38 protein-coding genes (1 of these 38 cut by a window edge) are annotated in these 50,395 nt (G+C 54.8%); 14 read left to right on the forward strand and 24 right to left on the reverse strand.

Annotated elements, in window-relative coordinates; genetic code table 11:
- The 3 genes from BUA38_RS35955 to BUA38_RS35965 all read right to left on the reverse strand — a co-directional run.
- Positions 1-244, reverse strand: partial view of a methyltransferase family protein gene (locus BUA38_RS35955; protein WP_072825595.1) — the beginning only. The gene continues 473 nt to the left of window position 1, outside the view; the window shows 244 of its 717 coding nt (coding positions 1-244); it begins with the start codon at positions 242-244; the stop codon falls past the left edge of the window.
- Between the two features lie 274 nt (positions 245-518).
- On the reverse strand, positions 519-1,319 hold the full coding sequence (locus tag BUA38_RS35960) for a hypothetical protein (RefSeq protein ID WP_156898893.1): 801 nt from the start codon (positions 1,317-1,319) through the stop codon (positions 519-521).
- Between the two features lie 931 nt (positions 1,320-2,250).
- Positions 2,251-3,021: a hypothetical protein gene (locus BUA38_RS35965; protein ID WP_072825599.1), complete on the reverse strand. Its 771-nt coding sequence runs from the start codon at positions 3,019-3,021 to the stop codon at positions 2,251-2,253.
- Positions 3,022-3,463: 442 nt separating this feature from the next.
- On the opposite strand from BUA38_RS35965, the gene BUA38_RS35970 reads away from it, so the two are divergent.
- Complete coding sequence (locus BUA38_RS35970) at positions 3,464-4,762, forward strand: polysaccharide biosynthesis/export family protein (protein WP_197685897.1); 1,299 nt, start codon at positions 3,464-3,466, stop codon at positions 4,760-4,762.
- A 1,417-nt stretch (positions 4,763-6,179) separates the two neighbouring features.
- On the opposite strand, the gene BUA38_RS35980 is transcribed toward BUA38_RS35970, so the two are convergent.
- Positions 6,180-7,595: a WD40/YVTN/BNR-like repeat-containing protein gene (locus tag BUA38_RS35980; RefSeq protein WP_072825605.1), complete on the reverse strand. Its 1,416-nt coding sequence runs from the start codon at positions 7,593-7,595 to the stop codon at positions 6,180-6,182.
- 478 nt (positions 7,596-8,073) lie between these two features.
- Between BUA38_RS35980 and BUA38_RS35985 the strand changes: the two genes are divergently transcribed.
- Positions 8,074-9,243: a bifunctional glycosyltransferase family 2/GtrA family protein gene (locus BUA38_RS35985; protein ID WP_072825607.1), complete on the forward strand. Its 1,170-nt coding sequence runs from the start codon at positions 8,074-8,076 to the stop codon at positions 9,241-9,243.
- Positions 9,244-9,439: 196 nt separating this feature from the next.
- Positions 9,440-11,362 (forward strand): hypothetical protein, encoded by a 1,923-nt coding sequence (locus BUA38_RS35990; RefSeq protein WP_172806145.1) that lies wholly within the window; start codon positions 9,440-9,442, stop codon positions 11,360-11,362.
- Between the two features lie 355 nt (positions 11,363-11,717).
- Here BUA38_RS35990 and BUA38_RS37420 read toward each other — a convergent pair whose 3' ends face one another.
- The 14 genes from BUA38_RS37420 to BUA38_RS36070 form a co-directional block, all read right to left on the reverse strand.
- Positions 11,718-16,988: a hypothetical protein gene (locus BUA38_RS37420; RefSeq protein ID WP_156898894.1), complete on the reverse strand. Its 5,271-nt coding sequence runs from the start codon at positions 16,986-16,988 to the stop codon at positions 11,718-11,720.
- A gap of 51 nt (positions 16,989-17,039) precedes the next feature.
- Positions 17,040-17,480, reverse strand: a complete 441-nt coding sequence (gspG, locus tag BUA38_RS36015) for a type II secretion system major pseudopilin GspG (RefSeq protein WP_072826705.1) — start codon at positions 17,478-17,480, stop codon at positions 17,040-17,042.
- Between the two features lie 198 nt (positions 17,481-17,678).
- Positions 17,679-19,403: a GspE/PulE family protein gene (locus BUA38_RS36020; protein ID WP_072826706.1), complete on the reverse strand. Its 1,725-nt coding sequence runs from the start codon at positions 19,401-19,403 to the stop codon at positions 17,679-17,681.
- Between the two features lie 606 nt (positions 19,404-20,009).
- Positions 20,010-20,603, reverse strand: a complete 594-nt coding sequence (locus BUA38_RS36025) for a prepilin peptidase (RefSeq protein ID WP_083587901.1) — start codon at positions 20,601-20,603, stop codon at positions 20,010-20,012.
- Positions 20,604-20,608: 5 nt separating this feature from the next.
- Positions 20,609-22,702, reverse strand: a complete 2,094-nt coding sequence (gene gspD, locus BUA38_RS36030) for a type II secretion system secretin GspD (protein WP_072825619.1) — start codon at positions 22,700-22,702, stop codon at positions 20,609-20,611.
- A 579-nt stretch (positions 22,703-23,281) separates the two neighbouring features.
- Entirely contained in the window at positions 23,282-23,815 is a 534-nt protein-coding gene (locus BUA38_RS37425; protein ID WP_156898895.1) for a hypothetical protein, read from the reverse strand.
- On the reverse strand, positions 23,812-24,351 hold the full coding sequence (gene gspM / locus BUA38_RS38925) for a type II secretion system protein GspM (RefSeq protein WP_072825620.1): 540 nt from the start codon (positions 24,349-24,351) through the stop codon (positions 23,812-23,814). The genes BUA38_RS37425 and gspM overlap by 4 nt, the downstream gene beginning before the upstream one ends.
- 3 nt (positions 24,352-24,354) lie before the next feature.
- Positions 24,355-25,422 carry a PilN domain-containing protein gene (locus BUA38_RS36040; RefSeq protein WP_072826707.1) on the reverse strand — a complete coding sequence of 356 codons (1,068 nt, stop codon included), beginning with the start codon at positions 25,420-25,422 and terminating at the stop codon, positions 24,355-24,357.
- Positions 25,423-25,426: 4 nt separating this feature from the next.
- The gene (locus BUA38_RS36045) at positions 25,427-26,299 is read right to left on the reverse strand and encodes a general secretion pathway protein GspK (RefSeq protein WP_172806146.1); all 873 of its coding nucleotides are present in this window, start codon (positions 26,297-26,299) and stop codon (positions 25,427-25,429) included.
- Between the two features lie 32 nt (positions 26,300-26,331).
- The gene (locus BUA38_RS36050; RefSeq protein ID WP_072825624.1) at positions 26,332-27,069 is read right to left on the reverse strand and encodes a PulJ/GspJ family protein; all 738 of its coding nucleotides are present in this window, start codon (positions 27,067-27,069) and stop codon (positions 26,332-26,334) included.
- Position 27,070: 1 nt separating this feature from the next.
- Positions 27,071-27,496 carry a type II secretion system protein gene (locus tag BUA38_RS38930; RefSeq protein ID WP_083587904.1) on the reverse strand — a complete coding sequence of 142 codons (426 nt, stop codon included), beginning with the start codon at positions 27,494-27,496 and terminating at the stop codon, positions 27,071-27,073.
- A complete protein-coding gene (locus BUA38_RS36060) occupies positions 27,447-27,917 on the reverse strand; it encodes a prepilin-type N-terminal cleavage/methylation domain-containing protein (protein WP_244553153.1) in 471 nt (156 codons plus the stop codon). Before BUA38_RS36060 ends, BUA38_RS38930 begins: the two co-directional genes overlap by 50 nt.
- Before the next feature lie 14 nt (positions 27,918-27,931).
- Positions 27,932-29,140, reverse strand: a complete 1,209-nt coding sequence (locus tag BUA38_RS36065; protein ID WP_072825626.1) for a type II secretion system F family protein — start codon at positions 29,138-29,140, stop codon at positions 27,932-27,934.
- Positions 29,141-30,699: 1,559 nt separating this feature from the next.
- Positions 30,700-30,906, reverse strand: coding sequence for a hypothetical protein (locus tag BUA38_RS36070; RefSeq protein ID WP_072825628.1), 207 nt, complete (start codon positions 30,904-30,906; stop codon positions 30,700-30,702).
- Between the two features lie 595 nt (positions 30,907-31,501).
- Between BUA38_RS36070 and BUA38_RS36075 the strand changes: the two genes are divergently transcribed.
- The 4 genes from BUA38_RS36075 to BUA38_RS36090 all read left to right on the forward strand — a co-directional run bounded on the left by BUA38_RS36075 (position 31,502) and on the right by BUA38_RS36090 (position 34,992).
- The gene (locus BUA38_RS36075) at positions 31,502-31,762 is read left to right on the forward strand and encodes a hypothetical protein (RefSeq protein ID WP_156898897.1); all 261 of its coding nucleotides are present in this window, start codon (positions 31,502-31,504) and stop codon (positions 31,760-31,762) included.
- A gap of 326 nt (positions 31,763-32,088) precedes the next feature.
- Positions 32,089-33,546: an undecaprenyl-phosphate glucose phosphotransferase gene (locus tag BUA38_RS36080; protein ID WP_083587905.1), complete on the forward strand. Its 1,458-nt coding sequence runs from the start codon at positions 32,089-32,091 to the stop codon at positions 33,544-33,546.
- Positions 33,547-33,875: 329 nt separating this feature from the next.
- Positions 33,876-34,184, forward strand: a complete 309-nt coding sequence (locus tag BUA38_RS36085) for a hypothetical protein (RefSeq protein WP_072825632.1) — start codon at positions 33,876-33,878, stop codon at positions 34,182-34,184.
- Positions 34,185-34,614: 430 nt separating this feature from the next.
- Positions 34,615-34,992, forward strand: coding sequence for an H-NS family nucleoid-associated regulatory protein (locus tag BUA38_RS36090; protein ID WP_072825638.1), 378 nt, complete (start codon positions 34,615-34,617; stop codon positions 34,990-34,992).
- Between the two features lie 13 nt (positions 34,993-35,005).
- On the opposite strand, the gene BUA38_RS36095 is transcribed toward BUA38_RS36090, so the two are convergent.
- On the reverse strand, positions 35,006-35,242 hold the full coding sequence (locus tag BUA38_RS36095; protein ID WP_072825643.1) for a hypothetical protein: 237 nt from the start codon (positions 35,240-35,242) through the stop codon (positions 35,006-35,008).
- A gap of 348 nt (positions 35,243-35,590) precedes the next feature.
- On the opposite strand from BUA38_RS36095, the gene BUA38_RS37780 reads away from it, so the two are divergent.
- Complete coding sequence (locus BUA38_RS37780; RefSeq protein WP_172806148.1) at positions 35,591-35,746, forward strand: hypothetical protein; 156 nt, start codon at positions 35,591-35,593, stop codon at positions 35,744-35,746.
- A gap of 657 nt (positions 35,747-36,403) precedes the next feature.
- A complete protein-coding gene (locus BUA38_RS36100) occupies positions 36,404-37,582 on the forward strand; it encodes a polysaccharide biosynthesis/export family protein (RefSeq protein WP_083588162.1) in 1,179 nt (392 codons plus the stop codon).
- Between the two features lie 119 nt (positions 37,583-37,701).
- Here BUA38_RS36100 and BUA38_RS36105 read toward each other — a convergent pair whose 3' ends face one another.
- Positions 37,702-38,685, reverse strand: coding sequence for a UDP-glucuronic acid decarboxylase family protein (locus BUA38_RS36105; RefSeq protein WP_072826716.1), 984 nt, complete (start codon positions 38,683-38,685; stop codon positions 37,702-37,704).
- A 317-nt stretch (positions 38,686-39,002) separates the two neighbouring features.
- On the opposite strand from BUA38_RS36105, the gene BUA38_RS36110 reads away from it, so the two are divergent.
- Both BUA38_RS36110 and BUA38_RS36115 read left to right on the forward strand, forming a co-directional pair.
- Positions 39,003-40,481 carry a GMC oxidoreductase gene (locus BUA38_RS36110; RefSeq protein WP_072825645.1) on the forward strand — a complete coding sequence of 493 codons (1,479 nt, stop codon included), beginning with the start codon at positions 39,003-39,005 and terminating at the stop codon, positions 40,479-40,481.
- Between the two features lie 12 nt (positions 40,482-40,493).
- On the forward strand, positions 40,494-41,525 hold the full coding sequence (locus BUA38_RS36115) for an aldo/keto reductase (RefSeq protein WP_072825650.1): 1,032 nt from the start codon (positions 40,494-40,496) through the stop codon (positions 41,523-41,525).
- A 54-nt stretch (positions 41,526-41,579) separates the two neighbouring features.
- Here the strand turns inward: BUA38_RS36115 and BUA38_RS36120 are convergent, their stop codons facing one another.
- From BUA38_RS36120 to BUA38_RS36130, 3 genes are all read right to left on the reverse strand, one after another.
- Positions 41,580-42,752: an NAD(P)-binding domain-containing protein gene (locus BUA38_RS36120; RefSeq protein WP_072826717.1), complete on the reverse strand. Its 1,173-nt coding sequence runs from the start codon at positions 42,750-42,752 to the stop codon at positions 41,580-41,582.
- An 81-nt stretch (positions 42,753-42,833) separates the two neighbouring features.
- On the reverse strand, positions 42,834-43,931 hold the full coding sequence (locus tag BUA38_RS36125) for a hypothetical protein (RefSeq protein ID WP_156898898.1): 1,098 nt from the start codon (positions 43,929-43,931) through the stop codon (positions 42,834-42,836).
- A gap of 1,208 nt (positions 43,932-45,139) precedes the next feature.
- Positions 45,140-46,132, reverse strand: coding sequence for a glycosyltransferase (locus tag BUA38_RS36130; RefSeq protein WP_083587907.1), 993 nt, complete (start codon positions 46,130-46,132; stop codon positions 45,140-45,142).
- 796 nt (positions 46,133-46,928) lie between these two features.
- On the opposite strand from BUA38_RS36130, the gene BUA38_RS37430 reads away from it, so the two are divergent.
- On the forward strand, positions 46,929-47,300 hold the full coding sequence (locus BUA38_RS37430) for a hypothetical protein (protein ID WP_156898899.1): 372 nt from the start codon (positions 46,929-46,931) through the stop codon (positions 47,298-47,300).
- 114 nt (positions 47,301-47,414) lie between these two features.
- Here the strand turns inward: BUA38_RS37430 and BUA38_RS36135 are convergent, their stop codons facing one another.
- Positions 47,415-48,281 carry a glycosyltransferase family 8 protein gene (locus BUA38_RS36135; protein WP_172806149.1) on the reverse strand — a complete coding sequence of 289 codons (867 nt, stop codon included), beginning with the start codon at positions 48,279-48,281 and terminating at the stop codon, positions 47,415-47,417.
- A gap of 228 nt (positions 48,282-48,509) precedes the next feature.
- Here BUA38_RS36135 and BUA38_RS36140 point away from each other — a divergent pair, with 228 nt between their 5' ends.
- Positions 48,510-49,004, forward strand: a complete 495-nt coding sequence (locus tag BUA38_RS36140; protein WP_156898900.1) for a hypothetical protein — start codon at positions 48,510-48,512, stop codon at positions 49,002-49,004.
- Positions 49,005-49,084: 80 nt separating this feature from the next.
- Entirely contained in the window at positions 49,085-50,092 is a 1,008-nt protein-coding gene (locus BUA38_RS36145; protein ID WP_072825659.1) for a glycosyltransferase family 2 protein, read from the forward strand.
- Positions 50,093-50,395: the final 303 nt, after the last annotated feature.

Below are 50,395 nucleotides of genomic sequence, written 5' to 3' on the forward strand. Positions count from 1 at the left end.
CCAATACCACGAAGAAAACCAGCGTGCTGATGTGCGAGATGGTGCTAAGGACGAGAGTTGCCGGGAGCACGGACGAATCCGTCCGGATAAAAAGCTTAATTAGTGCGAGCTGATCACCGAGTGACGGCAGCATATTCGCTGCGCAAAACAGATACCAAGCGATGAGAGGGCCGGCAGCGACTAGATCGTAGAACTTGGTCCGCCGAAGCGCCTTGACACGCATTGTCATTGTCGCGATTGCCATTTGGACCAATCTGCTGTCGCAAAGCGGCGCGGTTCGACAAAGACCAGACTTGCTGTCTTCTGCGAAAAGTCGCCTATGCGGTGCCCCGGATGGCAGATGCGAGAGGTTGGAGGGTCGATTAGAAAGTGGTTGCGTCGGCGGAGTTTGTCTGGTGCCGGCCAACATCCGAATTCAACCGCCAAGGCGTTTCTCTTAGGCTCTTGCGAGCCGCAGCGTAAGGCAGAAAGGAGCTCCTGAGTACCGAATTTCGCCGCGGCACTGATGACAACTACCGTCATTCCGGCCGCCCACGCTGCGGGGCCGGCGGCTGCGATCTAGTCTGGGAGGAGAGCTTCGGCAGAGGCTTAGCTGTTGACGTGGCAATCGACCGGGCTGCAGGGGCCGATGGCTTGGGTCGGACTTGCGGATCGGAATCCTTGGCAAGGAGTCGGGCCATTTGTTCTTGGCTGTTTTTGAGCTGCTCGGCGACTGCGGCATTGCTACGGGCCATTTGATCCTGGCTCGACTTGAGCTGCTCGATGCTGTCCTTGAGCTCCTCGATGTCGTGCTCCACGACGGCAAGGAAGCCGCGCAACAACGGAACCAGCTGTTCCTGCCCCGAAGACGGGCCAGCGGCGGTTGGCCCGATGTCTGTCGGGCGCGTCTGGTCCAGAGAAGCTGGAAGTGCCGTTTGCGGAGATGTCGCGTCTGCGGCGGGTGCTTGAGCGGTAGACGGGCTCGATTGCGCGGAGACTGGGCTGGTCGCAGCCGGTGCCGAAAGCTGAGGCTCCCACCGCGCGATGAGTTGCTTGGCCCCCTCGCCGTGTGACTGCAAAATCATGCCGATGGCGCCGATGCACGCTGCCGTCAGCAAGCCGATGAGGCCCTGTAACGTTAACCTGCCAAGCCGTGACCGTAGGACGGGCCTTTGCAGGTTTGGGGGATTATGACCGGAGTCGAATTCAAACTTAGACACCTCTTCATCCACGCGCCGGAAACGGCTGTCCGCGCGCCTAATCTGTTGACCGACTGGCTCAACCGCCGCGACCGCGGCATCGTCAGAACCAATTTGCTCCGAGTTCGGCATAGAATTCACTGGCGCACCTCGTCCGCCCATATCTCCACGAGAGGGCGGCCATCTCATAGAATAACACCCTACCGGTCAAAACGCTCGGGCCAAACGACCGGTCCAAGAACTATAAAAGCCGCCTCAAGCTGACGCGAGGCCGGCTGGTTGTCGCAATGGCCACTCAGCGCTCTGGCCACAGCCGAATTACCAGTGATCTATTGCCATCCGTTCGAGGCATGCGTGGCAACCGCCGAGTGTCACCCCGTTCCAAGCCCTTTTTAAAGAGCGAGGGCACTAAACGGACGGAAGTTTCGCCACTTTAGCTAAACAACACCAAAAACCGCGGCTGTGTACATAATCCCGAAACGCGGAGCTATTTGCTAGTTCGCCGGAGCGGTATAATATCTGCGCTACTGCTTTCCCGGATAGGAACAAGTGATGAAACACCTCCTTGCGTGCTTTTTTTGCACTGCAGCGATCCTTGGCCAACCAAGTAAAGTGTCAGCTGAATATTATGGACCACCCGGGGGCTACTATTATTACGGCTCTGGAGCCGGAATCTGCTGCGCCGTATTACCGGTCGATCTAGGCTGGGCCTACACCCGCAATCGACCCGTTGGCGATGGCGCCGCCTATCCTGCTTTGCAAATGCCTGACGGAACGCTTGGCTGCGAGCATAGCAATTACCGGCCCATTCGCGGCTGGTGTCGGCGCATCTGGTAGCTTTCGAACAACGCCCCGTGATCGCCGCCGTTTTCTCAGCCTTAACCACCACCGCTTAGCGCCAACGCGCTCTTATCATGCGTGGCCGGCTTTACAACCATAAGCAACCGAAGGTAGCATACAAAGCCGTCGGCGCCTGGCGGCCAGTTATCATTTCCCGAGTGCCGCAGCTAGGTTGAGCGCGCAACATACAGCGGATCTGGCGCGAGAGGGACATACACAACGTCGACCATGACTAAACGCGCCATCGCGCGGCTCCTCCGCTCAAGGCACCAGCTGTTCTCTGGCGAGGTGTGGACGAAGTCTCTCGGGCGAGACCGGGAAACTGCTGCGCCACACGCTTCGTTCGGAGCCGTCGTTGTATATCACTAAGGGCGAGCCTTGCGATCTCGGCCTCGAGAATTGCAACGGACAGATTATATCCTTGACCGGCTGAGGTGCTGGTCTCGTTGTAAGACGACTTTAGCAAGCGTTCGAGACGGCCCCGAACAATAAGAATGGCAATTGCAAGGGCCATAGCTAGAACCAACAAATAAGCACTGACAAAGTCATACAAAGAGAAATACGGAGCTACAATTCGAGAAGCGCCTAACAAAGATGCGCAAAGCCAGCTGGCCACACTGATTGCGCCCAGCATTGCTGCAATGGTCGCCGCTCTGGCGGCATTCTTAGGTTTTTGAGCAAGCATCGGGAATGCAACAAGATGCAATAAAATGCCGTTCAGTGTCAGTATTGCCACCACGATCAACTTGGCAATTAATTTAGGCTTGCTAAGCAGGAGCGAAACATCAGTTCCGACGTCCATTAAAACCATCGGAATGCCGGTCGCCCAGAGAGCCAGAAGAAGCAACTTCACCAACTTTGCAGACTCAAGCAGAGAAGCAGAATCGATGCGCTTTGCGCGCAAGAAACGCGCATCCTCTTTGAGTATCGTCGCAAGTGCCAGGGCAAATGCAATGATATGCCCATATACTAACGCTTGGCGCGCTAAGACGCTGATTTCCATTTGGCCCACCCTGCTGCTTACTCATCGGGGAAATCGAGCGGAAGTTCGTCGAACAAACGGCGACTCTGAGAAAGCAAGGTAATTTTAAATGTCTAAGAATTTTTGAAGCGCCGAGGTTCGTTCAATCGGGCTAGCCCACAATCATTGCCGGTACCAGAGAACCGCAATTCAAGCCGGAGGCGCGCTATTCGCGTTGGGTCGATCGTCGCCGAATTTTGGTCTTGACGGAAGGCCATCGGACACCCCGCGTCGCGAATTGCAGGCATTTAATTAAACAACCGTTGCCAAAGCCAATTCGAACTTCAATCAGACAGGCTGCGATTTGAGGCCCCGTCCGAAGGCGGTTTGATTAATCAGCCCTTAGCGAAAACACATTAGAATTAGATTGGGCAGTCGGGGCGCGTGAGCTAGCTCATTGGGCCAGCCGAAGAAGGCGCGTAAAATGATCAACGACCCGAAGAGCCCGTCAACTATCCACAAACGGGGCCGATTTGGTGCTTATCGCGTCCTGTTGGGCGTGCCAGCATTTTTTTTGATAGCCGCATTGGGCGGCTGCGGGTGGATGTCGGTGACCGGTCCGTCCGCCACCGATATATTATCAGGCCAGCACGACCCGGTGAGCGTCAACTACGCAGTCGTCAAGGTCACCCCGAAAGTCATCGAGGTTCAATCCAGAAACCTACCGCGGTTGACTGCGTTTAGGGAGAATCAGCGGCCGCGCGATATTACTTTCGGGATCGGCGATATATTGGGCGTCACGATCTTCGAAGCCGCTTCAGGAGGTCTCTTCATTCCTGCCGAGGGCGGAGTGCGACCGGGAAATTTTGTTACCATTCCCAATCAAGCCGTCGATATCCACGGCAACATTTCGATCCCCTACGCGGGCTCCGTCCGTGCGAACGGACGCACCCAGGTCGAAGTGCAGGACGCCATCGTGACTGCCCTCAAGAACCGCGCGATCGAGCCACAAGTCGTTGTGTCCTTGGTCGAACAGAAAACGTCCATGATCAGCATCCTGGGCGAAGGACGCTCGGCGCGGATTCCAGCGACCGCCACCCCTGAGCGTATGCTTGACGTCATCAGCCGAGCCGGGTTGGTGGCGACCGCCGGGACTGCGACCGGGGCCGCCGGGGCGGAAACCTGGGTGATTCTGGAGCGAAACGGTCGGCGCGCGATTGCCCCCTTTGGGGCACTCGTTTACGAGTCAGCCAACAATATTTACGTGCATCCCAACGATACAATCTACTTGTATCGGGAGCCGCAGACCTTCCTGAGCTTCGGTGCCGTCGGTACGCAGCAGCAGGTTCCATTTGGGACCTGGCGGCTTTCGCTCGCGGAAGCGATCAGCAAGGCCGGCGGTCTTCTCGATGTCCAGGCTGACCCTGCCTCCGTGTTCCTCTATCGCGGTGAAGCGCGCGACGTCGCCGAAGCGATGGGGATCGACTGCAGGCCCTACGAAGGCCCCGTCATTCCCGTGATCTATACGATCAACCTGCGCGATCCTGCCGGCTATTTCCTGGCGAGCTCGTTTGAAATGCGCAACAAAGATATCCTCTACGTCTCGAATGCGTTCTCGGTCGAATCCACCAAGTTCATGACCTGGCTCACCACGGTCAACACCACCATCCAGGGTCCAATAACCACCGCGACCAGCGCCTATGGCTTGCGCAACATCATCCAAGGCGCAGGAGCGGTACCCAGCGTCATAACCGCCGGCGCGACTACAGTGGCCACGCCATAGATTAAACGCCTGCCACCCTTAGAATTCGTTTACACAATAATGCTCTGGCAGTACCGGGATAGCTCTTACCCACCAAAAATGTTGGGGCGCGTGGCTTTGTCGGCGAAAATCCCGCTTTCGATGGAGCGACCGTCCTTTGAGATAGTAGTTACCTGCGAAACGGAAAAAGCGCGTTCGCATTTCCGCAAAGTTCGAAACGACGAGCATTCGCAGGTCGAAAATGCATTGGCGCCGCCCGCTGGTACTTGTCCTAAGTCAACGAGTCCGTCTCCCGAAGCTCTGCATTGCCGTCTTGATCATCGCATCGCGCAACCTCTGATAGAGGTTCGAATCTTCTATGATCCAAGCGGTACAACACCGTCTCATTGCATCCCCACTCCAGCCGTGAACGACCGGGAGTGTTGTGCGCCGCGCGGTGATGTTGGTTGTCGGACTTGCCGGCGACAGGCTTGACACCTTCGTTTGCGAACCAACCCTGTGTTGTGGGCTCCGAGTAGTCTTGAGGAAGGCCCTTGGATGAGGATACCATGTGCCTTCGATTTTGGGGATAAGTTGGGCGAAGGGGATGTTTGGAGGATATTATGAGGTTTGTCGTTGCAAGTTTTCTGGTGCTGTCCAATTTTTGCGCCGTTAGCGCGGAGCCATTGGTGCCGATGCCGGCACAAAAGTACCACCTAGCGTGTAATGCTGGCCAAGGCAGAGTCGTGCAGTCCTGCCGCGCTAACTGCGATGAAACAGTGTTTGAATGTCGTAAACGCTGCGTCAGTCAATCGTGTATGCAGCAGTGTGGGCCGACCCATGGCACTTGCCTACAAAACTGCGTCAAGAACGCTGGCTGCTGACGAATTCCAACGCTCCTGAGATTAGGCTACTCGGCGCGTGCTTCGTAGTGCGTCCACCGCGGTATGCGGCCGCCTCAGCTTGCGCTTGACCTGCACCTCGCGGTCAAACCGGCGTCAGATAGCGTAGGGGCATCTTCATCCCGCAGCCGTGGAAAGTCTTGCCTTCTGTTTTCCGATGAAAACAACCTGAGACTCACCTTCAAATGAGGTTGACGCTTGGCAAATTGTGTCGACATTGCGGTTATATTTGCTGTTTTTTCAGGTGGTCGAAGACCTTGTGGACAGCATAAACGACCGCGGCCCGCGCGACTGATTGTCATTCCAGAGTGATGCGACTGTACCCGACCAACTTGCGTGCTTTCATTCGTCTGGTGAAGATCGCGTATCCCGAGACAAAGACGAGATACCTGCCCAAGCGGGCCACCGCAAAATTATAAGATAGAACGCATGTCTCAAAAACCTTGAGCAGCCACACTGACCGTGCCGCTATCGGTACTACACTGCGCAGACTCCGCGTACTCTTCTTCACGATCGCCCAGATCTGCATCGCCCGCTAATGGCTTTGTTTCAAGGACCTATTGAATAACTAGCCTCCAGAGGCCCGCGTCCATATTCGTCGAATACAAAATATGATGAATTTTATCGAGATGCAGTTCTGCCCCTCCGTTCCGCATCATCGGAGATCGCATCGGCGCCCACCTGTACGGAAGACCTTCCGGTGAAGAGTAATACGGAAGATAAGGGTCCGCACCCGGGGCGTTGTACGGAAATGCTCGACTGAAATAAATGGTCTTAGCGTCCCCGACGAGGCCCATGACTAGATTTTGGGTTTCGGGAAGCAAGGCCCAACTTTGACCATCAACACTGTGTAAAATCCCATTGGCCGTTCCTAGATAGAACGAACCATCGACGGCTCTGTATAGCTGCCCGCGTCCATGCGATATCGAAACGCCTGAGATTTTCAGCCAGGAGACACCCTTGTCCCTGGAAACCCACAATCCGTTGCTCTGCGAGGTGAAAATCCAAGACTTGGAGTCGAGAAAGTCAATTAGTGCGCCCTCTCCACCAGCCCAAGACGGATTCCCATCGCGTAGCACCCAGCTGGCGCCGCCGTCCATCGTCTCGGCAAAGCAAAATTTCGCCCGGGGTGGAGGACATTCGGCGTGCCATCCTACCACCAAGTGAAGAGGATCATTTGGATCCATCGAGATTGCGTAAACAAATCCCCCATAGGGTAATAAGGTGGTTATATTGTGCGGCAGAATTTGATCCCAGTCGACTCCACCATTTGTCGTTTTGAATACGCCGCCTGCTCCATAGCCCTGGTTAGTATAAATAGTTTGCGGATCGCTGGGATTGATAGCCATTGTCCAGCTTCTGCCGCTTGACATCGCATGCGAGTTGCGACCGGTGCTGATCCTTTTCCAATGTGCGCCGCAATCCGTAGATTTATAAATCCCGTCCATCGACCGGCCTGCATAAATCGTTGACGGATTGACTGGATCAATCACCATCGCCTGCATCCCAAAGAAATCACCCTTCGTCAAATCGACCTGAGGCGGTGTAATGTTTTGCCATACGCCGACTTGATCACTGCGAGCAGTGCAGCCGACGACAAACGGCTGCACCTCAAGCGCCATAGTGACGGGATTTTGCTTATCTCCATTTGCCGTAACGATCACGTGGTATGTGCCGGGAATATTTGACGCAGTGTAGACCCAAAGAGGCCCACCGTGATCAGCATCGCGATGGTCAGGTGATAAGATAATAGATCCTGCTGCCTCTCCTTCTTTCAAGGACCACTCTACCCCCTTGTCGGAGGTGCCAGTGATTTTAGCAGCCAACAAGACTTTCTGACCGGGAAGCACAACGCTTGAGGACGCTTGAAGTTTCACGATAACCGAAGTTACAGCTTCGTTCGCTTGAGTTTGCTTGCAAAGGCCAGCCGTACCTGCAAACAACAGCACGAAAATAAGAACGCGCTTCTTCACCGGTCACACCTCTCTTGATTGACGGCTAGAATTCCTCTGAATTAGGGCCGAGACGAATTCCCAACATATCAACCTCAGGTGCACGGTCGATCAAATATTCTCGGGCGACGTTTCAAATATAACAAGAGTTTGACATCAGTTGGTCTAAGACCTGAACGGCGTGTTGTTCTGCGGCATTGGCTATCCGTGGTCGTCTCGGGTTGCGCGACAGCCCCAGGCTAGTCCGGAGCGCCGAGCCCATCCCCGCCTCCTACTCCCGCTCTAGCTGCGTATTGCTGCTCGGCCTCGGCGGGGAGATAATTATGCGCCAACGCCGGGTTTCAGCCTGTGCACGGAAGTTGAGCACTAATGGCGCCTCACTCGCTTGAATTGTCTTTAACCTTCATGATATGCAATATTTATTTATATAATACCATACCCGCAACAAGGGCGACGACTCAGATTACGGATGCCCTGCAATCCAAGGTTTAGGTAACTAATGGCTGCGGATAATGACTCCGGGATTTCTCTTTCCAATCCGATAAAGCTTAGCGTCATTATCCCGTGTTACAACGAGGAAGCTACGCTTGAGGAATGCGTTCATCGCGTCCTTGCAATTCAAGACGAATTGCTAAAGTTAGAGCTCATCGTTGTCGACGATTGTTCAAAAGATAAGAGCCTGGAAATCGCAAGGGGATTGGCTCAACGCATCCCCGAGTTGTCGTTGTTGCAACATGAGGTGAATAAAGGCAAGGGAGCGGCGCTGCGCACCGGCATTGCCCATGCGACTGGCGATTTTGTTGCGATCCAAGATGCTGATCTCGAATACGATCCCATCGATCTGAAGAGATTACTGATCCCGTTACGCAATGGCGACGCGGACGTCGTCTTCGGATCACGTTTTTTATCGACGGAATTTCGTCGCGTGCTCTACTTCTGGCATTCGCTGGCGAACAGCTTTCTCACCACGCTTTCAAACATGCTTACCGATCTGAATCTCACTGATATGGAAACCTGCTACAAGGTGTTCCGGCGACAGGTAATTCAGAGCATCACAATCGAGGAGAACCGGTTTGGTTTTGAGCCTGAGGTGGTTGCCAAAATTGCGCAGATGCGAGTGCGGATATATGAGACTGGAATTTCGTATCGCGGCCGGACTTATGCCGAGGGAAAGAAGATCGGCCTGAAAGATGCGTGGAGAGCCTTATATTGCATCTTAAAATATAATCTTCCTAAAGTACCGTTGCCTGTGCAGTTTGTATTCTACGCCTGCATCGGCGGAGTGGCGGCGGTCGTCAATCTTCTGTGCTTTGTGTTGCTGCTCCGCATGGATCTTGGATTGACAGCATCAGTCCTAGCGGCGTTCTTCATAGCCGCAGGCGTCAACTACTATCTCTCAATCACATTGCTTTTCCGTCACAAGGCGAAATGGAACACAATCGCGGAGCTTTTAGTATACTTTATTCTTGTTGTGACGATCAGCTTAATCGATTTGGGCTGCACCCGGGGTTTCGTTGCCCTTGGTATCGATCCACCACTCGCCAAGGTCTTTTCGACGGTGATTGGTCTAGTCTTAAACTTTGCCGGGCGACGATTTATCGTATTTCCACAGAAGCCCAATCCGGATTGGAAGCCGCAAGAATCTATTCGCCAGCGAAAAACACCGTGATACTCCTTCGAGAACGTCTCAGACGTAAATGCATACCTAGGACTGCTCGTGCCAGCTGTGTGGCGCTGGAGAGATTCGATGAGTGCCCTTGATGACGGCACCTTGAAAGGGACGTCGTTGTCGCGACGTGATCCTAGGCACGATGGACCTCGGGCTGTTGCGCCGAACACGTCTCAGTCCACCAGTGAAGCTGGCAATGTTTGAGCCGAGCTTCGGTAGCGCTTTCGGTTTTCCACCCGTGGTCCATGCAATTTTTTTTGCGTGCCTCTTTTGGCTGTTCGCACTTTCACTCGGTCGACGACTGGTAATTATTTTTCGCCTTCGCTCTGACGATTTCACGGAATTAGAATCAAACCTGATCGCGATGGTTATCGGTACCGGATTTCTACAACTGGTGCCGTATTTGCTGGGATCTATTCATGCTCTGACTGCAAATACAGTACGCCTTGCATGTTTACTGCTCATGTTACTGCTCTTGCCTGAAACAGTGCGAGTGTTCATTAGGGCGGGTCAGTGGCTTAGAACAGCGCTGAAGACCGCCGTGCCGACCGCGTTGAAAATCTGGAGCATAATATTTTCTGCTGTCCTTGCGATCTTCTTGGTTCATGCCCTCTCATTCGGTTCGTTCGGGGACGACGATGGCTACCACCTCAGTGCGCCAACCCGCTGGCTGCACGAAAACACACTGAGTTACCTCCCGACCTATACGAACACGAACGCGTCCATGGGCTTCGAAATGCTCTACGCGATCGCGCTCTCGTTTAACGAACCAGTGGCTGCCAAACTCCTGCACTACAGCTCGGGCCTTTGGACGCTGCTCTCGATTGGACTTTGCGCCCGCCGTCTTGGAGACCCGACGGCGGGAATTATTGCGATTTCAGCCCTCCTCATTTCAAACCCTGTCGTGAACCTTTCGTTTATCTTTCCACTGGCATACGTCGATTTCCCGTCGTGCTGGGCAGCGATGCTGAGTGTGCTCGGGTGGCTCGTTTGGCGCCGGCATCCGAGCCAACAGCTGCTGTCGATCGTCGCCCTGTGCGCCGGCATAGCGGTCTCATTCAAGTTAACGGCGGCCCCGCTCATTATTGCTTGGATTTGCACGATAGCACTGGAGCTTCGTAGCCGCCGGGTTCCCTGGTTGGAGACCCTGAGGCAGCTTAGTGGTTTCAGCGCTATTGCAGCGGCGCCGGTATGCCTGTGGCTTTTGCGGAACTTCGTAGTGACGGGCAATCCGCTTTATCCGATGCTCGCGGATTTTATCAAGACGCGCGATTGGTCGGCCGGACAAGCTGAAATCTTTTCACGATACATGCACTACTACGCTTGGGGCGTTGCAAGCGGCGCCCAGCTCGGCGAATTGGCGCGCAAAACCTCGGTCATTTTAACAACACTGCTTGTCGCTGGTATAGCAGGTTTGCTTGCGTCGCGAACGCGAGACACCACCTCGCGAATCCTTATCTTATTCGCGACGATTTTCACAGTCGTAAGCGCGTTTTTGACGGGACTGTATTTCCGCTACTGGCTGTTTGGAATAATTTGCTTCACCCTTGTAGGCGCGATCATGCTTTGCCGACTGGTTCAGGAGGCAGGTCATCGGCTGGCCACCGCAATTGCACTGATCTCGATCGCCTTGGTAGTGCAAGTCGATCGCGAACGACGCGAGCCGCAAAGACTCGTAACTGACCTGAATATAGCGACGGGCGTGCTCACTTCTGAGCGAGCGCATGCGGGTGATCCCGTTTGGCGGTTCTGGGTGAGAGTGCGTGAACTCACGCCTCCAAACGCGAAGATTTTGGTTTCGGCATTTTACACAACTTTCGGTGCTTCGAGCTTCGGATGCTTTCCGATCGATCGTCAATGCTACACGACGGACAGCCATCTTCAACGGTTTATCCGGCTCGATACGTGGCCTGCTTTCTTGGAAAGCGTGCGAGGCGCCGGCATCCAATATGTCATTATCTCAAATCAGCAGTTCACAGCCAATCGCCAGGGATTCACCTTTACGGAAGGCATCAATGAGTATCCTTTCTGCGCTCGACTAGTTGAGGAATATGCAGAAGTGATTGCGGCCGACGAACACCTATTACTTTATCGACTTCGAACACTCGACCCTTCGTAAACGCATAAGCGTCCCTGCTGGTTAGCAGATTAACTGCCGATTTCTTATGAAAACTCGCTACGGCTCGTCGCCAGCGCCTACGGCTTACGGAAAATCATCCACGGCACTGGAGCGATACCGGGTGGTCATCCAGGACGACTACCATCATCCCGTCGACCTCCACCCCTAAAGTCGGTTGCACTCGACACCGCCGCAGAAGCTGCCGGCCAGAAGAATTGCCAGGTCTGGTCTGTCCTGCTTGGATGGCAATCTCAATCGTTCCAATGTTCCAGATGTCGGTCGGGTTGGAAACAAGACCGCATTACCTGGAGTTTTGGACGTACCCGTCCGTACGTTCGAGCCTTATTGACGATGGTCATTGGGAAGGCGCACCGCCTGACGGATATGCATTATTCGATCCGGGCAAAACAGGCACACCACCAGGAACATCGGCAAGGACGATGTTCACGTTCGACGTGATCATCGTTTGATCCGACCCGATTTGTACAACATTGGTACCGGGTACCAGATCGGTTACCGGGATGGTGACGGCAAATGTTTTCCAGGTAAATCCGAGCTGATCCGGATAAGGCCAAGGCACTGAATGCGCATGACCATTCACCGTCACGTTGAGCGTAGTGAACGCATAATATTCGTAGAAATTGAAAAGAACGCGAACGGCTGCTGGCGTTGGATTAGCCGGTAAGTTTAACACGTTCCAGCTTGCGGTTTGGTTAGGACCAGATATCTGGCCTAGATCAGTTGTGCTCGTAGCCGGATCCGGCCGATTGATGTCCAATGCATCGTAGCTAAAGTCACGATAGGTAAATGGTCCGTCAAAGGCGACATTATCCCATACAAACGTATGTTGCTTTTGCGAGGGGGGAGCTCCCTTATCGGCGTTGTAATGCACATCTTCGAGCCAGATTAATCCGCGTGTAAGTGTCAGATTTGCGTTGGTGATAACGGCGATGTGCCTAAGCGTGGACGGCGATGGTGCGACACCGGCGTCGGTGGCATAGACGTCAATCTGACTTTGAGAGATCTTGAGTTCGACATGATTCATGATTCCTGAATTGTCAGGAGATGAAATCACACAGTCGAGTTGTTGGACCGCCATATTGGTTCGGACGCCACCAATTCCAACGGTATCGTCCATGACGTAATTACGAACGACCACGGCTGAATCGACCGTCCAACGTGGCTGACTTAAATTATTTCCATTGGGGCAAGATCCGTATTGCCCGGCAACAACAGCTGCACCAAACCGAATTCCAAAACCGTTTTGTGGGAGTGCTTGCCATGTACCAAAGTGATTGAACGGCGCAGGTACTGGAAGATCAGACATCCAAAACTCAGGCCATACTGCATGGATTCCGTGAGAATCATTGCTGACGTCAAAGGAGACGGTCCCGGTCCTTCCAGCAAAATCAAACGGCTGTTTCGGATACATCGCTAACGTTGTTACCGTTCCTGCCTCAAACACGCCGGTCGGATTATCATTGCTGGCTTCGCGAAGCTGGCCATTGCAAATTACTACATCGTTAGGAGGCGTAACCGCAGTCGTCCCACCACAGGTTTGGAGTTGGGTTGACAAAGCCCATCCATTAAGAGTGCCCTGACCAAAATTGGCCTGACCAGCCCGAGATACGCCCCACACATTTGGATCAAGATCGCCAGTGCGGCTCTGGATTCCGGGATTCTTCTGGTCAAAGGTCTCACAGAAGGCAACTGCACCACCCAACTGCATGCTGCAATTTCCGCTAACAGGAGTTGGAGATCCGGTCCCAGTCGATCCGGAGCCTGACCCAGACCCAGACCCAGACGCCACCAATACCGACGCCGAGCAACTCGCGGTGCTGCCGCCATTAGAACCGCCGCAGCTCCATGTCCACGGGCCAGAGCCTGCCACGGACGACGACGTGCCGGCTGAGCAAAGATTGGTTGAAGGTGCAGACGACGCCTGCGTGGCGTTTGCTGATCCACACACGCCGCTGATCGCCACCGGGGCGGCATTCACTGCCACCGTCGCACTCGCCATTGGCGACGTGCCTCCGGTCCCGGTGCAGGCCAGCGTGTAAGTCGTCGTGGTCGGCGGCGAAACTGCAAGAGTACCACTGGTTGCTTTCGGTCCTGTCCAACCGCCTCCGGCGTTGCATGAGCTTGCGTTGGTCGAATTCCAGGTTGCCATTGAGATCTGGCCAGAGGTTATGCCGGTTGGACTCGCCGAAAATGCTACCGTAGGAAGTGGAACGTTGCCGCTACCGCCGCTCGGATATGCATTATTTGATCCGGGCAGAACGGGCACTCCCCCCGGGACATTCAAGAGTACGATGCTTACGTTGGACGTCACCATAGCTTGATCCGACCCAAGCGTTACAACATTGGTGCCTGGCACAAGATCTGTAGTCGGAATGGTTACGGCAAAGGTCTTCCAGGTGAATCCCTTCGTGTCGGGGTAAGGCCAAGGCACTGAATGTGCATGACCGTTCACCGCCACGTTGAGCGTTTTGAAGGGGTAGTATTCGTAGAAATTGAAAACCACACGAACAGACTCCGCCGTCGGATTGGCCGGAATACTGAGCACATTCCAGCTTGCGGTCTGATTAGGGCCAGAAATCTTGCCCAAGTCCAACGTGTGAGTAGCTGCATCTGCTTGCTCAACATCCAAGGCATCGTAGCTGAAGTCACGATAGGTGAATGGTCCGTCAAACGCCACATTGTCCCAGACAAACGTGTGTTGTCTCTGCGACGGTACATTCGGACTAGATTCGGCCGCGTCCGCGTTGAAGTGGACATCTTCAAGCGAGATTAACCCGCGCGTAAGCGCCAGATTAGCGTTGGTGATGACAGCGATGTGCCTAAGCGTGGACGGCGATGCTGCGACACCGGCATCGGTGGCGTAGACGTCGATCTGGTTTTGAGAGATCTTGAGCTCGATATGATTCATTATTCCTGAATTGTCGGGCGGTGAAATGACACAATCCAGTTGTTTGACCGCCATATTAGTTCGGACGCCGCCAATTCCGTTCGTATCATCCATAACGTAATTGCGAACGACCACAGCTGAATCGACTGTCCAGCGCCGCTTATCCAGATTGTTCCCGTTCCCGCACGATCCCCATCCACCAGGTGCAACCGCAGCACCGAAGCGGATTCCAAAACCGTTTTGTGGAAGAGCTTGCCACGAATCATAGTGGTTAAATGGCGTGGGGACTGGAAGATTACTCATCCAGAACTCGGGCCACGTTGCCGAAGTGCCGTGTGAATCATTACTAACGTCAAAAGAGACCGTCCCGGTCCTTCCGGAAAAATCAAACGGTTGTTTCGGAAACATTGCCAACGTTGTTACTGTGCCAGCCTCGTAAACACCGGTCGGATTGTCATTGCTGGCTTCACGGAGCTGGCCGTTACAAATCATGATGTCGTTGGGCGGCGTGACGGTAGTCGTCCCATTACAAGTTTGAAGTTGGGTCGCCGCCCATCCATTGTACTGGCCTCGACCATAATTAACATTGCCGGTAGCACGAGAAACTCCCCAGACATTGGGATCGAGATCGCCGGTACGACCGCGGCTTCCGGAATTCTTCTTGTCAAAGGTTTCGCAGAAGGCGACCGAACCGCCTAACTGCATGCTGCAGTTCCCGCTGACAGGAGTTGGCGTTGGATCTGAGGTAGATCCAGATCCGGACCCGGACCCAGACCCCACCAACACCGACGCTGAGCAGCTCGCGCCGGTGCCGCCGTTGGCACCGCCACAGCTCCAGGTCCACGGGCCCGAGCCTGCCACGGACGACGACGTGCCGGCCGAGCAAAGGTTGGCGGAAGGTGCAGATGATGCTGGTATGCCGTTCGCCGATCCACACATACCGTTGATCGCCACCGGGGGAGCACCACCGACGGCCACGGTCGTACTGGCGGTTGGCGATGTGCCGCCGGCGCCGCTGCAGGCCAGCATGTAAGTCGTGGTGGTTTTTGGCGCTACCGCAAGAGTGCCGCTAGGGTCTTTCGGCCCCGACCAGCCGCCAGAGCCGGTGCACGAAGAAGCGTTGGTCGAAGACCAAGTCGCCATCGATATTTGGCCGGAGCTTATGTTGGTTGGGCTCGCCGAGAATGCCACCGTAGGTGGCGTGGCTGGCGGGGAAGTTACCGTACCTGTGGTCCCCAGAAGCAAATCAATGTTGGCGACTACTGGCGGAAAATCCATCGGGGCGTTCAACGGGACCAATTCTAACGTATTCGTCCCTGAAACGACGTCCGATGTTGGAACATCAAGCGACCACGACAAAAAGCCCAATGGCGCTCCGGCCACGGCATTTATATCGGCAAGATCCCCTGCCGTAAAATTATAGTTTCTCCAAGTACCACCATTAAAGCGATACTGAATGCCCCAAGTCGTATCCGGTGTATGAGTGACCGTATTGAAAAATGCGTTCAACGTGAGTGTCGCTGAAGTGATGCCCGCGATATTAACATTTTGAAACGTCAGAGCATTTATTTTGGTTGTCGGGCTATAGATTCCTATTCCTGTCGTTCCGTTGAGAAGTTGATAACCTAGATTTTGCACAGGGCCAGCCACGGGGCCATTGTATGTCGAAGTGGTCGTGTTGTTTGGAATCTCGTAGGCGCTCGGCACGGGAACCACCGGCCCGTCAAAGCCAATGTTGTCCCAGTGGTAAACCACGTCAGGGCCAACGCCATACTTCACCGTTGCATGATTTCTCGGGTTGAAGTGAACGTAGCCGCGTGTGAACGGTAGGTTGATGTTCGCCGTGTACAATAGCTTATAGTTAGGGAAGGTCTTCCCGTTGTCCGTCGAGAAATCGGAACCGTAGACGGCGATGGAATTTTGTGAGACCTGCACTTCGAAATGGTTCAACGAGCCAAACTGTGTAGCAGCGCAACCATTGACGTGGTCGTACGTTGGAGCGACGATTGTGCCGACGTAATTGTTGTAAATGAAGGTGTTGAGGGGGGCGACAGAGGTCGGGCATTCTGGAAAAGTACTTAACCGTAGCGTAAGACCATTTCTAGGAACCGGGCCCACTTCGAAATTTTGAAATTCCCTGAACGTTGTGGCCGGCGACGGGTCTTGTGTAAGCTCAAGCTCAATGAAGCCTCCAAGATTTTGAGCCACGGCATCAACGTCAAAATGAATTGTGCCAGTGCGTCCTGCGAAATCGAATGGCTGACGAACCATATATGAGTTGACGCCGTAATTTTGCATTGCGACAGCCGTCATTAGTTGTGACGACCGCGTGCCGCTCGGGTCGCAAATCAATGTGTCATTCGGCGGGAAAACGGACGTTTGCGTAATTCCAGCGCGACATTGTGGGATTGGGGCAACCGGAACAGGATTGGCGGTGCCGTATCCAGATGAACCAATTTCCCCCGATAAGCGAGCCGTCGACCATTTTTTAGGGTCCAGGTCGCCGCCGCGGCCGCCGACGGCGGCTGGCCCCTCGTCGAATGTCTCACAGAACGCGGCTGCGCTTAGACTGCAATTTGCAGATGGAGTGAAAGTTGTCGGCGCGCTTTGAGCATACGCTAACGAGGCCATCACCAACGATTGGAGTCCGATGGCGAAGGCAAAGGCCCGAGCGAGTCCATGTCGAGCGCGAATAAGCGAATAGTTTAGGTAAGCCAATGATCTGCTCCGAAATATTTTTCCAATCTTAGATTCGATCAAACAACACCCCTAGTGGGCGGCGGCTGCTAATGTTTCACCGTTGCCGATGTCGGCTGCGGTGCCAGTCCCGCCCTCCTGGCCATCCGACCCTAATGATATGATTTGATAAGGGCGCTTCTCGCCAGGAACTCGGTAAAGGTAGACATGCCCCCATGGGTCGACCGGCACGGATGCATTCTTTAGATAAGGTCCGTTCCAAACCGAAACGCCTGCAGGTCGCTGCACCAAAGCGGTAAGTCCTTCGCTCGCGGACGGATAGCGGCCGGCATCAAGATAAAACAGATCAAGTGCGCTGCCGAAGCTCTCGATCTGCAGCTTCGCGGCCTTGACCTTGGCATCTCCGAGATAGCTGAGAACTCGGGGCCCGACTAAGCCCATCACCAGACCGATGATCGTGATCACCACCAGCATCTCCACCAAAGTGAACCCGCCCTCACCATGGCCTCGCATCGCTTGCTGTCTACGCCCAGCGCTGCCGACATAGGGCCGCGACCTACGGGATCGCCGTCTAAATGCGCCAAACTTCGACGAAACTATACCCATCAGGTTGAGAGATGCCCTGGTTATGACATGCCGCGACATTTTCTTACTCTCCATCTCTTGATGTCGATCTGCCATCGACAACTCTTGCCAAGGTTACACAAACGGCTACCGAACCGAGGTCACCCTGAGCACTTCCGATACTGTCGTAGTTCCAGCCCGGCATTTCACGACGGCATCGTCGATCATCGTGGTCATACCGGCATGGATAGCGGCTCTGTCGATTGCCAACGAATCCGCGCTGGCGCCGACGAAGGGCCTGACTTCTTCAGTCAATTCAAGCAATTCAAAGACTCCGGCGCGCCCGCGATAACCAATTCCATTGCAGCGCTCGCAACCGACCGCTTGATAGACGGTTTCACCAGTTGCAAAACCCAGAACGCGATAACGGGGATCGGCCGCAAGATCGCCCCCGGTGAGTGCGTGCTTGCGTTTGCAGCCGTCGCAGAGCACCCGAACCAGCCGCTGCGCGATGACGGCCCGCAACGTCGATTGCAGGAGAAAACCCTCAACGCCGAGATCAAGAAGACGCGGCACGGCGGCGGCGGCGGTTTCGGTGTGCAGCGTCGTCAGCACGAGGTGCCCCGTCAGCGCCGCATGCACCGCGATATTCGCCGTTTCGGCGTCCCGGATTTCGCCGACCATTATGACGTCGGGGTCCTGACGAACGAAAGCTCGCATCGCCGCGGCGAAGGTCAAACCGATTGCCGGCTTGACCTGCGACTGGTTGATGCCGGGTATTTCGTATTCGACTGGATCTTCAATTGTCAGAATCTTACGTGTTGGCTCGTTCAGGATCCCCAGCATCGTCGCCAAGGTTGTCGTCTTGCCGCTTCCGGTTGGTCCGGTGATAATGATCAAGCCGTGCGGCAGAGCCAAAAGACGACGAAGGGAAGATTGATCTCGACTGCCTAGACCGACCTTGCTTAGCTCGAGTAAGCCACGATCTCGCGGCAGCAAGCGGATCACCGCGCTTTCGCCGTGCTGCGTCGGCATTGTAGCAACACGAATATCGATTTCGGATCGTCCTATCCGCGCGCGTGCCGCGCCGTCCTGCGGCAGCCGGCGTTCCGCAATATTGAGGCTGGCAAGAATCTTGATACGCGAGATGACGGCCTGCGGCGGCGCGTTGGTTGGCACCGGCACTGCGCGGAGCATCCCGTCGACCCGCATCCGCACGGCGAGTCCGGTCCGAAAAGGCTCGATGTGAATATCGCTTGCCCGCAATTCTACGGCGCGCTCGAGCAAATCGTTGACGGCCCGTACAACCGGCGCCCCGCTCGCCAGATCTCGCAGACTATCAATATCGTCGTCGCGAGACCGATGCTTCGGTTCATCGACGTCCACAGTGTTGGGACTATGCTCGTCGACCTGCTTTTCCAGAACCGTCGAAATGTCATCGAACGACGCTATGGCGACCTCTACTGCACCGTTGCAAACAATCTCGACAGCACGGATCGACGCGGCATCGGTCGGATCTGATACCGCCAAACCAAAGCGATCCTGGTCCGCCCGGAACGGAAACACAGAGGACTCGCGTAAGAAGCGTGCGGAGAAAAGCTCGGCCGCACTCGTCGCATTCATCAAATCCTGAAGATTCAATCGTCGCATACCCCAGAAGCGAGCCGCTTCATCCGCGAATTTACCGGCGGGCAGGTCAGACTTCTCCCACAACAGCCGCAACTGATTTCCAGACACCCCATCAACGGAATCTTGAAGTCGCACTCGTGTTGCAGCCACGTCGGACAACTGATCCAGCAGATACCGACGGAAATGCTCGACCGAACGCAACGGCACGACAGCTCCTGCCGCCGACGTTTGGCCACTTGGCATTGGCTTCGACCTGTTTCCGGCGAATTCCATCAGAATGTCATCTCTCGAAATGACCTGGACCGGCGCAGATAGCGACCTTTACCTACCGCGAAATGCGGCTTGAGTTTCCACTGTCGCACCGCATCTCTGGTCCCGGGAAACCCGAAGTCATTCGCTACACCGTCAATTGAAGGCGCGACTCCACCGAAACCAACCAAGAGAGGTAGCCGTACTTCAACATCCAATTTCTGGGAGGTGATTATGTTGTCGCATGCCAACAGAGCACGTGCCCGCAAAACCGGCGCGACAGTCAGCCTATTGCCCATGTTTGCTTGCGCGAATTCTCTAGCCACTATTTCCTCGTTCCATGACGCCGCCTTGCACCGTTAGATGCAGAAGAAATCTCTTTCGACAATTGTTCGGTCGCTTATATTCGAGACTGTGAAAGTTTTACGTGATCCCCCGCAATGCTCGACTCTTCGGTTTACAACTTCAGGCAGCGATGTCCCGTCGCATTGATAACGTCCCAACGATCGACACCGCATGCTTTTCAGAGCGTCGTCTAACCGCCATTCCGAGCTGCAACGAACCAAAACGAGTACTTTAGATGAGACCGAACGGCGGTGATCATCCGGTCGGCAGGTTAGTTACATAGAACGCAAACCATAAGGCGGGACACAAAAAGGTGCCAAACGGCATCTTTGTTGTTCGCTCTATTCGCCTGCCGCGCAGATGTCCCCACAAGATCGTCAGCAGCGCCCCGCCCGTTGCTAACCCAAAACACAACGGAATAACCTCGAAGGGAAGCCACGCGCCAACTGCTGCCGCTAGCTTTACATCGCCCAACCCAAGTCCCTCGCGATGCCTGACGCCCTCGTAACACCAACGCAGCAGCGCCAGAAAGCCAGCAACGCACACGGCACGCAGAACCGCGTCAGAGGCCGCAGACCAGGGGCTCAATTCCTCCAGAAACCACGCTGAACTGATGCCGCCAAGGGTCGCGCCCCAGGTAATCACATTCGGCAACAGGAAGGTCCGAGCATCTACGTCCGCACCGGCCAACATCATCACGCCCAACGCGATTGACGCCACAGCGATCGGACCGGGAAGCGTTACAAGCGATACGAACCCAAGGGCTAATCCGCCGCCAACCAGGATCACCATATTCGGTTGTAGGTTCGCAGCCGACTCAACTCGATGTGTTGTATCAATACTCGTCATTGATATCAACTTGGCGGTGAGCCACGCGGACCTGCCGCAGATGGCACTCCAGTCCCATTGATTACCGAGCTACCGCCGCGCATTGACTGCAACTTGTCTCTGAATTCCTCGGTTACAGCGCTGGCGTCCTGGCCGTTTCGGATCATTTGCGTCTTGATGAAAATGATGATCTCCGAGCGGGTTTTGGTGCTGGACGTGTTGCCGAGCATGTCACCAAGGATCTTGATGTCGCGAAGACCGGGTATTCCGGAACGGGTTTCCTGATTGTTTTCGCTGATCAGGCCTGCGAGCAGCACGGTTTGTCCGCTTGTCACTGAGACGCTCGAGTGCACGCGGCGCTGGGAAATCGTTGGAGTTAGCGTCTGTTGATCGGGGTTAACAACATTAGAGATCTCTTGATCGATCTCGAGCTGGATCGAACCGTTGGCGTGGATATGCGGCAGTACTTTCAGGATGACGCCGGTGTTGCGCATTTCAATCGTGTTGACGGTTGGCGTGGTCGAACTGGTTAGAAGCGTCGCCGAACTCGTTGAGACCGGAATTTCATCGCCTACCTGAAGCAGAGCTGGCTGATTGTCGAGTGCGACCAACGAGGGCGATGACAGCACCTTAACGTCGGTCACTGTCTGCAGCGCATTGATGATGGCGCGCGGATTCCCCGCGGATCCCAACAGCAAATTCAAACCAGGCCCCACGCTCTGCAGCAGGGCGGACTGGGCTGTCACCGATGCGGCCGCAGTTGCAGACGACTGAACCGTCGAAGCACCCGAGCCGAGAACACCACCCCCGACTTTATTGCCGTTCAGATAAAACTGAACGCCGTACTGCAAGGCGTTGGTCAACGTGACTTCGGCCACAGTCGCGTCAATCGCCACTTGCAGTTTCGCCTTATCAAGGTCGCGGACCGCGCGCTCAACCACTCGATATTCGGCCTGAGTGGAATAGACCACAATCGCATTGTTGGCGTTGTCGGCGGTAATTCGCACGTTCTGAAATGCGCCACGCACGGCGTTGCCACCAGACAGCAGCGAAGCGCTTTCCGGGCCTTCCCCCTCAGTTCCTTTCCGATCCGAGAAGGTGTCAAAAGCAGTAGATATCGGTTTGCCGCCCAGACCGCCGCTGCTGTTGGATGCCGTCGTCAAGCCTCGACTGCCGGCCCCCTTGTCAAGGGAGTCCAGGCGGGATTCCGAACCGTTGACGCCCGGCGCGAGCTGTTTGCCGGGTGTGTCGGAAGCCGAACCGGATCGCTGAAGGAAGATATCGTTCAGGATTTTGGCTATCTGAGTCGCATTGCCATTCTTCAAGCGAAAAGTATGCATCGATGTGCCGGAAGAATCGAAGCGATCGAGGCGGCGCACCCATTCCGTCGTTTGTGCAAGCAATTTAGGCGTCCTGGTGACGACCATGACTGCATTCATGCGCGAGATCGGCTGGAACCGAATAACTCCCTGCCCCACACCACCGTCACGAGTCTCGAATATCCGTTCAAGTTCTCCGATCATCGTCTCGGGCGAAGTTGATTTTAGCGGATAGACTCCGACCGATTGATTGCGCAGCCATTCCACGTCGAACGTCGCGACCATATCGAGAGCTGCCTCACGCTCGGCTGTCGTACCCTGAACCAAAAGCAGATTACGGGACGGGACAACGCGGATCGAACCGGGCCTGGCCAAAAAGCTTTCTGCAGTCTTCGCTACCGTCTCCGCAGACGTATATCGCAGCGGCACCAGCGATACGCCGTAACCTGGTTCGCCAGCACCCGCAACCGAGCCACCGGCGCTACCTTCTGGAAGCGGCACGATCTTCATTAAATTTCCGCTACGCACGATCACCGCGTTCGACATGCGCAATACGCTTTCGAATGCTGGCAGCACGTCCTTGCGGGGTATCGGGCCCGACGAAGCCAGCGTCACGTGACCCTGCACGCGCGGATCGACCGTAAAATTGAGCTGAAGAATATCGCCGAGCAGGAACTTAGCGACGGTCTGCACGTCGGCGCCATCGAAATTAATCTCAACGCCGTCGCTCTTTGCGGAAGCAACCTGGTCGAGGCTGTCGCCTTTGATAAATGCAGCCTGCTGGAGTGACGCAGGCGTCATCGCGGGGTTGGGGCCGCGTCGGGAGTTTGGCACCACCTCAGGCCCAACGTCAGCACCGGGAAACAAGAGAGGCCCCGCGGTTTGACTGCCTACCTGGGGCTGTTCTTCGGCTGCTGGGAAGCGAGGGCTCAAATCCGCTTTGCGAACAGTATTGAGAGCGTCGTGCGACGACGTCGTATCCCCGACGCGCGAAGTATCCCCGAAAAGACTAGCGCCAGGTCCAGCGCAGCCCATCAAGCCACCCACCAGCAACATCGCCGAGCAAGCCCGTAAAATATTAGGGTAATTTAATTCCTTACGGAAATTTACCCCCCCAAAATAAGTCAAAATGTGCTCCCGCACCGCCGTGCCTGAACTCGAGACCGAGTTGATTGCGACATTAAACCTGGGCCAATGGCAAAATAATACCGATGTGGCACGCTTCTTACCCCACAGTCCCCTTGATAACCGAAAGTTAACCTTAAAGGATGAACTGACGGTTAACCATGAGTTTTGTGGGGCGAGAGCAGTGCAATAAGTGGCGATCCAAAGGCAAATTTTGGCCCTTGCGTCTGACCAATACCAGCCGTCGCCAACGATCTAATCTTTCGCTTTGTTGCCGGCCGATGTCGGATTCTGCTGCTGCGGAAACTGCGGCGCGTAGGGTGAAATGGGACCGTCGCTTAAAATCCGTTGATCGGCTTCCCGATTAAAAAGCGTAAACGTGGCGAAGCGACCATCAAGTGACAAGATCAGCTTGCGTCCCACGATCCCACTAACCGTCCATCCGCCTATTTCATCGCCAACTTGCGCGCGTATGGTCTTCTTCTCAGGTCCAACTTGGACAACGACATGCGCACTCGCCCCATCCATTACAACGCCGGAGACAACTAGATTTGGTGGCGGAGTTGGAGACGTTCGTGGTTCGGGATCGCGAGACATCTGCGGAATTGAAGCGCCGTGACGGCTCGGAGAAAATAACGGTCGATCCACAATCGCCGACAACCGCTCCATCGTTTCGGTCGCGAGCGGGTTGGAAGGCGAGGCCTGCATGGTCGATGTCGATGGATCGGCACCAAGCGCCGCGGTCGTGCATAACAACAGAACAGCAGGCGTCAGGCAAAGGTGCATCATGGACTTCCTCGCCGCCAAAACGCACGCAAGCTCATCGTTACTCGCAAGATCGGATCTTCCGCGTGGCCTGCCGTCGTGCTGGCCGGCTGTAACGTCAATGTATCGACGAATACGTAAGGTGTCCCGCTTTCAAGCTGATAAAGGACCGCACGCAACGCCCTCGTGTTCATGTCAAGTGTGGCCTGAATTCTGACTGTGTCGACAGCCTCATCGCCTTTGGCCGGTTCTGCCCCTGTCGAAACTAGTCCAGCCTGCTGAAGGTCGGCGAGTTGTGCCAAGTACGCCTGTAGTTTGGCGTTCGCGATACCTGTGGTAGGCGCGTCAAGAAAAGCCGAGGGGGGTGCTGCGCCGTTTAACCGACCCGCACCTGCTCGCATTTTTGTGTCCAAACGCGAGAGTAGTTCACGATGTTCGGCTAGCTCCGAACCAGCATCCGAACGCATCTGAACAGATAGTCCGGCTACAAACAAACATGCCAGCAACAACACGGCCAATACCGCTACAGAAATAGCTTGTTCGCGGTCCAACCTTAGCACACCTCACTCCTTTTCAAGCCTGATACGAGGTTCGACGTGCGCCTCGATAGAAAATCTGAAGGATTTGCCGTCCGAGCCGCGCGTCGTTGGTGCGGAAAAATGCACGCCGGTCAGGTGTCCCGACTGTTCAAGCGGTGCAAGCAATCCCGGCGCATCATCAGCCAGCCCGACCATTCGCAATGTCGCGCTTTCCAGGCGAATTTCGGTCAAATATGCGGAATCGGGCAAGGCACGCGACAATGCCTCAAGGAGGATTACGCTGGAACCGGAGGTCTCCTTCAAGAACCATGCGCGCTCTGCCGACGAACCTGAAGCCGCCGCAGACGGCATCTGGCCACCCTGAATTTGCAGCTGCAAGGCTTTGGCGCGGACGGCGATACTTTCACTCTCGTCGCGAATATTTCCGGCCGATACAAACGCCCAGAGGGTCAAGCACGTACTCGCCGCGACGATACCACCGATGCCCAAACCAATCAGGCGGCTCAACCTTTCAGGATGATCAAGTGAACCGTCCGTCGATCGCGACCACAGGGTCACGGGTTTTCTCGCATCATCTAGATTTTCGATAAGTGAGTTCGCCACGATGCGATCGACTTGAACATTGAGCGTGGCCAAATGTTTTCGAAATGCGTCGATATTCGCCCGCGAAGCTATCAGGATCCGCACGTCAAACACCGAGGCATTTTCCGAGTTCACTTCGCCGTCGAAACCGTAAACTACGTCGTTCGGTGGCCAGGGCGACAGCCGTTCGATCTGATTGCGGACCACACCCGACAAAAACTTCTGTGCCCCCGCCGGGACCGTGATGTCCCGCCTTACGATCTTGTCAGGAGGAAATTCTGCAACGACAAAACTGTTGTGGGGGGCATCCAATAGGTGCGCCGACGAATTTGGCTCGGGTCGATCCTGTGGACGAGTTATATCATGGCTGGATCTAGTCTCCCTTACGACGACTTGCTGATTTTCAAGTGCGATGGTTAGAGCACGCTGTTCACGGCGGTGCTCGTGCCAAGCAACTAAGAGTGTCGCCAACGTCTCGATCCATCGCTTCAGAATGGCAGGCATCCGCATCACACTACCTCTGCGTCATGGGACTGCCCCATATAGAAGCTTTGGCATATGGAATTGGCGTCCAAATCAGCACGCGGTACGGTTGGCTATCTTGAGGTAGCACAACAATCACAGCGTGGGCCGCGGCGGCATAACCGCTCATCAATTCCGCCGTCAGATCCACCGACACGACTCGCTGCGACTTGACCGCAAGGTATTGCTGCGCCGGTCCAAGAAGACGTCCGAACCGATCGGGGTTTGAGAGAGAATTGCGTCGAGCCTTGATGAACTCTGCAGCCCGTTGGGCGTCAACGCCGGGCAGCGCCGCGATGACAACTAGTGGTGCAGTCAACGGATTGACGGTTGAGTCACCGAACACGGTTGTTAGTGGCGCAATTGCCTCGATCCACTCGGGCTCCATTCCCGGAACAGAGTGAAGTTGGCCTAGGTCGGCGAAGGGCTGATTAGTGGTAGATGGTGGGAGCGCTTGACTGGATGGATGACCTCCATTGTCGGGATTTGCCGCACTGCCGGGACTGCGTCTTTCGACGATGCGACGAGCGACGGTGCCAGCCGCCCCTTCCGGAGCGCCAATCGAACGCAACATTGAAGCAAGAACCTCAACCGGTGCCTTGCCAATATCGATTCGGCCGCCCTCGTCATTGAGACGCACACGCACGGCGCCAGTACCGAGGGTAGCCGTCGTCTCGACCTCGGACAACGGAACATCGCCGGGAGTCTGCACGATGCCCGCGGCCGTCTCAAGTCCGGCGGTTAAAAGCGCCTCTGCCTGCACCTGATCGCGTTCAACCGCCATCACACCGGCAAAGCCCCGGAAGGTGACCGATGCGGCCATCGCCAACGCCGAAAGCAGCGATATGGACCACAGCACGGTCACCAAAACCATTCCACGTCGTGAATCGCTGTGTGTCATTGCGCCCGGCTTTCGGACTTAGAAGGGCCATTCGGCGGCAATAGACACGCAGGCTTCGCATCGCTTTGCCCGCAGGCCGGCGGCGCATCAGAGCGAACAACAAAAGTCGCATCGCCGAGCAAATCAACGCCAGTTTCGCGGTTGCGCAAGATCAAACGAACGTAGCGGGGCAACGTCAATTCCTCAATCCAATTGGAAGACCATACCGGCGCGCCCGCCGGCGTGCTGCGTCCGAATTGGAACGACATGTCCAGCTTACCTTCGATCAGAACCACAGGATCTTTTGGCGTCAAATCTTCGAAGTGCGTGCGACCTCCTGGCCACTTCGCGCGGCGTCTGACAAGCCGACGCAAATCGCCATCCCGCTCGATGGTCAGGCTAACGAGCTCATCGTCACTGGAGCTTGATGCAACGCCCCCCGCACCCACGAAGACCACGTTTGCTGACCGACCTGCGCTTTCTTGCTCGGCGGCAAACGCGATGGCGGTACCATCCGCTGTTGGTCGTGACACAAAGCGAGCTGAACTGAAATCGCCGGCCAAACGTCCGACAGCGAGAACAAGACGCTCGGCTTCAGTTGCCCCTCGCGTTCCGCGGTCGAAGTAAATCGCAACATTTCGGATAAGCGCTGCGCTGGCAACTATGATCACCGAGGCAATCGTCAGTGCGGCCAAAACCTCGACAAGAGTAAAACCTTCACTTCCAGAGTTAATGCCTCGGCCTTGCATTGCCATCTCAGGGTTTTCCGAGCCGTATCGTCTCAGCCATAATGACCTGGCCGGGCGCCCAGCTCACGCTTGCGACCACACGAAAAGTCAACCAATTTGATTGGTCCTGCCTACGGACCGAAGCGGCCTGTTCAGTGTCGACGCGCCAACGCAATCCGCTGGTTTCGCCTTCCTGGGAAGTGATTGCCAAACTGGAGCGATCGACTGGGGCATTAATTAGCGAGCGCAGGAGAACCTGCGCCGCGACGCGGCCCTCGGCATTTGCCATGATGCGGCGTGCCTGTGACAGGTGTGGCCCTACCGCGCTCGCAAAAACGACAAGCAGCGTGAGAGCGACGAGAGCTTCAAGCAGCGTAAATCCGGCCTGCCCATCTCTTCCGTCGTTATGGCCCGATCGCGACACCACCGGTGTACCAGTTAACACGGATCTCATATTCCGCCTTTTCACGAGATAATTTCAATACCACTCCCGTCGATGCGCCATCCGGATGAAAGCGAACGACAGCCTGACGTCCAGACCAGAGTGCGTCGATACCGAGGATGTCGAGGGCGATGTCGCGCGGCAGCGCAACGATACCCCCTCCGTCACCAACCAGGATACGTCGTTTGGCATCGAGAGATACCTCCCGATCGCGCCCCGTCAGAATCGCCCCAAGCCGTTCGCGTCGGAGCAGCGAGGCGGTCTGCAGCGTCACAGCCTTCAAACCGGCGCGGCCAGTGCCCGGCATCATTGTTAACACAAGCGTGGCGACCAGAGCTATAATGAGCATCACCGCCATGACCTCGATGAGGGTGAAGCCGGCGCCTCGATCGGCGTTCCAGCTTCGCAACACTGGCAGTACGACGCGGACCACCCTGATCCTCCGGTTCACTGCGCAAGATCTGTCATACTAAGCAGAGAACTCATGATCGATACGATCAGCGTACCAATGACAATACTGACCACAATGATCGTGATCGGCCCGATCGCACCCATCAAGCGATCGAGACCCAATCCGAGTTTGTGCTCGTAGAAACGCGACGCATGACGGACGATGTTCGCAACGTCGCCCACCTCATCTCCTACTCTCAGCATTCTCACTGCGAGCGGAGGAAGCAGTGTCGTGTCCGCCAAGGCCTCTGCAAACCTCCGGCCGTTCCTCACCTGCTCGTGGACGCTGTCGAGCGCCGCGACATAACGTGGTTCGGTAACGATGTCTCGAAGGATCTTGAGTGCCGCTGGAAGTGGGACGCCATTTTCGAGCAGCAGACCGAGCGTCCCCACGATCCGTGCCGTCCGGCGATCACCAGCCAACTCTGAAATTCCGGGAAGCAACGTGACTGCGCCGATGATCCGCGCACGCCATTCGCGGTTACGCAATACCAGCCAAGTACCCACAACCAAAAACAGGCAGATCCCCAAAAAGAGATCCAGATTGCGACGCAGCAAGGACGAGCACGCCACCACGAAAGCTGCACCCGAGTTAAGGCGACCACCAAGATCGGCAAACACAGGTTCGAACTGTGGCACGACATACATCAGGAAAAAAAGCAGGATAACAATCGCCGAGCCGACCAGAAACAACGGATAGCGGATCGCAGAATTAATTCGATCGGTCAGGACCTCCTTGCGTGAGCGGTCTTCGACGATCGCACGCAGTACGGCATCCAATTTTCCCGATGCTTCACCTGCACGTACCATTGCGACATAGGCGGGTTCGATAGCGACGGTATGTTGTTCCAGCGCTTCTGCGAAACTGTCGCCGGCGGAAATCGATGCGCGCAGATCCTGAGCAAATCCCGCCAGGCCTTTGCTTGTGTTGTCGCTGAGCGTCTGCAGCGCCGCTTCTAGCGTCAATCCGGCACCGAGAAGGAGCGCCAACTGATGCAAAAAAATGGAAACGTCCCGTGATCGCGGCGCCTTTCCAGCAGACTTGCGGCTACGCGTAAGAATTCCTGTGGTAACAGGCTCGGCATCGATGGTCAGGTGACCTAGATACTCAATACGCCGCACCACTTCTTCACGCGATGACGCATCCACCTCGCCGGCGACGATCTCGCCCGCAGGCGTGACAGCGCGATAACGGAATTGCGGCATTGGGTGCGCCCCTAGAAAACTTGCGATTTGCGAACCACACGCTGTTGTCTGCCTGAATGCCGCTCGTCAATCGTTATCCGACGCTTCAGCACGTGTTCACATGGGCAACGCCAACTCCACTTCGCTAAGCGTCCGAGGCAATTATTGTGCACTAGTATCGCGTCCGGACCAAGATCGAGAATGCATCTGACGGGATGGCGAAAATCGGACCAACGCGCGGCAATCCCATGTTTCTCCGCGATCGCCCGGCAGCACAATGATAAACCAAGTGGTATTATAAAACCTTTTAAATACCTTAGCCTCGGAAAGATAGTGCTACGTTCCAGGCCGAATTTCGGACCCCGCCCCTTGCATACGGTTTCCATTTGTATGAGTGATTGAATGAATTAAGAAAGGCATTGGGGAGCACCGCAATGAAATCCAGAGGTTTTCATAAGGTCGTTTTGGCAGCAGCTTTGCTGGTTGGTGGCTCCTCAATCGCCTCTCTACGGGCTCAGGATAGCGACAAGCCGGCAGTATCTTCGTATCCCAGCGGGTTAGAAATAGCGTTTGAATGGCAATATTCCTGCGCAAATGGAAGAGCCTGCTCATTCAGCTGTCCCGGATCGGGGGGAGCAAGCAATGTCACAAAGCTAAGCATCCATTTGGGAGCTATTCCTCTGAACAGCACCGATCGCGCGGCTGGCATCTTTTATGAATTTTCGACCGTCCAGATTCCGCGTGCTAACGGCTTCGCTATCACGACTGGTATCAGCAACTTATCATGCCAGGTGCAGGGCATGAATCTTGATTATTCCGGGCCAAGAGATCCTCCGACGAGACCGACGGCCGCTAACAGATGATAATCATCTCGGGGGACCCAGGGCATTTTTGGCTGCCGCTGTCACCTCGATTAGCTCCCGCCAAAGGCTAGCATGCGAAACGCGGCTGTAATTGCCTGCCAGTTATTGCGATGACGGTCTCAAATCAGTGCGGCGAATCCTTCGCTTGGTGAATCCGCTAAGCTGTTCGAAGTAGACAGCACGTCATCGAGTTGACTTTTGCATTCGTCTTGATCTCAAACCGGCAGCCACCTAGCGGGACGTCCATCCGCTCATTGTATAACGGGCCCAATATCCCGGACTACCGTACGGCATTCCATAGCCTGCGTAGAGCGGCGCGCAGGAATATCTATCCGAGCAACGCGGCATCGCGACGAGCTCGGGCGAGCGGGCCCTCGCCGCTTGAGACCTTCGGTAGTCACCCGAAAGTTCCGCACCTTCCGCGACGGTCGATCCCTTCCAAGCCATTCCGATCAAAAGGGTCGATGCGACAAGGACGTTAAAACATTTCATGGAATTCCTCCAACACCCCGATTCAGGCAGTAAATGTAGCTAGACTTTATAGAGCTTGTGTTGAGAAACGCGAAGCATTAAACAGCGGCGGCGAGGCCGGCAACAAGATTTCTCGCCTGTTGCGAACCTACTACATCTTTGGCTCCGTCCCATTCATCCTAGCCGCTTAGCGTACAGCAAGCGACTGAAACCAGCTCGCCAGAACAGGGTTCGTTCTGCCAAACGCTACGTCCGGCGTGAAATCCACAACCCCGCGATCGCCTCGCAGCCCCCTCCTTCGCCACGCTCCGGCAACAGCCTGCGCTCGATCAATTCGCGGCCTTCGATCGTCGCACTAAGGAGGGCAACGCAAAGCTGGAAAGCGATCGAGCCGCCTTTGCAGCCGAGAAGCAGGAATTCTATAATCGCCAAAGCCGCTATCAGGAGCAACATCGGCAAAAGCTCGCTAGCGAAACCAGGAGCATCGGGAGCGTATGGCCAAGGCCGAGCAAGAGATCGCGCGACGCGATGATGAAAATCGTCGGAAGCGCGACGATCTCTCAAAGCAACCAACCACCGGATGTCCTGAAGCCTGGGCCCGAGGCGAAGTAAATCCACTCGCCGGGATTCGCTAAATCGAAGCCCCGTCTCGCCAGGGCTGATGAAAGCGGGGCAATTACTGCTGGGGCGATTAAATCCAGCGTAGGCCGTAGATCGCTGTCGATTCGTGGCCGAGTTTTAGGCAACGTCTGTTGCGTATCGCGTTTTCAAACAAGGGGGATCGCAACGCGCCAACTATTCGAGTTCTTGATTCCTCGCATCCCTAGCCCGATAGACGCATCATCAAGTTAGAAATCTCCAAAGATCAGGAAGACAGCTCCACCAATTAGAGGCTCCCTATTTTGCTCTTGTCTCGTCATGTGCGACCCCCGCAGAGTTACTGCTCTATCTCACTCCTCGCGCGCGGGTTTACGTGAGCTTCTTTAGCAGGCCCGTTCGGCTCTTCCGCTCCGATGCGCAAGCCGGATGGAGTAACGCGCCTAATATCGTGACGACGCGTATCAATGCAGCCGGAGAAGAGTGGAGCATCAGAACCGACGAGAACGGCCAAAGGCTCATTGCGCAAGAGCCTCGCGCCGACCGCTCGATTTTAATCCTCGGCGATTCGTTATCTTTTGGCGAAGGCATAAACATCGAGGATCGCTTCGACGTTAAAATGCTTTCCTCTCTCCCGGGCGCGCGTCATAAACACTGGCACGATGGGCTAGCCGATGGGCGCGATCGCGTCGCGTCCGCACGAAATGAATGAATCAAAGCACTGGCGGGCAACCGCTGGCAACATACTGGCGAAGCACCGCCCAGCTATTGTTCGCAAGGTCGGACATCGCCGGTCCTAACGCGTCCAAACTAAACCGTATAGGACGCCTCAATCAACGACCGATGCGTTTTTCCACGCACCGTGCAGCAAGCTGAGGCAAGGTGCTTTTTCGTCAGAAAACCGGAAATTAATGTTGCACAAGCCGCTCCTGCTGGACTATAAGTTAACGAATATTTAATTAGACCGTTCCGATTTAATGAATTAAATAAGCCGCGGAAGAAATTTAAATTTCAGGTGAATTTGTATGGAGTTGCGGCATGTCGAATGAGTTGAATATTCGCGACAAGATGGGGCAAATTCAGTATTCGATTCGGTCGACAGCAAGCCTTCCCACTGAAGCCATCCCCTACGCTTTGCGAGCCTTAGACGCGCTCATCATATCGCTCTCCGCTATCGCGGGCGGGGTCAGTTACCATTTGCTGATCGGCGACGCATTCGAGGTCGCGCCAGCCTGTGCCGTCGGCGCTCTCGCGAGCCTCGTATATATCTTGCGTTTGAACGGTAGCGACTATTACGAACTTCAGGAAAGCGCGAAGCCGCACTTGGAAGTGCGCGAGATATTGGTGTGCTGGCTCTCGACCGGACTGTTGCTCACGCTTATTGCTTTCCTTCTAAAGATCAGCGCAGCCTATTCCCGCGGCGCGTTTCTTATGTTTTATATTTTCGTCCCCATTGCGTTGCTGGCGGCGCGGAAAGCCACGAAAGTTGTTCTGGCACAAGCTGTAGCCGCGAAAACTCTCGGGCGACGCGACACAATCTTAATAGGTGAGCCAAACGAGATTTCGGCCTTGCAGACAGATGATCTAGTAGCCTTTTGTGGGGCTCCTGACGTCAGGCGCTTTACGCTGAGTGGAAGAAGCGAGTACCTAGAAAGTTCATCTAACGACGTCGCGGCCATCAAATCTGCAGCCAATTTTGTGCGGCGACACAATTGCCGACAGATACTGCTGGCGTTGCCTTGGGATGAAACCGATCGGATCGAATTCATCAAAGACCAGATCAAAACACTTCCTGTCGCTCTTCGATTGGTGCCCGACAAAAGCGTTCGAACCTTGTTAGATAGCACGTCGTCCAAGGGGAAGACCGGGCCAGTCATAGATCTGCAGCGTGCCCCGCTGACTGAACTGCAACGTTTCGTGAAGCGCATCGCGGACGTCGTTGTGGCTGCGTTTGTTTTAATTTTTTTCCTTCCTCTCATGGCGCTTGCGGCCATTGCCATCAAGCTTGATAGCCCTGGTCCTGTAATCTTTCACCAAAAACGGAAGGGATTTAACGGCAAGCACTTCGTCATTTTGAAATTCCGGACAATGAGCGTCGAAGAGGACGGACCGGACGTCATCCAGGCGAAACGGAATGACGCCCGTGTAACGACGATTGGACGGCTTCTCCGTTCTTCGAGCATTGATGAATTGCCGCAGCTTATAAATGTATTAAGGGGCGACATGTCGCTGATAGGACCTCGCCCTCATGCCTTGGCCCATGACAACTATTTTGAGACAATGTTGAGCGATTATGCTTTCCGTCATCACGTCAAGCCAGGCATAACAGGCTGGGCTCAATGTAACGGCGCCAGGGGTGCTACTCCGACAATTGAAGATGTCGCGAAACGCGTGCGTCTCGACCTTTGGTACGTCAATAATTGGAGCCTTTGGCTTGACCTTCTAATATTGGCCAAGACGGCCGTCGAGGTCGTTCGGAAGCGCAACGCCTACTGAGTCGCGCATCCGAGAGGCTTCGCCTGGGATCTCGAAGAACGCAAGGTTACCATTCCCTCCACAAACGGCCCAATGCGCCTCCATTCCCTGGGAGGACAACCCCCTCTGAATGTGAGGCGGCCAGTCAGCAACGATGCTTCGTGCGGCATTTAATTCATCCGGTCGAGTCGGCGAACTGGGATGTCATGATGAGCCGCTGGCAACTGGAATGTCTTGCTATCGATAGCAGTACGATTTTAGCGAGTTGTTAACGGGTCGAATGGGACCTTTGATGACGGGAGTCGCGCACTTACACTGGACAAGCTGGCTCCCGAATGGAGCATCACGTCATGATTTGGCTTTCGGCAGTAAGCTTGGTCGCTGGCGGCGTGTTGGCGTGGCACTTCAAAATCATCGTGTTGGCGCCTGCAACATTCGTTATTGCAGCTATTGCGATCATCGCCGGCCAGATGCAAATCACTGGTATCCCGTCGATTATCCTCATAATCGGGATCGCAAGCGCAGGAGCACAGATCGGCTATTTCCTCGCAATGTTGTTTCAGCATGTTATGGGTGCAACCATGCTCCGCAGCTCCTCTCTGTCTTCCAACAAGACGACGGGGCGCCCCCCATCAATTTCCGGAACGCCGATTTCGTGAAGATTCTGATTCGGTCGTGAACCTTGCATGTGCGCGCTTGGGCAACCTCCCGATTGATTAGGCTTCCTCCCCAAGCACGTGTTAGCGAGGAGTTTAGCTAAGCCTGTCAGATAGTTCTGCTGGAAACGCAATCACCAAGACCTATACCGTCGCCGGCGACAGCGCGCGTAACTCCGCAAGTGGCATCGTCCCCGCCAATCTTGAAAAGGTAGCGGTAAAAAACGGGGTTTAATTTTTTAATCGTTTTTTCTTTCAATTTTAACTAAAACTCACTAGGGTTCCGCTCGAAGCGAAAAGACGCTGCAGGTATTTTGCGTCTCTCAATTCCGCAGATCGATTTTTGCAATCCCTCGTCTAGTAGAGGGCAAAAGCAAAAGTTTGGTTTTTGGAAGACCCTGAAGCCCATCGCATTGCGGCGGAATCAACAACGATGCGCAAATTAAATCTGACCGGTATGGATTTTGATGAACTCTGGGACCTACACGAAGAACTGTCGAAAATCCTCGCAGAGAAGATTCGTGCGGAAAAGCGCAGGCTGGAAGAGAGACTCGCGCAGCTAAGCCATATGGGGCAGATCAAGGAAATTGCGATACCTGTTGAAGAACAGGGAGCAGATCGGCCAAGGCGCAAATATCCGAAGGTTCTGCCGAAGTACTTCAATCCAATCGCACCATTGGAGACATGGTCGGGACGCGGCAAGCAACCGCGATGGGTTGCCGCGGCACTCCGCTCGGGGCACAAGCTAGATGACCTGCAGATCTCAGAGTCCGGTGAGGCGTCTGCCGACAGGGTGCACGATCGTTCTTGAAACTTCCAGGCATTCAAGCCGTGCGACCGGACGCCGGAAGTGTCCGACGATCATATTCGGAATAGTTTGAAAGACTGCTCTGGATTTCGGAGAGCTCGTCCAGCAACACGTCATAAAGCTCAATCTGAGAGGCAAGCAAGCCAGCAGTCGAGCAGGTGCCCGCGACCAGGTGCAGCCGAATATGGGTCGCTTTGATCATATTCAAGGAATTACGGATCTCGAAGTTAAAGAAATCACTCGGATCACCCATGTTTCGCATCTCAACCTCGTTACTTACCCAATTGCAGCTCTTTATGGTTTAGTCTGCCGTCCCCCATTCCGGTTCAGCAACCGGCATCGTTCTCCCGACTGGCAAAAATCGGGCCAATTTGAACGCTGCGTGAGTGGGCTTCAGGAAACATTTTACACGCTGTGGGTGAATCAGACGACATGTCCCACCGCTTCACATTTTCGAAAGGATACCTGCGTTCGGTCGAGCGCAACCCAAGCCCATTAAGCCGGGCGAGTGCAACGGGTTGAGATCACGAATTCGGCGCGAGTTGCCGCTTCCGTCCGGGCGCAAGCGGCGTTACCGTTTGGCAATCGATGGGGAACGGAAATGCATACCATAGTAGCCTTCATTGCCGCATTTGCTCTTGTTGTTCTCGCCATACTACAAGCCCGCTCGGTTCCTGATGCTAGTCCGGCTGGCCGCCGCGATTTCGTAACCGTGGTGATCATTGCCACGATCGTTACCATGGGGTACGCCTTTTGATGCGTCGCTAAGCGCTCACTGTTGCAGATGCCGAGATGGTCACGTTTCTTTCCGTCGAGCAAATAATTGGACTGTCCGCACGGATCCGTTGACTCCGGTGCCGAGACAAAAGACCTAGCGTGTGAGCCCCGAACGAACTCACTGCGTGCCTGCCGCGACCAGGCGGCGTGTAAGTATGTTACGCGATGCACCGGCCAATCCATTGGGGCGCTTCGGGACTTTTGAAACAAAAGGACACCGCTAAGCTATTGAAAATAATGAAGTAATAAACTAGACTCGCGTGCTCGCGACCTGCGGCGTGATCCGGTGGCTGCACGACCGAGGCCGGCGATAGTCGCAGCTCCCGGCGATTCGACCTGCGTTGTCGAGCACATCGCCCATTTCTGGATTCGCCGCACCATGCGGCACCGACGTTTTAAGTCCATCATTTACGCTAGGCCATATTAGCTTACCCATTCGCCGCGATTTCGTGGCATGCTTGCAACAGTATGCCCGGAAATCCAGAACTTTGACTTGCGGCACTACGCACTTGCCGTCGGTTCACGTAAGGTCTCGCTCGAAATAAGATAAACATCGGGGCTACCTTTGGGCATTTTTCGCGTCCTGTTGGGCGTGCCAGCATTTTTTTTGATGGCCGCATTGGGCGGCTGCGGGTGGATGTCGGTGACCGGTCCGTCCGCCACCGATATATTATCAGGCCAGCACGACCCGGTGAGCGTCAACTACGCAGTCGTCAAGGTCACCCCGAAAGTCATCGAGGTTCAATCCAGAAACCTGCCGCGGTTGACTGCGTTTAGGGAGAATCAGCGGCCGCGCGATATTACTTTCGGGATCGGCGATATATTGGGCGTCACGATCTTCGAAGCCGCTTCAGGAGGTCTCTTCATTCCTGCCGAGGGCGGAGTGCGACCGGGAAATTTTGTTACCATTCCCAATCAAGCCGTCGATATCCACGGCAACATTTCGATCCCCTACGCGGGCTCCGTCCGTGCGAACGGACGCACCCAGGTCGAAGTGCAGGACGCCATCGTGACTGCCCTCAAGAACCGCGCGATCGAGCCACAAGTCGTTGTGTCCTTGGTCGAACAGAAAACGTCCATGATCAGCATCCTGGGCGAAGGACGCTCGGCGCGGATTCCAGCGACCGCCACCCCTGAGCGTATGCTTGACGTCATCAGCCGAGCCGGGTTGGTGGCGACCGCCGGGACTGCGACCGGGGCCGCCGGGGCGGAAACCTGGGTGATTCTGGAGCGAAACGGTCGGCGCGCGATTGCCCCCTTTGGGGCACTCGTTTACGAGTCAGCCAACAATATTTACGTGCATCCCAACGATACAATCTACTTGTATCGGGAGCCACAGACCTTCCTGAGCTTCGGTGCCGTCGGTACGCAGCAGCAGGTTCCATTTGGGACCTGGCGGCTTTCGCTCGCGGAAGCGATCAGCAAGGCCGGCGGTCTTCTCGATGTCCAGGCTGACCCTGCCTCCGTGTTCCTCTATCGCGGTGAAGCGCGCGACGTCGCCGAAGCGATGGGGATCGACTGCAGGCCCTACGAAGGCCCCGTCATTCCCGTGATCTATACGATCAACCTGCGCGATCCTGCCGGCTATTTCCTGGCGAGCTCGTTTGAAATGCGCAACAAAGATATCCTCTACGTCTCGAATGCGTTCTCGGTCGAATCCACCAAGTTCATGACCTGGCTCACCACGGTCAACACCACCATCCAGGGTCCAATAACCACCGCGACCAGCGCCTATGGCTTGCGCAACATCATCCAAGGCGCAGGAGCGGTACCCAGCGTCATAACCGCCGGCGCGACTACAGTTACAACACCGTAGATTCAGCGCCGGTCAAACTCAGTCCCGAGGCTACTGCTGGCCAAATTCTCCGACATTCTCAATCGCGCGACGTTAACACCAACATATCGCAGAAAAACGAGTTTATCCACGCGACCAAGCTAAGGTTGGTCAACGTTCAAGGACGCACGCAGGTCCTGGTCAGACAGGAGGCTTTCAAAATATGCGATTGTTTGGACGAGACCTTCCTTGAGTTTCGTCCGCGGCGTCCAGGATAGCGCTTGTTTGGCTTTGGAGATATCTGGACGCCGCTGGCGCGGATCATCTTGGGGAAGTGGTTTGTGGATAATCTGGGAGGATGAACCGGTCAGACTGACGACGGATGATGCTAACTCAAGAATCGAGAACTCATCGGGATTGCCAATGTTTACTGGGCCCGTGACGTCATTTGTGGTCCCCATTAGGCTTATTAGCCCTCCGACTAGGTCATCCACGTAGCAGAAAGATCGCGTTTGAGCGCCGTCGCCGTAGATCGTGATGTTGTGACCAAGCAAGGCTTGTACAATGAAATTCGAAACGACGCGCCCATCATTGGGATGCATGCGCGGTCCATACGTGTTGAAGATGCGAGCGACCTTGATGTTTAAATTGTTCTGGCGGCGATAAGCGAAGAACAAGCTCTCCGCGCAGCGCTTGCCTTCGTCATAACAGGCTCGTATTCCGATCGGATTGACGTTGCCCCAATATTCCTCGGTCTGAGGATGAACGCTCGGATCACCATAGACCTCTGACGTTGAAGCCTGCAATATCTTGGCATTTACGCGCTTGGCGAGGCCAAGCATGTTGATCGCGCCGTGCACGCTGGTCTTGATCGTCTGCACCGGATCGTGCTGGTAGTGCACGGGCGACGCCGGACATGCGAGATTGTAGATTTCATCGACCTCGACGTATAGTGGAAACGTGACGTCGTGGCGGATCAGCTCAAAATTCTTGTGCTCGAGCAGCGACTCCACGTTCCTGCGTGCGCCGGTAAAAAAGTTGTCGACGCAGAGTACCTGTGCCCCCTCCTTGATCAGCCGCTCGCATAAGTGAGAACCAAGGAAACCCGCGCCGCCGGTGACAAGAATTCGTTTTTCTAAATGCATCCGCCACACTTGCTGTTTTCAGGCCGCTTCGGCTTTGAAGTTCTGCTCCCCAAGCCAGCCGCCTGCATTTGACCGCTATATTTCTAATAATTGGAAACTATTTTTTTCAATATCTCACGCCAAAGTCAATAAAATGTCGTTCTAATAGTGAACGGGATCGCCGGCCCTGGGGCAGCTCAACGCTCGCATGGTAATTCATCATGGATCCATCTTGCGGCAATTAACCATGATGGGTCCCCACCCAGCATCGAACAAAGCATTCCCGCCTCGACCGAAAGAGGTTAGACAGGCAACGCTGAAAAGGTTTCGAGTATCGTATGGATGATGATCGCCGCGTCATTATTGTAGGCAGCGGACCAGCAGGCGCGATGGCGGCGTATCAGCTGGTGCGTAACGGCATTCCAGTAACGATGCTGGAAACCGGCGCCGACATACAACGCGGCACGCTCGTCAGGATGGCCGGAAGAAACCTCTATCGACATCTTCCGCAAATGACGAAGCCGACCGGGTTCGTCGTCACCGGTGACCCACAGACCAACCTCGAATACAACTACGCCCTGGGAGGTCTTTCAAATCAGTGGACGGGTGCCGTTCCACGCTTCTGCGCAGAAGATTTCACTGCGGGTGAGCAGGTTCACGAAAAATACCGCTGGCCGGTTAACTACCACGATCTCGCCCCGTTCTACGAAATTGCCGAAAGGACAATGCAGGTCACCGCGGACCCCAGTGATGTCCCAAATCTGCCCGCCGGCTATTGTGACTATAGACACAAGTTGCCGGAAGATTGGCAGTCCGTTCGGCGGGCCGCGCTGAAAATTGGACAAGGTTTCACGACAATGCCCCTTGCCGACGGGCCGCCATTTCTCTTCCTGCGGCGCGGCACCTCATTCAACAGCTACTCGAAATTACTTGCGATACTTCGCGGGGAGCCCGGTTTCAAGCTGATAACAAAAGCCCACGCATTAAGGCTGGAATGGGATGGAACGAAAAAAAAGGCTGTTGCCGCTATCTATTGCGACCAGCAGACCGCGGCGCATCATCGCATAAGAGCGAACTCATTTATTGTGGCGTGCGGACCGATGAATTCTCCCAAGCTGCTGTTCAATTCAACTAGCAGCGATCATCCAAACGGCATGGGTAACGGCGCCGGCCTGCTCGGTAAATATCTTCACGATCACCCCCGTGAGTGGTGGGCAGTTGATGTAGACGCCCCACTTACTTCATTATCGCCGCCTGCCTATTTAACTCGCCTCCCCCATGCCTCGTCGGATCCACTACTTGCTTCGTCGTGGACGCTCGGCGCGTTCGGAACAATAGGTAAAATAAAGAGCCGGGTTGGACGAAAGACGACTTATTTCGGAGTACAGGTCTTCGGAACAATGGTGCCGGAAGAGAAGTACTATGTCGGTCCGGCGAAGGAGGAGAAAGACCAATTTGGTTTTCCCGCTCTTGAAGTTCACATCAGCTTCGATGAAAACGTCCTGAACAACATGGTCAGAGCGCGCAAGCACCTAATGCAACTGATGCAAGATGCCGGGCATAGGGGGACGATCAGGGACATCGTCCCGACGCTTGTTCCCGGAACAGCAAAACACTATGGCGGGGCGACCCGCATGCATACTTCGCCCAAGTTCGGCGTAACAGACTGCTTTAACCGGCTCCATGGAATCCCAAATGTTCTGGTTGTCGATGCCGGTTGTTTCACGACCGGCGTGGAGAAAAATCCCACTCTGACCGTGATGGCGCTGGCCGCACGCGCGGCAGACCGCCTTGCCCGTGACCTGAAGGCCATGTGAACGGAGAACGGATTGCGCTACAGAGAGTTTGGCAAAACGGGGTGGCGTGTTTCCGAGATTGGATTTGGCGGAGCGCGTATCGGAGGGCTCCTTGCCGAAGACGGCGGTAGGGCCGCGTCGCTGAGGACGCTGGAGGCAGCCTACGACGCGGGGATAAATTTCTACGACACCGCAGACATGTACTCGCAAGGTGAAAGCGAGATCCTTGTTGGCAAGGCCTTTCGCAAAATGCGCGATAAGGTTTTGATAGCCACCAAGGGCGGCTACTGCCTTCCAGGACAGAAGAGACTTATTCAACTCATCAAGCCATTCGCAAAGCCCATTGTCCGGGCAATCGGCTTACGGCGCAATGCTATTCCTGAAGCTTTGTCGGGTACGGTTTCACAGGATTTCTCTCCCGGTCATATCAGAAAGGCCGTAGAGGCATCTTTGCGGCGACTGCAGTCCGACCACATTGATCTGTACCAGATCCATAGCCCGCCGCGAGATGAACTTCTCGGTGCCACGCTCCAGGATACGTTGGGACTTCTCGCGCGTCTGAAGGTGGAGGGTAAAATTCGCGAATATGGAATTGCACTCGACTCTGCTGAAGATGCTGTTCACTGCTTGGGTTTGCAGGGGATTGCCAGCCTGCAAATGCCCTTCGGGTTGATGGATCTGGAGGCGTTGGACGGCGTGCTTGATAGAGTTGCGGAGCGTCAATGTGGAGTCATCGCGCGAGGGTGTTTCGGTGCAGGCGCAATGAAACCGTCGCTATCCGAATCGGATCTACGTGCAATCGAACCAAAGTGGCCACGCGTTTTACGGATCAGGCAGCTCGCCGAGGGGATGCAGCGTTCACCGCTCGAAGCGGCGCTTCAGTTCTCGCTCGCCGTCAACAAAATCGCCGTCACCATACTGGGGATGCGCACCCCTCAACATCTCGCGGCCAACCTGCAGTACTACGCCGCAAAGCCATTGTCGACGCAAGAGAAGGATGAGCTGTTGAACCACCGACGCGAAGATATGTCACTTGAATCTGCAGCAGCGCATGAAAGCGACTAGTGAAAATTGGTCTAACCAAGGGCGTACCCGCCTCATTCTCGGCCGCCTTCGAGGTCAGCTAAGGTGACGAGCTAATCGTCGCGACGTTACCTCAGCTCCGGTCACGAAGCGGAACAGCGGACCAAAGCACATGAATGACAGCGGACCCGTAAAATGGAGACCCGGGACAGAAGATTCGAAATCAGCACTAAGAGTGGGCGCTCCCTCGATACAATCGATCCGATCTAATATTTCCGGAGTGAGAAACTTGAGGCGAGTTACATTGGCGTCGTAGCCAGTGCCCGCGATGACAAAATCTACCTCCACATTCCTTAGACTACCTTCCCCGTCCCTCAACTTGAGCTGCACGCGTTGACCAGCGTTGCCGGCCTCAACCACCTCGTGGCGCACATGGATCGGCACCTTCCCTAGTACACGATCTTTGATCCACCACGGTGACGCAGGCCCAAAATGACGTTTGACGAAACGCGTACGTCGTTCTCGTGGAAGCCTGTATACGATCAGAGGAAGTTGCTGAAGAATCCAGCTGTTTCTCCCAGCACCCAGCACCGTCATGGGATTCTTGATTCTCTCCCATAGAGGACGCTCCCGCGGAGTACGACCATGGAAGATGGCTTCCTGGCCGCGAACAAAGACTTCACTGCTACCCCCGGCCTCTTGCACCAGAGCGCCGGCCTCGATAGCAGATGAACCGGCTCCGATGACCGCCACGGTCTTGTTTCGAAATTCGCTATAATCCGATATATCGAAAGTATGCCGCATGCGGTCCGACTGCAGCTCTCGCAATACATCGGGGATCTGAGCCAATCCTGAAAGACCGGTACAAACCACCACTTTGCGGGAGTGCAGATGCTCGCCCGATGACAGTGCCAGTTCAAATCCATCTGGCCGCAAGCTAACGTTGGTGACCAGAACTTCTTCCACATCCGGCACAAACCGTTTCTGCATCTCTAAGCCATAAGCGGAAAAACTCTGCATCGTACACGGTTCAAAGTCCTCAAGCCCATGCTGCCGGCACCAATGAGGAAACGAGTGGCCATACTTTGGTACATAGATGTTCGTTGCAAACGCCAACGATTTGAGATTGATGCCGATCGGCATATTGAGCCAGAAGCGCATTGGCTCGCCGAAGATACGATATTTTACCCCCCGCGCACGGAGGTGAGCAGCCAACGACAGCCCATACGGACCCGCTCCAACAATCGCAACATCGGTCCTTGATTTCATCCTGACAATCACCTTCGTCTCGACTTTAATGAAGCAAAATTCAACGAGAATATTGATGAGCAGGCTTACTGGTTGGCGAAATCAAGCGCGTTCCACACGAGCTTGCACACGTTCCAATGCATACTGTTTAAAAAACGCGCGAGGATGCCGTAGAAAGTGGATTAGATTTTGCCCGACGTCGACAAAGGCGGGTAGCGCGTCATTAGGATCCTTAATGGCGTCGACCATTTGACCGTCCGATCCGTTGGCCCAGTGCAGCCAGCACGCAGCATCGTTAGATGACATCGTCCGGAAAATGCGCTGCATATTCACCATCGTGGTAAGTATGAAACGGTTACAAAAACCTGCGACATCCTCCTGCTCTCTCGAGTTGCCACTTGCCATCAGTCGAGTTACGTCCGCCTGATTTCCCGTAGCAGCAGCATAGGCTAGCGCCGGCGATTCCAGGCCACGGGCAACATCGAACGCAATCTGGTGATAAAAACGCCCGTTGAAATCAATCAGCATTGCCCTTCCTTCGGCAAGAATGAATTCCATCTCAAAGACCCCGTAGTACCCAATACGCTCGCACAAGCGCTTTGCCTGTTCGGCGAGAAACGGATCTACTGGGGCCGGTTCGAAACCCAATCCTGTTCCGATACGTCGTGGTTGTTGCAGAACCTTTCGGGCTGCGCGCAAAACCATTCCACCACTGATTTTTTCACGGAAACCGGAAAGCGAATAAACGTTATTGATCGCTTCAGGGTAGTATTTCTGAACGAGCGGCGTCATGGCTACAGAAGATTGTTTGACGAATTCAGTGTCGGCCGCATAATCCCTCATGTAACTATCAAATATCGCTTGCACGGGCTGGTCACAGCTTTTGACCACAGTCCCTTTAGTACCCGTTCGCTGCGCAAGCTGTGAGCGGGGTTTGATCAATACAGTTCTACCCGCGTCTTTGGCCAGTCTCGCTGCTTCTGTACTATTTTCTGGGAACCATGTCGGGGGGGTCTCAATTCCGACCGCCTGCGCATTTTGCATGAGGAGTCCTTTGTCGAGGATGCTCATGATGGTCTCGAGGCTCGGCTGATAAAGGTCGAAGTCGGCGCTCAACTCGTCGCGATAACGAGCCAAAGCGAAAGATACGGCGTCACTCGTCGCATAAATTGCTCGACGTGGTCCGGTTCGCGCTTGCATTAATAACCACTCCGCCCAAGCGCTGGAGTTCTCATATGGAGGGCATATCAAATGTTGACTTGAGTAGCGCGAAAACCTGCCATGGCAGATCCTCAATGGATCTACTGTCATGACCCTAACCCCCGCTCGGCCCAACGAGCGCATGGCTGCTAACGTCCCATAATAATTCGCGTTAGGCAGGAGAATCGCTGCAGAGCGAGTTTCGTTCATCGCGAGATCTCGCATAATGCGGCTGTTGAGGCGCGTGCAGTTCGAATCCGCGAGAGGTCAAATTTGGCCAACCAGGCGCCCTTATTAGATTGCAGCATTCGAACAGCCATGCCGACGATGGTAAGAATGGTCGTCGCCAACATATCGCTTTGCTCAGGCATGCTGATTGTCTCGGGCGGTATTCGCGAAGTTCAAGACGTGCGCATTTCTTGCTCGATTACTGTCAAGCTATGTTGATCTGCAATAAGCCGAATTAAATCAGGTATACTGTTTATCGTACCAAAACCGCATCAAGTCGCCCAAGGTTCGACAACAAAAACGCTGGGAAGGAGATTGAACGCAAGCTTGCCTTGTCGTTAAGAATAACAGTCGCTCTTCGCAGAAGGTTTTTCTCGGTTAGCGACGCTAAATGTTATCAATTATGTGTACTCCGGTTTGCAACTCGTCGACGCGCGAAGACTAATGCGAAAATACATCAAGGGCTGTGAAGCGTGGCACAAGTTCAAACTCGTGAACATAGGACATCGGTCTCTGCGATCACGTGATGTCCTTCTGAACCCCCGGCGATCCTCCACGTGATTAACGTTTAGCCGAACTTGAATCGTGCGCCCCGGGTTAGACACCCCAGCTAGGGATCGCTGGCAGGTGCTCAGGGCCTCGTCACGAACAAATCGCGAATAAAAAGAGTATTTAAATACCTTTAATTTGCTATAGCTACGGGAGGGCCACAATTGCCCGCCTGTGCGTTTTCCGTGCCCAAGCGGTATTTCAGGCGTCGTACCCCAAACGTTTTCCTACGCCCCTGGGAAAGGCTGGTTGGCGGACAGGTTGGGCAGTCGCGATCTTCGTCTAGTGTGCGGCTTCGCTTCAGTGCGGTTGCGCGTAATCGGGGCCTTCGCGGCGCTCAAGTTCGGACGCCAGAGGCACGTTTTTTAAATGCCAGTTCCGTGGCCGGTTGCTGCCACCTGACTAGGATGCTTGGGGAAATGCGAGCCGGATCAGCTTTCAGAGCTGCTAACCTTCAGAGGGATCGAACTTTCTTGTTCCTTATCGACGAACCTCAAAGTCGTCCTATCAAGTGGAGTGCGCAATCCCTTTATAAAGCCCTCCAGGAACGCCGACATGCGTACTAGTCCTTGTGGTTGGCGAAGATGAAGCAGGTCCCGAATAGGCGGCCACAGGGCGTATTTGGCAAACTCCCATGCCGGAATGTACGCGAGCCCGATGTACCCACACCTGAGCAACTTCGAATACGCCGCGCCTATGGCCAGGAAGTCTCTGCGTGCCAGCGACTTGCCCTGTTGCCACGTGCGAAAACCGAAGTGTTTCACCGTGATTGATGACGTCTCATAGATGTAATAACCGGCAACGAGCGCGCGGATCCCAACGTCGCGGTCGTCACCTGATGGAAACCGTGATCCCGGACCGAACATTGGGTCAAATCCGCCGATGTCTTCAATCATGCTGCGACGAACTGCAATGCCAGCGCCCATACCGTGCACGTCTCGCGCGTCATGCATCGACGTTAACAGTCTCTCGCCAGGACGAACGTAAACTGGAACAAAGCCGGCCTCCCGATCGTGCTCGCCGGCCTCAACGCAGCAAAAAGCAACCGCTATCCGGGCGTTCGCAGCGAATATGGAAGCGAATGCCGTAAGCCAATCGGCCGGTACCGTACAATCATCATCCGTGATTGCGATAATCGCGCCTTTGGTCTCCCTCAGACCGACATTAAGCGCATTACCTTTGCCGATCGTTGCACTTTTCAAATACGTCAGGCGACGATCGGCGGCGAATGGCGTTAAAGCATCCTGTGTCTCGATGCCCTTGCTCTGATCTACGACAATCAACTCAAAATTGGGATACGTATTTGCCAATATAGACGATACAGTGTTCGCCACCGATCGATCGCGACTGCAAGTGCAAACGAGCGCTGATATCAGCGGCGGATCATCTTGCGTGGCAATTCCATTCATTATCTGCCTAGTCATTGACGGCTTTGCCCGGCTCCATAATTTCGAGCTTAACGGTTTTTCTTGGCGTCTGCTGGCGAGTTGCTGTATCCTCAAGTCTAGCAAAGTGTCAATTTGAGAAGGTCCGACGATTGTGTCTTTGGTGAATGCACGTTCGTTAAGGATACTGAGGGTCGGCCGTTCGTAATTTCAGATACAATCAATAGCTGGGTAAAGACCCGCGAAATGGTTTACAGGTTCGCTTGTATTTGAATATTGCTTTGAATAACCACGATTTCGAATGCGCATGAACCAAGGTACTCTTCGAGTTTCTGTTGCCCTAACTTAAGACGATTTTTGTCAATGAGGGCTTCAACCGGCTGATCGTGATCGATCAAAGCAATGGTAACGAAACGGAAGCTGCTATAGTCTCCCTAAACGACAATTCCCTGCAGTTCATCTCATCCGCACAGCATCGCGAGGTGTCACCCAAGGTCGAAACCTTGGCCCGGAGCTTGCGCAAGCCGATATATCGCCTTCACCGACGATGACTGTCGAGTTGCACCGGACTGGATTCCAGCGCGGACATCGATTTTCGCTGACGCCCCCGGAGGTCGTGGTGGTATGCGGTTGCGAACGTCTGGCCAAGCCGTCAGGGATATAGGTTTCACTGAGAAATTCGAATCTCAGGACTCGTATGGCAGGGTCGCTATCCACCGTTTGGCCGCGATTGGGGCATTACCGCTAATCTAGCGGTTCGATGTGCTCGCTCGCGTGGGCAAGTTCGATCCGTTGCTCGGTGCTGGTTCAGCCTTACGCTTCGGGGCGAACCAGATTGCGCGATGGCATCAAGATCGTGAATGCTTCCGAGGTAAGCGTCGACCATATCGGTGTGCGAAAACACGGAGAAGAGTCGCGCAAGCTGATCCGAGGCACCGGCGCTGCACTGTTCAAACACATCCGCATGGGAGACATCGCTGCGCTCAAAGTATATCTTCGGTTTGTCGCCGCCAACACACGGCGCGCTTGCGCGAACTTGGTTCGTGCTCGCCGGAAAGGAACCGCGACCCGGGCATTTGCAGCGAATATGGAGGCGAATGCCGTAAGGCAGTTGGCCGGTACCGTGCAATCATCATCGATGATTGCGACAATCGCCCCTTTGGTCTTTCGAGTAGCTCATGGAGAACGTCATTGGGCGCATAGTTGATGTGTTCACACTAAACTTCCATTACTTCATCAATTCCGATTCCACGCGTGCACTGGTAGGCCCGAGTTGAGCCCAAGTGGCACGCCGAATCGGCTTTTCTTTGTGAGGCCCGAGCTAACCGACATACGTCCGCAGCATTGTACGGAGACGACGCGGCATTATTATTCTCGCCGAATCTCGAAGGAAGCGACTGACCTTCCAGGGAACACTCCCCGACACAAGTTGCCGCCAAGGCGTCTTCCGCCGATATCCATGATATTCGCCCTTGAGCGCATGCTCGCTGAACCAATGCCAAGGTTTTTCAGCAGTAACAAAATGAACGACAGCTGCCTCCGGGACCAATCTAAGCCGTGGATCTGACGGCAAAACCTGCCAATTCCACTCAGATGGAAGTTCTATCCATTTGTTCACCAAGGTCGCATTTAATGCATCTTGATCCCAATACGTCGCCTTATCGGGATTTTCTCTGACAAAGCCGATCGCTTTTTCGGCGACATAGTATTGCCTCCAAAACTTCAAATTGACCAGAAGAACACCCGAATTGAAATACTTAGTTCCGTCCGGCAGTCCGAGGATTTTTCGCGCGTCGTCCTCAAAATTGGGAACTGCGGCTAGCGCGTAGCCTGAGATATCTGTATTCCAAAGGTCCGCGAGGGAGCGCCTCACAATAATGTCGGAGTCAAGGTAAAGAACCTTGTGCAAATCAGCAGGCAACAGTTTTGGAGCTAGTAGCCGGAAATAGACGGCAGGTGAGGCCCATTTATCAACGCGCAGGCCGTCGAAGTCCGCAGTTCGCACTTCGTAAAACGAGATTTTGCTTCCGTAGCTCCCAACAAAAGCAGCCAGTTTCGCGCACTCGTGCTGGTTGATTGAATAGTATAAAAAGTGTATTCTAGTTATAGAGTTGTGTTCAAGTAATGAGCACAGCATTGTGGCAGCATGGGGTAAGTAAAGTTTATCGCACGCGCAGAGCACCTCCATTTTGATAGACCCCATCACATATTGTGCAATTTTCTGCCGCTCTGAACGGTTACTACAAATTCTGCAAAAGCCAGTATAATGCTGCCTTTGTCATTTTCCTCAATTCTTTGCACATCAGGTTTCTTTGCCGGAATGTCCCGCTCGTTGATGAAGTTCGGTAAGCGGTCGTTACACTACGATAAGCCTACGCTGCTTGATGCCGATGCTCAAGGAGGGAGGCGGAGTTGGATGGCGTTTAGTGCGGCTTTGAGAGCCGGCAGTTGTTTGCAGGTTTTCGGCCGCCGGAAGCGCTTGGCCGTCTCGATCATGCCGGCAGCGCGTTATCGCTTGCCGTTGCCGCATACGCACCTGCTCGTGCCGTTCGTTCTCTCTGATGCTGGTGTACACAAGCGAACGCCGCCTGAACTGCTTCGGCAGTCGCAGTTGTTTGACGGTGTTGATTTCGTCGAGCAGTCCGACAATGTTGCCCGCCGCGCCCGGCGCCTCGCTGCACCAGGCAACCCCGTTTCTAATCAACCGCTCGGCGCGATGCGCATCGCCGATATCCCAGGCCTGGCGCAGCACCTTGCGGACCGGCGCAAGCAAACGCTTCGTAAGCGCTTGACGATGTTGCAAGCCTTGTTGGACCTTGCAGCGCCGGACCGGCGGATGCCGGCCAAAGCTCCGGCGGATCGCCTTGTCAACGCCGTCGCTCCTAAGACAATGAAGAGACCGCAGATCTAAAGGTGATTCGAATTTCTTGCGGATTTTCGTGTTAGCCAATTGTGATTCCGGGAATCGAGGTACTAGGAGGAAAAAAGCTTATGCCCGAACCGTTCGTAACTGTTGTAACTCCGGTCTACAACGACGAACCTTATCTCGAGGAATGTATCAAGAGTGTCCTAGGGCAGTCGCACTCTTATTTTGAGTACATCATTTGCGATAATCACAGCAACGATCGTTCAGGCGAGATTGCAAGGGATTACGCTACCAAAGATGCGCGGGTCCGAGTGGTGAGTCCACCGGAGTTTTTGCCTCAAGCCAAGAACTTTAATTTCGTTCTCAACGAAATCGACGAACGGGCGAAGTATTGCAAGATGCTGCTCTCTGATGACTGGATGTACCCGCACTGCCTGCAGCAGATGGTCCAAGTAGCAGAGTCCAACCCCCAGATTGTGCTGGTGAGCGCCTATCGCTTGATCGGGAACAAGCCTGACTGTTTCGGGGTCCCGGTCGAGCGATCTTCGTTTCCTGGCAAGGAGGCCTGTCGTTGGCAGCTCCTTGGCACGGCCTATCCTTTCGGGAGTCCATCTACCGTCCTGTACGCAGCTGAGGCCATCCGTAAGCGGGCACCGTCATTCTTTCCCGAAGACCGCTTCTTTGAGGACGTTGACATCGCCTTCCGACTCCTCGCCGACGGCGACTTCGGGTTCGTGCACCAGGTTCTGACTTTCAGCCGCTATCAGGCCGATTCCATTACGGACGTTGCGAGCCATTTCAATTTCTGGCCGCTTTTGCACTACCTAATGATGGAGCAGTACGGCCGGAACTTCCTCGCTCAGGATGAGTTCAAAAAGCGTTATGATGAAGTGACCGCAGAAATGTATCGCGGGTTGGGCGAACAGTGGCTCAAGGACGTGGTTCGCCGAGAGAGGAAGAAGGGTTTCTGGGAGTTTCAGCGCCAGCACCTCGGAGACATTGGTGTGGAGATTCGTCCGGCCCTCCTCGCCAAGGGCGTGGTGAGCGCCGCATTGAACATGATCGGCTCGCTTGGCACTCTTGCGAAGAAAGCACGAAACGAGGTGACCAAAGGCGCGGTCAGGTCGCTCTAACCCAGTCTGGCCACCCTTTGCGGAAGGGTCCGTTTCTGAATAGTTCTATCTGCGCGTTCGCAAACCTGTGGCATGCTGCGCAGATCGCGACTCGGCTAGATCAAACGTCGCCCTCTCGACGGATGAATTGGATGCTCCCCTTCGAGTCGACGCGACGCGATCGGGCGTTTGAGGGCGTCGCCACAGACGGCCAAATATATAAAAATGGTTCAAGCCGACGACGCCGGTTTGTCCGGATTACTTGCGGCTACTTTGCGCCCACTGTGCAGTGAGAGCGACATTCGCTTTTCCCGAAACGTGTCT

The organism is Bradyrhizobium erythrophlei, assembly GCF_900142985.1.
Classification (GTDB): Bacteria; Pseudomonadota; Alphaproteobacteria; order Rhizobiales; family Xanthobacteraceae; genus Bradyrhizobium; species Bradyrhizobium erythrophlei_B.

Excerpts from the sequence above, each read along its gene's own strand:
- BUA38_RS36105 (WP_072826716.1), bottom strand. The coding sequence starts at position 38,685 with ATGCATTTAGAAAAACGAATTCTTGTCACCGGCGGCGCGGGTTTCCTT.
- BUA38_RS36050 (WP_072825624.1), bottom strand. The coding sequence starts at position 27,069 with ATGGCAATGCAAGGCCGAGGCATTAACTCTGGAAGTGAAGGTTTTACT.
- BUA38_RS36140 (WP_156898900.1), top strand. The coding sequence starts at position 48,510 with ATGGCGTTTAGTGCGGCTTTGAGAGCCGGCAGTTGTTTGCAGGTTTTC.
- BUA38_RS36145 (WP_072825659.1), top strand. The coding sequence starts at position 49,085 with ATGCCCGAACCGTTCGTAACTGTTGTAACTCCGGTCTACAACGACGAA.
- BUA38_RS36080 (WP_083587905.1), top strand. The coding sequence starts at position 32,089 with ATGTCGAATGAGTTGAATATTCGCGACAAGATGGGGCAAATTCAGTAT.
- BUA38_RS36090 (WP_072825638.1), top strand. The coding sequence starts at position 34,615 with ATGCGCAAATTAAATCTGACCGGTATGGATTTTGATGAACTCTGGGAC.
- BUA38_RS36020 (WP_072826706.1), bottom strand. The coding sequence starts at position 19,403 with ATGCCAAGTGGCCAAACGTCGGCGGCAGGAGCTGTCGTGCCGTTGCGT.
- BUA38_RS36065 (WP_072825626.1), bottom strand. The coding sequence starts at position 29,140 with ATGCCGCAATTCCGTTATCGCGCTGTCACGCCTGCGGGCGAGATCGTC.
- BUA38_RS36100 (WP_083588162.1), top strand. The coding sequence starts at position 36,404 with ATGTCGGTGACCGGTCCGTCCGCCACCGATATATTATCAGGCCAGCAC.
- BUA38_RS35970 (WP_197685897.1), top strand. The coding sequence starts at position 3,464 with ATGATCAACGACCCGAAGAGCCCGTCAACTATCCACAAACGGGGCCGA.
- BUA38_RS36135 (WP_172806149.1), bottom strand. The coding sequence starts at position 48,281 with ATGGAGGTGCTCTGCGCGTGCGATAAACTTTACTTACCCCATGCTGCC.
- BUA38_RS36070 (WP_072825628.1), bottom strand. The coding sequence starts at position 30,906 with ATGTTGCTCCTGATAGCGGCTTTGGCGATTATAGAATTCCTGCTTCTC.
- BUA38_RS36025 (WP_083587901.1), bottom strand. The coding sequence starts at position 20,603 with ATGACGAGTATTGATACAACACATCGAGTTGAGTCGGCTGCGAACCTA.
- gspD (WP_072825619.1), bottom strand. The coding sequence starts at position 22,702 with ATGACGCCTGCGTCACTCCAGCAGGCTGCATTTATCAAAGGCGACAGC.
- BUA38_RS38930 (WP_083587904.1), bottom strand. The coding sequence starts at position 27,496 with ATGAGATCCGTGTTAACTGGTACACCGGTGGTGTCGCGATCGGGCCAT.
- BUA38_RS36085 (WP_072825632.1), top strand. The coding sequence starts at position 33,876 with ATGATTTGGCTTTCGGCAGTAAGCTTGGTCGCTGGCGGCGTGTTGGCG.
- BUA38_RS36095 (WP_072825643.1), bottom strand. The coding sequence starts at position 35,242 with ATGGGTGATCCGAGTGATTTCTTTAACTTCGAGATCCGTAATTCCTTG.
- BUA38_RS36040 (WP_072826707.1), bottom strand. The coding sequence starts at position 25,422 with ATGCGGATGCCTGCCATTCTGAAGCGATGGATCGAGACGTTGGCGACA.
- BUA38_RS37425 (WP_156898895.1), bottom strand. The coding sequence starts at position 23,815 with ATGATGCACCTTTGCCTGACGCCTGCTGTTCTGTTGTTATGCACGACC.
- BUA38_RS36125 (WP_156898898.1), bottom strand. The coding sequence starts at position 43,931 with ATGCAAGCGCGAACCGGACCACGTCGAGCAATTTATGCGACGAGTGAC.
- BUA38_RS37780 (WP_172806148.1), top strand. The coding sequence starts at position 35,591 with ATGCATACCATAGTAGCCTTCATTGCCGCATTTGCTCTTGTTGTTCTC.
- BUA38_RS35985 (WP_072825607.1), top strand. The coding sequence starts at position 8,074 with ATGGCTGCGGATAATGACTCCGGGATTTCTCTTTCCAATCCGATAAAG.
- BUA38_RS35965 (WP_072825599.1), bottom strand. The coding sequence starts at position 3,021 with ATGGAAATCAGCGTCTTAGCGCGCCAAGCGTTAGTATATGGGCATATC.
- BUA38_RS36130 (WP_083587907.1), bottom strand. The coding sequence starts at position 46,132 with ATGACTAGGCAGATAATGAATGGAATTGCCACGCAAGATGATCCGCCG.
- BUA38_RS36120 (WP_072826717.1), bottom strand. The coding sequence starts at position 42,752 with ATGAAATCAAGGACCGATGTTGCGATTGTTGGAGCGGGTCCGTATGGG.
- gspG (WP_072826705.1), bottom strand. The coding sequence starts at position 17,480 with ATGCGAGGCCATGGTGAGGGCGGGTTCACTTTGGTGGAGATGCTGGTG.
- BUA38_RS35990 (WP_172806145.1), top strand. The coding sequence starts at position 9,440 with ATGTTTGAGCCGAGCTTCGGTAGCGCTTTCGGTTTTCCACCCGTGGTC.
- BUA38_RS36110 (WP_072825645.1), top strand. The coding sequence starts at position 39,003 with ATGGATGATGATCGCCGCGTCATTATTGTAGGCAGCGGACCAGCAGGC.